This window comes from Clostridium disporicum, assembly GCF_001405015.1.
GTDB lineage: Bacteria > Bacillota > Clostridia > Clostridiales > Clostridiaceae > Clostridium > Clostridium disporicum_B.
The window spans coordinates 1-57671 of record NZ_CYZX01000005.1; the positions used below are offsets into that span (position 1 = coordinate 1).

Here is a 57671-nt window from a genome sequence, read left to right on the forward strand (position 1 = left end):
TCTTACCTCCGATAGTGTTATTATCTATATTATAACACTATTTAAGACTTATATGCACATATCAACATTATTGTCTAACAGAGCCTTTCATTAAATATATCTTTACCTATAATAAACTCATTATTCTCTTTTAAAAATACACACCTGTAAAGTTTTAAGTTTTTCTTCATAATTTAATAATATCCCCTTTTATAAAATTGTAAGCCTATATTTAATTAATTTTATATAACTATTTTCAACCTCATACATAATTCGACATTATAATAAGATAAATTAAGTATTAATTATTCTAGCCAACTAATTGATAAGATAATCTTAATAAAATCTTATGTTTACCAATATCAACTTATTATATCATATTTAGAAATCTATGTAAAACTGTCCAATGTACTCTTTAAATTGATCAATCTTTAGCTTCAATATATATTACTTTACGTTTTTATTAACTTTATAGTTTTATTTATTTTTTATCTGACTTATTTTTATATAAATCATATTTACATATTTTTGAAATATGCTATAATTAAATCAGAACATATGTTTAACTTTTTTTCATTTCTAAACCTCAATTCTTATTAATGCAATTCTATAAGCGAAAGGAGGTGAATCTCTCTGGAAGCATTACATCTCGCTAAAAGCAATGATACTAAAGCTATCTTAGAAATTATCGAAAAATATACATCTCTAGTCAATAAATATTCCTATATCTATAACTTAAAAAACTATGATAACGATGATTTAAAACAAGAAGGTAATTTAGCAATTCTAAAAGCAATAAAGAAATTTGACACTTCTAAAAACAATTCTTACTTTGACGCTTATGTTATTAATTCCATAAAAAATCAATACGGTGATTTAACAAGAAGGCAAGCTAGATATAAGGATGAATCAAGCTTAAACATACTATCATCAGATGATAGTAATGAAATAATCGACCTTATTGAAGGCAATACAAATATTGAAGAAGACTTTATTAAAAAATTAGACAACTCTGATCGGGAGAGTAGATAGATTTGTGTAAAAAACAAATCTATCTACTCTTTTTTGTATGATTAGTTGGTAGATTTGGAATAATATACTATATAAATTTTAGGAGGATTTTCTATGGCAAGAAAAAATGATATCAATTTTGATTACAATTCAGAGATAAAAAAGTGTAAAACAATCGATGACGTTCTTGGAAAGAACGGATTAGTTCAAAGATTAGTTAAGGATGTACTAGAAAATATACTTGAAGCAGAAATGGATGAACATCTTGGTAGAGATAAATACCAACGTCAAAGCGATATTGAGCCTGGCGAAAGAAATTATAGAAATGGATATAGCCAAAAAAATCTAAGAAGTTCATTTGGAGATGTTGATCTCGATATACCAAGGGATAGAAAGTCTGAATTTGAACCTCAAATAGTAAAGAAATATGAAACTGTTTGTAATGAATTAGATAAAAAAATAATTTCTCTTTATGCTAAAGGTATGACTACTAGCGATATTCAGGCTGAAATAGAAGATTTATATGGAATAACAATCTCACCATCAATGGTTTCTAAAATAACAGATAAAGTAATAGCTACCGCTACCGAATGGCAAAATAGAATGTTAGATAAAATATATCCAATAGTTTACTTAGATGCTATGTACTTTAAGGTTAGAAGCAACGGAAAAATAGTTAATAAAGCTGTATATATTTGTTTAGGATATACGATGGAAGGATATAAAGATATTCTTGGACTATGGGTTGATGAAGCCGAAGGAGCTAAGTTTTGGCTAGGTATTTGCAATGACTTAAAAAATAGAGGTGTAAAAGAAATCTTAATTGCTTGTATGGACGGACTTAAAGGGCTACCACAAGCTATTCAGACCGTATTTCCATCAGCTAATATACAAACATGTATTGTTCATCAAATAAGAAATTCTATAAAATACATAGCTTCAAAAGATAAAAAATCATTTATGAAAGATTTAAAAGAAGTTTATAAAGCTCCTACTGAAGAACTTGCGTTAGCGCAGCTAGACAAACTAAAAGAAACTTGGGGAAATAGTTATGGAATGGTTATAGATTCATGGTATAACAACTGGAATAACTTATCTACTTTCTTTGATTTCTCACCTAGAATAAGAAAAATGATCTATACAACTAATGCACTTGAAGGATTCAATAGACAGGTACGTAAGTATACTAAATCTAGAAGTATATTTCCTACAGATGAATCTCTAAACAAGTGCGTATATCTAGCGACTATGGAAATTATGGAAAAATGGACTCAACCAGTTCCAAACTGGGGTGCTACGTTAGCGGAGCTAACATTATTCTTTACTGAAGAATTAAAAGATGAATTAGCATAATAGCTTGTACTTTTTATAAATTTTATGCATATTATCTAACTTTTGTTAAATAATATAAAAGAACAGAAAAACACATTATTAGTATTTCTAGATAATAAAAAAATATTACTGGAAATCAAAATTTCCAGTAATATTTGATTTATAAGAAACTATATTACACAAAATTATCTACAGTCTCCAAATATTTTCATTATCGCTCCACCTAATAAGGCAATAATAGATAATACGCCAACAAACAATAATCCACATAAGAGAAAAGTTATTAACTTTTCTTTATGTCTGTTCCAAATCTCTTTCAATTATTTCACTCCCCAAATTCTAATTTACCTAATAAATATAAATATTTCTACATGATAAAATTATACTATTTATCTATACCAACCTCAATATTTTATATTTTCATTGCTATTATTCTCTATATAGCAATATCTAAATTCAATGTACTTACCCCAACATTTCTTAGCATAAAAGAAGAAGGAGTATCCTTTATAGACACTCCTTCTTCTTTACTTATATAGTCAACCAAGCTATCATTTATTTTTAGTTTTATTGAATCTATTTCTCTTGTTTCATTTATAGTTATTTCTGATATTATCATATGAAGCAATTTCTTCTGTTGCTCTCTAGTTGCACTTTCTGTTAGCACTTTACTGAAATTTTCTAGTATGCTCTTTATGAATTCATATGGTATTTCTTCACTTACATCATCTGAAAGTGTAACTATCAATGGTTCTTTTTCCTCTTGAAGACTTTTAGCTCTCTTGTTTAGCTCATCTTTTCTCTCCTTGAACTCTTCCTTAGATATTACTTCTTCCTCATATGCTTCGAAAAGTTTAGTTTTCTTCCTATCTATCTTTTCAAGCTCTTTATCTATTCTTTCTAGCTCCTTCTTAGCTGGGTTTATCTTTTTATGTCTTTCCTTATTAATATTATTTACTATAGATTTAACCATTTTCTCATTAGAAAGTAATTCTGAAATCTTATTAAATACATACTCATTAGCTTTATCAACTCTTATTGTATTAGAATTACATACACTTGTGCCTTTATTTTTCCATGCTCCACAACAATAATAAGCTATTCTCTTCTTAGTTCCATCAGCTAACTTATTAGTAGTTCTTGAAATCACCATACCAGCCCCACACTTAGGACACTTTAGTATTCCTGTTAGTGGATACTCACCATCATATATTCTTGAAGGTTTACCTTTCTTACTTTCCATTATTGCTTGTACCTTATCCCATAACCCTTCCTCTATTATAGGTTCATGTATTCCATCTGTTATTATTGGATTAGCATTTATATTTCTTCTTCTTTTCTCTGACCAATTTTGTCTTACATTATATCTAACCTTTCCTATGTATACTGGATTAGTTAGAATTTCTCGTATTGAACCTACTGAAAAATCATTTCCTTTCTTAGTCTTATAACTTAGCTTATTTAGTTGATTAGTAATAGCTTTATATCCCTTCCCATTAACATATTCATTGAAAATAAACCTAACTGCTTCTGCTTCTTTCTCATTTATTATTAGTCTATTCTTTTTTCTTTTAGCTCCTTCTTGATTCTCAACAGGAACTAGGTCATACCCTAAAACTCTACCTCCACACCATTCTCCTGATTTTGCTTTTGCACACATCCCCATCTTTACATTTTGAGCTATTGTTCCTCTCTCAAACTCTCCTATCAATGCCATCATCTGGAATTGCATTTTTCCTGCTGGTGTACTATTGTCGAATTGCTCTGAATAAGAATTGAAAGCTATATTATTCTGCTCTAGTATATCTACTATCCTTAGAACATCTGAAAGCTTTCTACTTATCCTATTAATCTTCCAAGAAATCACCATCTGAAACTTTCTTTCCTCTGCATCCTTTAGAAGTTCCTTTAGTGCTGGTCTATTTTTTACCTCTTTACCACTTATTCCTCTATCTGAATATACCTTATAAACTGAGTAATTCATTCTATTACACCAATCTCTTAGAAGTCTTTCTTGTTCATCTATACTATATCCTTCTTCTGCTTGTTCTATTGTACTTACTCTACAATATATAGCAACCTGTTCTATCTTATTTACTTTATCTATATTCATTTTTATTCTCCTATAATCATTAACTTATTTCTACTGAAAATATCGACACTATCGGTACTACGGTTATGACGATATTTTCTATTACAATTATTCTTTGATAGTAAGGGGTAAAGGTAGATAAGTAGATAAAAAGTTTTATTTATAAAAAATAAATTTTTATTTTTTAATTTTATTTAGCCCTACTACTTTGCCCCCTTTCCCCCAATCATTTATTACGCTCTTATTATTGGATTCATCTTGCTTCCCCGTTTTTCCCGTAATCCCGTAAGATTTTATTATTGTTATAAAAACTTATTTATTTTTAGTTCTCTTTTCTATTTATTATAGACCTATTATTTTTTTATGGGTTTGCGGGATTTACGGGAATTATACATCTTGGTGTTGATTCTGGTTCTATTTAGGACTTATTACCTTTTTCTTCAATTATTGATTTCATTGCCCTTGGACGTATGGTCGCATAGAGCTTTCACTCTTTTCTTACTTACATTCTCTTTTTATGTAACTCTTTTTACCCCTATTGGGGAATTTAACATGTCCTTACGTCCAACTTATTGATTTTCTTTACTTCTATTCAACCTAAGTTAGACCTACTTACAACCTTTATCAATCCAATACTACATTAACTAAATTCAATCTTATTTAACATCTTCCTCAACCAATTAGTTGTGTAATCTAGCTTCTTAGATAATTCTTTCAAGTTCTTACCATTGTAATTTTTTATAAGATATTCTTCTATGTACTCTTTAGAATATAATCTCATTGGAAAGTTCACTTGTTGACCTCTGAAATATTTATGTATTTTTAATGTATTTTCTAATCCTAGTAATTCGACTAACTCTTCGTATACTCCATTATAATCTGACTTATTCATATCTACTCCTCCTAAAATATAAAAAGAGTTAATGCTTCTTTTATTAGAAACATTAACTCTTTAATCAGATTTATAATATATATTTCACTACATCAATTAAAACAGTTGATTTACTATTTCTTTGTTGTTTTTATTTTGAGTGTTATTATTTATTCTCATTTTCTGAAATCTCTGCTTTCTAGTATGTTATTGTTGCTTTTTAATGTATTTCTCTTTTATTGCTACATTACATTTTTATCTATTCTTATTATTATATATACTTCTTTTATTGGTATATCTATTTCTTTATTATTATTTTATTATCTATTGTAATTGGTTAGACATTCTTAATTTTATTTATATCAATTGATATAGTTATTGTATTTTCTTAATCAATTGCTTTTGTTATTATATTGTGTTAATTGTATCATTATATATTGATTATATTTTCTTTATCTTATTGTATCTATTTCTTATCACTTTATATGTTCTTTATTATTCAGTAACTTTAATTGTTATAGTCATTAATTATTACTTGATATTATTGAAATTTCTTCATTAATTATTTTTATCTTGTATCATTCTTAATTATCTTATTATTGTAATTTTATTATTATATACTTCTTCCTATCATTTTTATTTATTATATTTATTCTTATTATTTATTTTTATTTTTTATTGAAATAGATTTTTATTAATCTATTTCAATTCTTATTTCATTGTAAGGCTTTAGCCCCCCTATCCCCCGTTACTCTTTCCAAGTCCCAAGTCCTTAGTTTCTATTCCCTAGTTCCAAGTTCCATTATTTTTATGTTTTATCATTTCAATTCTTTTTATTTTTGAGTGAATTTAGATTTTTCCTGTACATATTATATGTTATGACTTATCCTTGATTTCAAGTGGAATTATTGAGCCTAGGATTTCCTGTATGTTCAACACCTCATCCTATTTAATGCCTTGTTATCCTAGGTTGTAATGTTATGATTCTATTATTTACTTATTTTTCTTTATTACCTACCAGCTTATTTAGAAAACATTCAATTTATCCCCTTTTCGTAGTTTTTCATTTATATGGCTACATTTCTTCACAGTTTATAAAATCTCTGTTTTCTGATGTCTTATCGTTGCTTTTTAGATGTACTTAGATTGATTGTAGTTACAATTTTTCTCTTTATCCTACGCTCAAGATAAATTCCACATTTACTTAGAGTTCTTCTATTCTTTCTCCTCAATCTTATTTCTTACTGAAAATATCGTCACTATCGGTATATCTGTACTATTACAACGATATTTTCTAGTAGTTATTATTGTTATAAAAAAAATTAGCTGATTATTATAATATCATCACAACTAATTTACTATTCTTATTAATTGTGATGATATCTTATTTTATACTACTTCTTACTTGTTGATTCTATTGAAGTAGCTACAACTGTTAGTATTGTTCCAACTACTTTTATTACTGTTACTATATCCATGACTTTCTCCTCCTATCTCTTATACGTGTATATATATGAGTAACTATCTTTTACAGGTATTAACTTTATTACATACTTACCTTCTTCAATCTCTATGTATACTAGAGTTTCTTTATCATAACCTGTACCATTACATAGTTCTACAACTTTATTGAATTCTTCTATCAATGTGAATTGAATATAATTAAGTTCTTGTTGTAATTTCTTTAAGTCTATTAACTTATTATCATTCAATTCTATTATTAATTCTCTAGGATTCCATTGGTTAGATAGTCTTCCATCGTAAAAGTCGAACCTCATTACCCCTAGAAGTTCTTTACTATCATACTTAAAATACTTTTCTTTACTTAGCTTATTTATCATTTACTTGAACCTCCTTCAATTAGTATTCTGCTGGAAAAAGCATTGTAGAAAATTCCTCTCCACTATCTATTACATATACTTTAATCTCTTCTTCTATCTGAATATCTTCTATCTCTATTTCATATGTGCATGAGTATTCAGGAACTTCTTGACTTTGACTTATTACAATCTTATTTCCTTCTTTTCTTATCCTGAAAACCTGTAAGTAATCCAGTTCAACATTCCCTTCATCTTTTAGCTTATCAATCATGCTCCACATTATAAGTTGTAATCTTATATCTACTTCCTCATTTACCTTCCTAGTTACATATCTATTGTCTTTCTTGAACATCTTTAGTTCTCTCCTTATTATTAGTTTTTCATCTTTATCTAGAAAGTAAGAAGGTTATACCTTATTAACTAAGATATAACCTCTTAACAATCTATTTCAGAATATAAATATTTATTATATTCATCTTCATATATAGTTTCTGGAACAAGTCCTAATAATTCTTCAATATTATTTCCTCTAATTAAGTCATCTATTACATCTTCTTTACTTGTTTGCTCTATCCAATATTCAACTAGTGAGTCCTTATCTATTAAGGCATCAACATATATTGCATCATCAAGCATATCATCTAATAATTCTCTTGCAATATCTCTTAAATTAGCTGAACTTTTATAAATTATGCTATAATCATTAATCATTACATAACCTTGTTCTTCTAACTCATTACACCAATTAATAACATAGTCTATTGATAACTCTTCTAATCCATTACCCTTTAGATTTTGGTACATAGAAATTATCCTGTCATCAACTTCATTTTCTCCAATTTCTTTTGCTATCTTTACTGACATACTCCAATCATTTAGGAATTCCTCCTTTAACTCTTCATTGCTTATGCTATTTATTAATTTTTCTACACTACTTATTTCTTCTGTTGTTATACTCTTGTATTTATCTAATACTTTCTTAATTTCTCTTATTACATATTGTTGTATTATTGAAGAAACTTCTTCATTAACTGTAATAAATATATTATCTTTATTAAACATTTATATCCCCTCTTTCTATACATTTATTTGAATATAAAAAGTCTTAATTACTATACCGTTAGTGATTAAGACTTTTAAACCTTGTTTATTTCTTCTTTTAACATTTTTATAAATCCTGATGAAAATACATTTCCTTCAAGAGAGCTCCTTATTAACTTTATAAGCTCAATTTCTGTAACATCAAGACTTCTAGGAATATATCTATTTCCTGAGTTTAATGTTTCCTTATAAAGTGTGAATCTTATCTCCTCCATCTTTTTAGCTTTTACATAAATCCTTTCAATACAATAAGTATATTGGTCATCATTTAAACTTGCTTGACTTAATAGATCACAGTATTTTGTACTCTTCAGTACCTTATTTAATTTTTTTCTTCCCATGTTAACCCCCCTACTATAATAGGAACTTAGAAAGTTCTTCTGTTGTTACTACTAAAATTGCATAGTCATTTGAAATCAGGTATAACGTACAAGTATAATTTATACCTTCACTACATTCAATTATATCAGTATATTCTGGTATTAATCCTTGTAATTTATCTTGTTTCAGTATTTTGATATCTACTATATTTTCCGCTATAAGTACATATCCACCTAAGTCATTATCTATATGTCTATTAGCTCCATAATTTTCATCTAATACATTAATTACTTCTAAAACATTATTAATAACTTCTACCGGATACTCTTTTAATTTCTCTAATTGTTCACTTAAATAAATCTTTTTCACTTTACATTTCTCCTCTCTAAATATAAAAACTCTTACCTGTACATTTAATACAAGTAAGAGCTCTACTAAACTAAGCTTTTATAAAATTCTATTGTTGGGTTATCATTATTTATTAATAGATTTAACTTTTCATATGTTATTTCATAAAATCTATTCTCTTTAGCATAATTAATTATTTCTTCATAAGATAAGTCAAAAATATTATCTGTTATACTATAATAAAAATCATCATTAATTACACAAAAGAAATATTTAACTGCATCTTCATAAGTCATTCTTGGTAAATCTTCTAAATCACAATTTTCATCAGTATAACAACCATTTCTATCGTTCCATTGAAGAAATTGTGTTAAATTAATTCTTTTAATATCATTTTCCACTCTACCACCCACTTAAATATAATCAAATCATATACATTATTATTATATATATTTATTCTCCTCTTTAAAGATTTAATTAAATTAATGTTAATGCTAATTATATAATAATAGTTATATTATTATACTCCTATTAAACTATATTATGCAGTATAATATATATATATATTAATTTATTAAAACCACTAATGGAGGATTTAAAATGCTATTTAACCAAAATCTAGATGAAATAATTTTTAATAGACATCAATTATTTGAATCTGATGAGCTAATAATTATATCTGGCTACATCGGTCCTAATCCTGTAGAAAAATTACGTAACCTTCCGCTTACATGTACTGTTATCTATGGAATGTATGGTAATAGTTCTATATCTCCAAAACTTCATTCTACTTTATTAAAACTTGAAACTTTATCTCAAAATACAACTATATTATATTCTGACATACCTGTTCATTCTAAGTGCTACATATGGAAAAATAAAGGTAAAATAGTCCATGCTCTAATAGGTTCTGCAAATTTTAGTACAAGTGGATTAACTATACCATTCAGAGAAACATTAGCTGAAACTACCCAAGATACCTTTTTACCATTAAATCAATATTTAAATCAAATACTTTCTAATTCTACACCTTGCACTGAAGTTAATCTAATACCTAATAGCAAAACTACTGTTAATCCAGTTACTTCTACTAACAATCATACTTGTAGTATGGTTTTATATGATCCTAGAACTGGTGAAGTTCCTACAGCAAGTGGCTTAAATTGGTGTCATAGTTCACAAGGTCACACAAGCATTGATGATGGATATATTCCTATTCGTACTTCTTATATTAGAGAATACCCTGAACTATTTCCACCCAAACAAATGGTTGCAACAAGAACAAATGGGGGAAAAACTAATCGTCAAAATGATTCTATTGAATTAATTTGGGATGATGGAACAATAATGGAAGCTCTTTTAGAAGGAAGTCAACCTGTTGATGGTATAATTCACCCTAAAAATCTATCATCATTTCCTAGTAAAAATATATTAGGTTCTTATATTAGACATAGGTTAGGTTTGCCATCTGGAAGTTTGGTAACTAAATCTGATCTAGACAGATATGGTAGAGATGATATAGAGCTATCCCTGTTAGAAAATGGAACTTATTATGCTGATTTCTCCATAAAATAAATCTATTTTATGGACAAGTTTTTCTATAAGTTAAATAACTCATATTGCTATAATTATCAATTTATTGATACACTTACTAATTGAATTATAAAAGCTTTGATGTTATTATTTATACTATTGTGTTTTATAATTCGTTAATGTAACAGAAAATACACCTTGTGTCATCTAAATATTTTCTGTTACTTTTTTTATTTTAAAAAGAACATAGGTTTATATTAACCCATGTTCTTTAAATACTTCATATAGAGCCTCTGCTAATCTTCTTGAAAACTCTGGTGGAACCGCATTTCCTATCATCTCATAGTCTGAAGACATACTACCTGAAAATTCAAAATCATCATCAAAACTTTGTAATCTAGCAGCTTCTCGCACTGTTATAGTTCTAGCCTGCTGCGAATCTGGATGTATATGTCTTAATCCATCCTTCTTTAAATGTGCTGGAATAGTATTACTTGGTTCATCCCATCTTAATACATTATACTTATGTATATTAGATTCTTTTCCTGTCTTCTCTGTATATAATTTCTTTAAAGCTTCTATAGATTTATAATTATTTCTACCACTCTCTATATCTAAAGCTAACTCTCTAAATATATCAATATCTCTTTTGTTATGATATCTAGGATAATGATCTTTATATTCTGTAACCTCAGGAAAATGTGAATATTTCTTCTTACCAATTTTCTCTTCTTTCTCTCTTGGCATAAGTTTTGGTAAATCACCTATTGCATCTTTTACAGTATTTACTTTGGAAGATTTAAATTTATGTAACCTCTTATTATAAAATTCATCTAAAATTTCATAACAATTATCTCCAAAAACTTCTTTGTTTAACCCTATTAATATAACTCTTTTTCTTCTTTGACTTACCCCAAATTCACTCATATCCAATAAGGCATCTTTCCTAATATTATTTGTAATTATATAACCCGCCTTTAAAAATTCTTCAGTTATTTTTTCAATAATATTTATTCCTCCTGGTTTAGCAGATAATATACCCTCAACATTTTCAAATACAATAATTTTAGGCTTAAATACTTTTACTACTTTAATATAACTTTCGAATAGGTAATTTCTATAATCATCATGCATCCCATTCTCATCTTGAACTCTACCTGCCATCGAATAAGCTTGACATGGTGGTCCTCCAACTATTAAATCTACCTCTTTTTGACCTATTATTTCTTTTAAGCCTAAGTTAGTTCCATATTCTAAATCATCTTTCCATCCATTTATTAATTCATCTGTTCGCTGAATATCAAACCTCAAAACTGTTTTATCAGTATCTACATAGCCATATTTATTTTTTAATCTTTTCTTTAATACCTCATGTGGTTTATCATTCCATTCAACACAAGATAAAGTTTTATACTTTCGTGTCTTCTCAAATCCATCAACTAACCCGCCACATCCTGCAAATAATTCAATAGTATTAAGCTTATTTCTTATCATTATTATCACCTTTTTCAAGATATGTTTTAAGCTCTTTCGCAATATTATAAGCTAATAGAGGTGGTACTGCATTACCAACCTGTCTATTCTGTTGAGTTTTTGTCCCTAAAAATATAAAATCATCAGGAAAAGATTGTAGTCTTGCATTTTCACGTATTGTCGGAACCCTATTATACTTGTAATGGAAATGATTTCTATGTCCAGTATCAATAGTTCTAGAAGGTTTATTAGACGCATATCTAGTCCAAGCTTCATTAAACTTTCTACTTCCACCCACACCCTCTGGCAAATCTTTATGGTTTCCTCCATCTGGTACTAATGCAATTGTATTTTTAACTAGCTCTGTATGCTTTGTTGCAACATGATTATATAGCTTAAGGCTGTTTTTTCTCATTATTCTTTGATACTCACTATTTGGTTCATTTATATATTCATCTATCTCAGTTCCTAGTTCATCTTCTCTTGATTGTAAGTCACTTAACGCTTCTTTACATGTTACATGATTAACTGGCATATGAGTTGGTTGTGGAAAAGTGAATTTTTCACCTATTCTTTCTGCTATATCTTCTCTTATTCCTACAAAAAACATTCTCTTTCTAATTTGTGGCACTCCATAGTCCGCTGCTATTAATGGTTTATCTGTAACACTTACCCTATACCCCATATCCTCAAAAGTATTTATTATTTGTTCTTTTACTGTTCCTCCATATAACGTTGCAATTCCTGGAACATTTTCAATCAAAAATGCCTTTGGCTTAAATTTATTTACACTCTTAACCACAGCTAAATACAATGTATTTCTAGTATCATTAATGTCTCTAGAACCAGTTAATGAAAAGCCCTGACATGGAGGACCCCCTATTATTAAATCAACTTCTTCTGATCCTGTTTTATCTATATATTTTTCTTTTATTTCATCTATAGCCTCATCTTTAAACAAATCCGCTTTTAAAGCAATAGAATCTTTATGATTCTTACTATAAGTTTTCAAAGCTGCTTCATCATGGTCAACACCGATTACAACATTATATCCTGCATCTAAAAATCCATGTGATAATCCACCACATCCACAAAATAAATCAATAACTTTTAAACTTTTATTATCTTCTGTACTCATATTTTCCCCCTTAACTTTATTGTATATTATATAATACTTTCCGATTTTTTTCAAAACATACGTTCTATTTTTTTAAAATTTCTTATTTATTATATCACTTTTTTACAATATTTAATACTTCCTTTTAATTCAAGACTATCTATCAATTTTTAACCGTATTTATAATTTTGTTAAAAACTAAACTTACTTATATCATTATTAAATATTCTCTGTTCTAAAATAAAAAACCTCGACAACACAATATGTATTGTCGAGGTTTTCATGGTGGAGGCGAGGGGTCAGTTTATCAACTGTTTCCAAATTGCCCTGACTATATCTTAGACAAGCATTAACTTGCCTCTTGGCGTATTATAGAAGCTTATTATAGTTTACATCTTCTATCCTAGTATTCCATAGATTTCTCTTTAGGAACCTATAAGTCGATACAAGGCTGTTGAATTTCTTCACATACCTCTCGGTATTGCCGTCAACCCTACTTGCTACGGTTTCACCGATAAAGCCAAGTTATCACTTAAACATCACTGCTTAAGGCGACTTTTTTCCAAAATCGAACCCCTGTCCGAAAGCAGACCAGCCTGACTTTCTACGAGCGTAGTTTGTGACTAAAATTTCGGTCCTTAGTTCGCTCACAAACAAACTCCTAATTCCCTAGCTTCATAAATACCCCTCTAGCTCAAAGCTTTGCTAGACTTCGTTCCCCACTTTTATGACACCAGCTACCCTAAACGTGGGCATTCAGGACTGATGAGTAGCTTATATTAAGCTGCTAATGCAAAATTGTCTTCTGCGTTTATATTTAATGCATACTTTATTAACGAGGTGACATGCTTGCCTCGGCCCGCTTATCAAACCCATCTTACCCCCGTCGAAGCCAAAACGCCCCCATGTTAGGTAAATAGGTCTAAACGCGTATCCCCTATTCAGTTTTCAATCGATGATCAACATCGTGATTTTATTATAAATCAACATACCTCTACTGTCAACTTATCTGAGTTATTAAAATCATAGAAGAAAATCTATAATATTCTTGTTTTTTAATTTTTTTATTAAATAGTAAATATTATAAATACTTCTATATGATATATTTATTACTATAATAGTTATTATACATTATTTAACATTGCTTTTATTAAGCAATGGTGTTATTATAAATGAGCAGTTGGTACGTAAAGTGCTAATTACTTATAGAGCCTAGGTTGTCTTTCGCCGGATACTAGGCTCTATTTTATTTTTCAAAACTTATCCACATCTAATTTAAAACAATCAACAGCTTTATTAATTTTTTCCAATATTTGTTGTTAATATTCTAGATAAACATTTTATAATAGTAAACTCTCTAATATTAAATTCTCATACTAACTATATAAAAAACAGCAGATAAATTTATAAAAAAATCTATCTACTGTTTCATAATATAATTCTTCTATTACACTTACTTAATAAGCTTAGCATGCACTACCATTCTTGCATCATTAAACTCAAAAGAACAAGTTGACAAAGTTATTATTTTATCATCTTCATTTACTTCTATATCAGCTTCATACATTGATTTACTCTGTATTCTTTCTAAAAAATCTTTATATTCATTTTTATTTTCAAAATTAGTTTGAATATAATTATCTGTAACATCTGTAATATATACAGAGAAAACTTTATATTTCAAATGCTCACCATTATTTAACTCTATATCTATATCATTATTATTATAAAAGAAATCTTTTTCCTTATACTTTTTCAAGTGAGCAAACATAGTTTCATTTTTCATATTATGTCCAAACAAAACTGTATTTTGGTCATCGAATCCATTATTTAAATAATTCATAAATATAGACCCAGATATTATATATTCTTTATTTATATCTTTATCTAAATAATATAAATTATCTTCTCCTTGAAGAATTGGATAGTTTATATTTGTATTTTCTATCTTAATCCAGCCTCTATAATCTGTATTTTCAATATATGGATTATTAGTTTCTTCTTTTTCTATTCTAATTTTTTCATATACCTCATCAGCCTTCTTATATTCAGTTACTTTGTAAAACACTTTATATCCACATACAAATATAATTAAAATTAAGATTATATTAATTATACTTTTAAATATTTTCATCAATTAATCCCCTTATTTTGTAAAGAATCATATTAAAATTTCGAATATGTATTAATCTATTATTTATATAAGCTAAAGAAAATTGTAATCTATTTTATAGATTACAATTTTCCCTTTATTAAACTATATATAATTATTTAACTTTTTTTCTCTTTCTATTTACAAATAGAAGTCCAATCAGAGATATAAGTACAGCTAATGCCCAATTTAGTATATTACTTTGATCACCTGTATTAGGATTTTGAGTATTATTCAATTCACTATTTATCTCTTCATTATTATTTTGTTCATTTTTAACTTCGTCATTAACTTCATCTTTGACTTCATCATCAACTTCATCTTTGACTTCATCATCAACTTCATCTTTGATTTCATCATTAACTTCATCTTTGATTTCATCATCAACTTCATCTTTGATTTCATCATTAACTTCATCTTTGATTTCATCATTAACTTCATCTTTGATTTCATCATTAACTTCATCGTTAACAGAATTATCAATATCTTCTAATACAATAACTTCTCTTTCTGCTACAGTTATATTTCCATCACTATCTTCTATAGTATACTTAATTATGTAAGTACCAGGAACATTATTATCAAAGTTTCCTAAATCAACAGTAACTTTCATTTCTTCTATAGAATCATTATCATCTGTAATTATAACTCCAGACATTGGGTCAAAATTCTCTCCAACATTTATTGTAATAGTTCCTATTCCACTTATTACTGGTTTCTCATTACTTCTAACTATAACCTTTCTAGTTTCCTTAGTTGTATTCCCATCACTATCTGTAACAGAATACGTAATTATATATTCACCTGAAATAGTGTTATCAAATGAATCTAAGTCAACAAGAATTTTTAAATTCTCGCTAGTATCTCTGTCATCTTCAAATATAATTCCAGCATACGGATCAAATTCTTCTCCAATATTTATAGTTACATCATTTAATACTGTTACAGTTGGTGCTAAACCTCTATCATTTATATTTGTCTTTAATTTTTCTAAAGTTTCTTGTATAAGTGTTAATCTTTTATTAGTTTCCCATTGAGTTAATGCATTTCCATCAATCAACTGTTGAGTTTCTAAAATTAAATTCTTCAGTTCATTAACCGCACTCTCTGGATGTTGTCCTCCAAAGATACCAATTTGACCATTTGTTAATATATTATTATAGAATTCATTTGCTTCATTTATTTGCGAATTTAAATATGTATGGTCTACTTTTGCTGGTGTTAATGGTATATCTACAGTATTATAAATTGCAAATCCACTATTTACCTTATTTAATACCTCAGCCTCAGTTGATTCATTTAAACTAAAGTTCCCTTTATTATAGTTAACTGATATATTCTTATCTTCTGCATATTTATTTCCATAAGCTAAGAATTGATTGTCTCCATAAGCCGTTACAGCTCTGTTGCTTATAGTGATTTGATCTCTTTCATCACTCATAAACTCATTATTATAAATTACAAAGTTTTGAACATCTCCATAGGCACCTACCCAAGAATCATCCTTAAACTGTAAGTCTTGACCATCTCTAAAGCTTTGATAATATAATATTCCAGTACCTTGTCCACCAAAGTTTGTTGTTTGATGGAATAAGTTATTATATATAGTTGTGTTGTAAAGTATACATTCTTGTTTTGTTAAATCACCATATATATATGTTAGTAATGGTACATCTTTAAAATGATTTGAACCTACATATGCACCCTCACCATTTCTTATTTTTACTCCTCCAGCTGCTCCATTTTCCATACCTTCGAAGTAATTTCCATATATATTTAAATTAGTATATCCCTTAGAGTATATTATGTGGTCTCTTCTTTGCCCATCTACTGCAACATTTATACCTGATATTAATACATCTGTTCCAAAATCACCAGTTATATTTCTAGTTTTATCCATGTTGAAGTAATTGTTCGATATATTAACATTCTCGTCATATCTTTCATTATTAATAGCCGTAAGGAAATTACCTTGAGAACCGCTTATCTTAATTCCTTCACTTAGCCCTGATTGAGATTCAACTTGGATAAGATTTAATTTGTTTATAACTGTATCCGGTAACATTGTAGCAGCATCACTTAAACCTTCTAAATTTCCAAAGAAATTATCTTTAATAGTCGTATTATTAGTTCTGTATGTTGCAATACCTCTTCCTGGATAATTAACTCCTCTTAAGAATGCATTTTCCTCTATTATATACTTATTATTCTTTGCAGTTATATAAGGTTCCATTGTAACCTTTCTTATTTCACCTGCAGCATTTGTTTCTCTTGTATATTGACCATTCATAAATACATTATTATTGAAGCTTATACCTTTTTTATATGGTCCATTAAACTCTAACCCAATGTTATTGAATACTATGTTATTTATGTTTACATAGTTCATATTTGAATGGTATTCTGCATTCATTAACTTTAACATCTTATCAACACTTGAACTTCCGTCAAATATAGAAAGACCATTTGTTGCACCACTCAATTTAAAGTTTGATAATGCAGGAAGATTGATTGTTGCTAAATCAATATCAGCTGTTATTTTATATACTCCCTCTGGGAAATATAACTCTCTACCATGTGAAGCTGCATATTCTATCAACTTCTTTAAGTTTTGAGTATCATCTGTAACCCCATCACCAGCTAATGTAATAGGTTGTCCATTTTCATCTAAAACTTCTGAATGATTTTGAACATCTATAACAGTTTTAATTATCATATAATCTGTTGTTTGTTCATCATACTTCTTATTACGATCTTCTCCTGTTATTCCAAATAAATTAAGATAATATTCACTTAGAACTTTACTTTCAACATCATTTACATACTTATCATAAATATTATCTGCCACAACAAATTCATTATTTTGGAAATATCCATCAATCATTTGTAAATTAGTAACTCCAACATTTATGTTTGACTCTTCTTGGTGTATAGAACCAATAACTTCTACACGTGAATCTATATGACTATCTGCTCTAAGAGTTCTTGATCTAGTAATCATTATTCCACCATTATTGTTTTTAGTAGAACAATCTTCTAACTTAACAGTACTTCCGTTAACAAATATACCATATCTATAAGAATTCTCTACAGTTACATTATCAAGAAGTATATCACGAGAATTGTAAATATTAACTCCTATATCTTTAGAATTCTTTATAGTTAAATCTTTTAGTATTATATCATTTCCTTTTAATGTAATACCTACTAACTTATTTAAATCAATGGTACGTCCATCTTCCTCAATTAATATGTTAGAATTAACTACTAATTCACTAATATCACTTCCTGCTGGTAAATCACCTGCTTCAATTTTAATATCATTCTTAATATGCAGCACATTACCGTTATTACTAATATTATTTATAAAATCTTTTGCTGTTGATATATCAACATCTACTCTAGAGAAATAATCTATTGTACTATTTTCTTTATTATTTTTTTCTGTTCCTTTTACATACAACCCATGTGGATCATTTATTATGTTCTCTTGTTCTCCAGCTTTTTTAATTGATTGCATATGCACTGTATCATTAGTATGAATATTTTTTGATAAAATATCTACAGTTGAACCACCTCTTACTTGGATACCTCTATATAAATTATTATTACTAGATATATCATCAATTTTAACTGTAGAATCGAATATATCTATTCCTACTGTACTTCTTTCATTATTAGGTAAAGAAATATCTTTACCAGATAATTTCAACTTATATAAGCTAACATCCTTTGCTCCATATAGAGTTAATCCAGTTGTCTTATAATTAGCAAATTCAAGATTCTTTAATGTTACATTTTTTGCTTTTACACTAAAGCTATCGACATTACCTAAATCAAATTTAAAATTATTACCATATATAGTTACGTAATTAGCCTTTATTTCTAAATTCTCTTTTAACGTAATATCTTGAGTTATCTTTATAAGAGAATTTGGTATTGTTATGGCATCTTTTAACTTTTCAAAGGTATCTACACTCACAATTTTCTGAGTGTTATAATACTCATTCTTTGTATTAGCAGAATCAACTTTTTCATCTGTTTTAAGATACTGATCATTTACGTCATGTATTTTATTTTCATCTTGTCCATCTTTAACCATACTTCTTATAGCTGCAGTATCATTTTCATGAGTATTGTTTCCTTCAAATGTAACAGTTGATACATCTCTTAATCTTATTCCGCATTCAATATGATTTTTACTTGTTATATTTTTTATTGTTGCTGTAGAATTACTTACATCTATACCTACAGAACTTTTCTTATCTGTCCCTAGTAATTTTATATTATCTAAAGTTATGTCTTTAGTATTATATAGTAATATAGCTGACGAAGTATAATTTTCAAAATTTATATTACTTAATGTACTTCCTGATGCCGTTGATTTAACTACTATCTTATTATTACTATTTTTTAAATCAATTTTATTATCATTACCATTTATCGTTAAATTTTTCCCTGTTATATTTAACTCTTCTGTTAATTCAATAGTATTATTTATATTTATAGTCGCATTATTTTCTGTTACTGCTTGTTTTAACCCTGTAAAATCTGTTACGTCTATTGTTTTAAATAAACTATATAATATAATTTTTTTATCTGTTTCAGTAGTTTCAGATGTTTTAATATATTTATTAGTATTATCTGTTATTACACTCTCAGAAGCACCATTGGCTACTATAATTTTAATATCAGATTTATCATTCTCATGAGTATTGTTTCCTTCAAATGTAACAGTTGATGCATCTCTTAATTTTATTCCGCACTCAACATGATTCTTACTTGTTATATTTTTTATTGTTGCTGTAGAATTACTTACATCTATACCTACAGAACTTTTCTTATCTGTCCCTAGTAATTTTATATTATCTAAAATTATATCTTTAGCATTATATAATAATATAGCTGACGAAGTATAATTTTCGATATTTATATTACTTAATGTAGTTCCTACTGCAGTTGATTTAACTACTATCTTCTTATTAGTATTTTTAAAATCAATTTTATTGTTATTACCATTTATTATTATATTTTTCCCTGTTATATTTAACTCTTCTGTTAATTCAATAGTTTGATTTATATTTATAATAGCATTATTTACCGTTACTGCTTGTTCTAATCCTGTAAAATCTGTTACGTCTATTGTTTTACGTAAACTATAGAATATATTTTTTTATCTTTATCGATAGTTTCAGAAGTTTTAATATATTTACTAGTATTATCTGTTATTACACTCTCAGAAGCACCATCTAATACTACCATTTTAATATCAGCATTATCATTTTCATGGCTATTATTTCCTGAAATTTCAACCTTAGCTTCCTCTCTTAGTCTAATTCCACATTCACTATGATTTTTACTTGTTATATTCTCTATTGTTACAGTAGAACCAACTACATCCATACCAACTTTACTTTTTCCATTTGCAGTTGAATTCTTATATTCTCCAGTTAATGTTATATCCTTTAGAGCTACATTTTTACCACTAACATATATTCCAATTGTAGTGTAATTATCAAATGTTAAATTATTAATCTCTATATTATCTGCATTTCCTTTTATAACAAATCTATTAGTAGTATCAGTTTGATTTAAATCAAACGTCTTACCATCACCATTGATTATTATATTTTTTCCTGTAATATCTATAGCATTATCAAATTTTATATCACTTGTAATATTAATATTAACATTTGATTGCGTTACTGCCTTTTTTAATGATTCAAAGCTACTAGCATTTAAAGTTTTACTTCTATAATTTACTTGATTAGTATTTTTACTATATTCAATATATTGATCATTATCAAAATCTATTACATTTGTATTAACTCCATTATCAAGTACACTTTGTAAGTCTACTGCATCATTTTCATGGATATGTGTCCCTTTTATTGTAACATGAGCTCCTTTTTTTACTCTTATTCCACTTTGTAAATGATTTTGACTTGTGATATTTTCTAATGTTACAGTAGTATTTGCATCAGATATATCTATTCCTGCTTTTGCATTTCCAACTTTAGATGGCTCTACAGATTTTCCTGTTAGAGTTATATCTTTAAGATTTATATTTTTACCACTAATATATATCCCTGTTGTATAATAATTATCAAATGTTAAATTGTTAATTTCTATATTATCTGCATTTCCTTTTATAACAAATCTATTTGTGTCCTCTGTTTGTTTTAAATCAAATTTTCTTCCATCACCATTGATTGTTATATTTTATCCTGTAATATTTATAGGATTATCAAAACTTATATCATTTTTAATATTAATATTAACATTTGACTGCATTACAGCATTTTTTAATTGATTGTAATCAAATACATCAATATCAGTTTTAACTGTTGTTTTCTCTACAGATTGTGCAGTATCTACACTTTCTTTTTTTTCTGCCAGTTCATACTCAAAATTAGTTTCTGTTTTATCAGTTCCTAGTTGAGTTTCATTTTCATTATTTTCTAATAACTCTTCTACAGACTCTATTACTTCTGTATTATCACTTACCTCTAGGAATTCATTCTTTATGGTATCAGCATAAGCTAAGTTATTTGAAACCATTGCAGTTATTAGTGTTCCTGCTATCACTTTTTTCATTATTTTACGTCCCCCCAATCTTAGCTTGCATAACTTCTTACACTTTCGCTAAAATTTATTGCTACATAATAAAAAACGCTTTTTTATTTACATATAAAAACATTATCATAAAATTATAATAACATCTCTACATATCTAAAATTAAAGAGCATACAACTGCACCTATATCACTAATTTTTTTTGCAGCTATCGTAGCTAAAAAATATAATATAGGCATTTACCATATAAATTTTTCTCTCATTAAATTTCTCATTATTTCCTCTTACCAAAACACTCTATCTTTTTCAAAACCTCCTATGTATTTATATTTTTTACCCGTTTCAAAAAATTGTGTTTATATTATATACTACACCATATAATTAGACAACCTTTAATTAAATATAAAATTACTTTTCATATAAACTACAGAAGTGATAGAGCCTATCCTTTGGTAAGTCCTACCACCTCTTATAACATCATCTTATTACTATTCATAAAAATTGTTACAACTCTTATAAATATATTTTTATATATTATATCTTATTATATCGGCTGTTCCATTACCTTCAATTTTAATGGTCTTATCCATTCCATCATTGTATATTCTAGTTGAAAATACTTCTTCTCCACCATTTAGGAATATTTCTAAAGAAGATTCATCTGAAAATACCCTTAGTGATTTTACTGACTCTATTTCAACGGCTCTCATATCTCTTCCGTATCCTGATTTTCCAAGCTCTAATTTAAATACCTTATCTTTAAATGAAAGTCTACAATCTTCTCTTAATTCTACAATAAAATCATTTGAATCATTAAACTCTATATTTAGTTCAAATGTATTCGATTCGAATATATCTTTATCTATTCTATCTTTTAATACAACATTTTTTATTTCTAGCTTGTCTTTTCTTAAAGTCTCTAGCTCCTTAACTGGAATCTGATATATTTTTTCATCTTTCAAAACTAATTCTCTTGGAATGCTTAGTTGGTGTTGCCAGAAGTTATCTATTGTAGGGTTCTTATGCTCTACTGCATCTGGAACTCCCATCCATCCTATAAATAATCTTCTACCTTTGCTATCTTCAAAACTTTGAGGTGCATAGAAATCAAACCCTCTATCTATTTCATCAAATTTTCCATGCTCTAAAACTTTTTTATTATCAGTAAAATGTCCTATAGTATATCCTGTTTGATAAACATTGTTATATTTATATCCCTCTGCTTCTACACCTTGTGGAGAGAACATAAATACTTCTTTATTATTTAATTTAAATATATCTGGACATTCCCACATATATCCCATTTTTTCTTCTTCCCCTGCTGGAATTGAATGAAGCTCCCAATTATAAAGATCTTTTGATTTATATAATAATATACATCCCTTATCATCTCTTGTTCTCGCTCCTAAAACCATGTAATAAATTCCGTCTTCTTCCCAAACTTTAGGGTCTCTAACATGGCATGACATATTACTAGGATAATCTTCATTTCTAAGTACTATAGTCTTTTCTGAAAAATTAACACAATCTTTACTAGTTACAAGAATAACATTATGCCCTCTTCCTGTATAAATATAATCATGTTCTCCTGGTTCCTTTGAATTTCCTGTGTAGAAGAAGTATACAGTACCATCTTTAACAAACGCAGAACCTGAATATACTCCGTCCTTATCTTCATATATGTCTGGGAAAATAGCTACTTCTTTTTCTTCCCAGTTAACTAAATCTTTAGAAGCATAATGCCCCCAAAACTTTTGTCCCCCCATTGGTGTAAGTGGTGAATATTGATAGAAGCAATGATACTCCCCATTAAATTCACATAATCCATTTGGGTCATTTATCCATCCAATTGGAGCCATTATATGATACTTATTTCTCCATTTATCATTTTTAACTATATCTAAATATTTTTCTTTACACTCTTTAATTTCATTTAAAAACTTTTCTTTAAGCATTATTATCTCCCCTGTATCATCGCTAAAACTTCTTCCTTAGTTGGTAATGCACCTATAGCACCTCTTTTACATACGGTTAATGCAGCTGTAGCATTCGAGAATGTTAATATAGCTTTAATTTTTTCTTCATCTAGGTTTACTAGTTCTTCTAATGAATATTCTTCATCTGCAACTTGGTATAAGAATGAACCTATAAATGAATCTCCTGCACCTGTAGTATCTTGAGCAACTACTTTAAATGAAGGTGAAAATACAGTAGTATTCCCAGTAATAAACTCTGCTCCATTAGTACCCTTTGTATAAATTATTACTTTAACATCACCTTGTAATAGGAATTCTAATGCTTTCTTTTCATCCTTAATTCCAGTTATAAATTCTAATTCCTCATCACTTATCTTTACTATATTTGCATATGGAAGGAATTCTAATATTGCTTCTCTGCATAACTCTGGCGTTTCCCATAATGGTAATCTAACATTAGGATCAAAACTTATTATACATTTGTTCTTCTTTGCAAATTCAATCGCCTTTCTATGAGCTTCCTTTATTGGAGCATTAATTAAACTTACTGAACAAAAATGAAGTATTCCTCCATCTTTAAATGTCTCTTCATCTATTTCATCTTTATTTAATAACATATCTGCACTAGGGTTCCTATAAAATGAAAAATCTCTTTCTCCATCTTCTTTTAATGATACAAATGCTAATGCTGTATTTGCTTCTTTAGTTCTTAAAATCCTTGAAGTATCTACTCCTAAAGGCTTAATTTCTTCTAATATGTGATCTCCAAAACCATCTACTCCAAGCTTAGTTAACATAACAGAGCTTCCACCTAGTTTTGATACTGCTGCTGCAACATTAAGAGGAGCTCCCCCTGCTACTCTTAAAAAGTTAGACACATCCTTTAATGCAACACCTTTTTCATGTGGTATAAAATCTATTAATGCTTCACCTATTGAAATTACTTTTTTCATTTTCTCTCCTCCTATACAAACATGGGAATGTTCCCCTATATTCGTAAAAAAATAAATCAATAAACATATTTACATTTACTTCTATAAAATAATTATATACTTTTCTATACACTTAGTCTATATTTTTTAATTAATCATCCAACTCTTCTCACTATACATTTTTAATATAAACTATTAACCCCTATCATCAAATATCTTTCTTAATTTATACCTCTTTTCTTACCTCTTATTACCATTAATTATATATAAAAATATATTTACTATTAATTTATATGCATCTAAAAATAATCTACTATTATTAAAAGAGAGCTTATCTCTTTTAATAAGCTCTCTTTATAGTATAAAAATATTATTAACTAAATAAAATCATCTTTAGTTCGTTAGCATATATATAGTAGTTGCTTCATATTTTCCATCTAAGCTTTGGTATATTAAAGATACACTATTTACTCCACTATATAAAAGACCTTTATCTATAGAAATTTTATTGTCCTCTATCACTGATATTGCATCAATTGTCTTTGATCCTTCTACATTTGCAATCAAAACTTTCTTAGGCATCATTTTTTCACCAGTTATATCTATAACTTCCTCATCTATTGTCACCTTTCCATCAGTAACATATGCCATACCTACAGCTATATATTGTTCTATAACACTAATATCTGTTAGTTTTCTCAAACTACTTAATTGTGATAAATCTTGTATTTCATTATAATTTAAATTTAATGTTTCTAAATTTTTAGCATATTGTAAGCCTTCTAAACTGCTAATCATTAACCCTTCACCATTTAATGAAGTTAATCTGTACATATCACCTATAGTTATTGTATTTGATGTTAATTCTAAAGTTTCTTTAATAGCATCTCTTAAAATTCTATCTGGTACATTAACTACTTCATTTAAATCAATATTCATTTCTAAATTATCTATGACAGAATATATTTCTTTTACCATAGAGTCTACTGCTTCTTGTGTTATAGATTTATCAACTAACATATTATTTGCTCTCTCTAGAACTTTTTCAAGAACAGCTACAGTTTCTTCTGTATAAATTTCCTTATCTATTAAAGCCACTTCATTAATTGCAGCTTGTAAGTCTGATAGCTTTACTAAAGCTTCATATACTTCATTCAGTTTTACATATAAATCGTCTATTTCTACTTGATTATATCCATCTAATAAACTTGTTTTTACTTCTTCTAATACATCTTGAAGATTTATAAAACTTTCTTCTGAATAATCATTGGTATCTAGTTCATTTATTGTTTCTAATAAAGTATCTAACTCTACTCTATTAACTTCAACAGCTTCATTGTTCGCATAATGTAACTTAGCATCTCCCCACGTAGCATGGTCTGAACCATTTCCATTTCCACCATCAGTTACAACAAGTTTTAACTCTTTAGCTCCATTTATATCTACTTCAACAAATTTTTGTATATCTTTAGAATTCATTAATCCTGAATCAAACTTCTTTTCTCCATCTACATAAACTTCAAAGCTTACAGAACCAACTGTGTTATACATTTGTCTGTCTACTCCAATATATGAAGTGAAATAATCGCAATTCTTATCAGTTAAGTCATAAATTATTGTAGATGTTGAGTGAGCACCTATACCTCTTTCATAAGCTACTTCTTTACCATTCTCATCTGTTAATCTCAATGCTCTTCCACTTATTGAAATATCCTTTTTAGGAGCAGTATAGCTATTTGAAGTTGACTTCCACTCATAATCTGTTAGATAAGAATAATCATTCATATCTACAACTGCAATTGTTCTTGTAGCTTCTACAGTATTTCCATCACTATCAGTTACTTTATAAGTTATAGGATATTTACCTGCTTTATTAAAGTTAACATTTCCACTAACTTCAATACTTGAAGTTAAATCACCATCTTCAATATCAGTTGCAGAATATTCTTCATCTAATTCTATAACTTGTCCTAATTTAGTTGATACTGATTTTGGTATATTTAATACTGGGAAGCTAGCCCTTATAAGTTCTTCAGCCTTATTTAAATCTTCTTGGAATAAACTTGATGCTGGATGGTTTGAAACTTCATTTCTTAAAGCTTCTAACTTTTCTAATGTGTTATAGTTTTCCATTACAGCAGTTTTACTTTCATCCACAAATAATTCATTAGCTATTTTATCTGCTAATTCATCAGTTTTATAGAATGACATCTCTCCAATACTTGCCCATGAATCATAAGCTTCAACAAACTTAAATTTAACTCTTCTAACTTCTGTTTTAGCTATATCTATTTCAATAACATCATTTCTGCTACCAGTATATGAACCTATACCAGCTAAAACAAAGTCATTTCCTTCTGCTTCTGTTGAAACATAAATTTCAAATTTTGTAGCGAAGCCTTTTCCACCACTTCTTGCTTTATAAGCAATTTTATCAATTTCAGCAAGTTCACCTAAATCAAATATAACTTCATTTTTAAATGTAGAACTATTTGGCTTACCAGTTTCCCAATGGGTATTAACGTTATTATCTATAGCATAACTAATTCCACTACTTCCATAGTTCCCACCATTATTAGATACTGAAACTACTGGTATTTTAAACTTTTCATTATATGCTTCTAAATTATTGAATTGTCCATACTTAGATTTTACAACTTCAAACTCCTCATACACTGTTACATATGAAGTTTTTTCAACTAAGTTATTATCACTATCAGTAACTCTATAAGTAACTTCAAATCTTCCAACTTTATTTTCTTCAAAGTTGTTTGAAATTATTTCTATACTTGCAGTTAAATCTCCATCCTCAACATCAGTTGCATTTATACCTGCATTAAAATCTACTGATTCACCTAATTTATAGGTCTTATCTATAACATTTAAAGAAGGTTTAGCGTTATTAGTAGTTAACTTTGGATTAGCTATTACTGCATGGTCAGAAGTATTACCATTTCCTCCATCATTAACTTCTATAACTAACTCTTGAATACCCTTAATCGGAACATTTATACCAACCATATTATCTGCATGTTTTATTACATCTGTACTAACTAGAACTTCACCATCACCAATAACCTTAAATACTACACTTGAGTTACTTTGAGATGCTATACTCATATCAATTCCAACTAATGCTTCAAAGTTATCATAATCTACATTTGATAAATCATAAGTTATCTTACCATTTGCATGTATTCCAAACCCTTTATCAAAAGTTTTTATTTCTCCATTTACTCTTCCCTTTATGCTAGAATTTCTTCTTGGAGTTCCATGCTGAGTTGTAACACTTGCCCAAGCTGTATCTGATAGATAATCATAATCACTTACAACTTCAACATTTACCATCTTTGTAACAACTACTCCATTATCATCAATAATATATTCTAATGGATAAATTCCTTTTTCATTTACATTAACTTCCCCATTTATAACTATATTTGAGCTTATATCTTCACCATTGTAACTTAATGCTTTAACTAATGTCATTGGATCAAATTCTTCTCTAAGTTTTATACTTATTGATTGTTGTTGTACTCTTAAACTTGGAGTCAAAGAGTTCACTACTACTGCCTCTCCAGTATTTAATTTCTTATCGTAAGGTATAACAGTATAATTTACTGATTCCCCTACATTTGATTCTGCATCAATGAAACTATTAGTTGAAGTAAATCCTATTAATTCACCATCTTTAAATATTTCGTAACCTAACACATCATTTTTTGAATTTTCATTAACATTAAATGATAATTTTACGTTTCCATTTTCATTAAGAACATTAACATTTAATTCTGGATTACCATTAAATCCTTCACCTTCATACTCTATATAATCATAATTAGCATACCAAGTTTTTATATCTGGCTTTGGATATTTACTTAATAATTCTTTTGTCTCATCAGAAACCCAGAATCCATGTCTTTCAAAATGTTCACTTAAATCCAATTCTAAAGCTATACTAGAGTATTTAGCTAGTTGGTTTAACTTATCATTTGCTGCATTTTCAGAATCTAAAATTACGTTATTTTCTCTATATTGAGCATTTACTTTCCCCCAATATCCTGGATATATCATTTCTAATTGCCAGAATGCTGCTAAGTTTTCAAAATATCCACCTGCGTAATAACTGTTATTATCCGTTGCTATAACATTCTTGAAAACATGACTTTCAAAAGGTATTCTTTTATTTGGTTTATTATAATAGTAAGATGAATTTTGAGGTATCATATTATTTGTAACTTCGCCTATAGTTCTTACCCCTATATCAAGTTTATGACCCATTTCATGGTCAACACCCCATCCACCTACACTAGTTAGCATAGCGACCATTACGTCACCTTGAACACCTATATGACCTCCAGCTGCATACATATATCCAAATGGTTGCGCTAATCTTATGTTCTCTCTTGTATACTTAATATCATTATTTATACTACTTCCGTCCATTCCTAAATATTCAAATATCATATCCATATGATCATCATACATATTTACAGTATTCATTGGACCAAATTCTTGATTTATATATGCTTCATATGCCCCTGTTGCAGTTCCTGTAAATACAAGATGGTCTGAAACTATTTCTGCAACATCTATCATTTTTCTATCCATAACATTTGGATTTTCTGCTTTGTCTGCATCAAGTCTTGCTTTATAATCTTTTAAAAGCTCTAAAAATTCTTGCTCATCAGTATTTTTATCCATAATAGGAAATTGTTCGCAACCTGATGCAAATCTTATAACAGGTGCTTTATTTTGTTGTTCTTCTGTATATGGATTAACTATATATACAGCTCCTCCTGGAGTTACATCATGTCTATACCATCCATCATTTTGACTAACAGCTGGTACAGTTATTACGTTTTTACCTACATGTAAACTTACAGTTCTTCCCCAGCTTGCAAAGCTTCCTTCCTGTTGTGAAAACATCAATTGTGGTAATGGTTGCCCTGCTTCTGCATCAACATATACTGTTATTGTTTCTCCTGCCATAGCAACTATCCCAGTAGGTTGATTATTATTACCAAAACCAAACTTTAGATTCTTATTTGCATGTGCATTTCTATCTCCATACTGTTCTGCAACAACAGTTTTAATAGTTTGTAATTCACCATTTACACTTTCTTTGGCCATTTGTATATCTTTTAAATACACAGCAGATAATGGATGGTTACTAACCTCATTTTCAAATTCTATTAACTTTTCTATAGTATTAAACTCATCTGAAACAGTATCCATTAACCCATTTGTAAATAGTGTTTTCATTTTTTTAGATACTAAATCTTCTTTATATAATCTTATATCTGAAATTGATGCCCAACTTTCATGAGCTTTATCAAATACAAACTTCACTCTTTTAGCCTTAGTAGGCTCAAATTGTATTTCTAACATATCAGTAGTTACTGTATAACTACCTTCTGTTACTTTTTGAAAGTTATCCCCCGAAGCAACTGGTGATATATATATACTAAACTGCTCCGCAAATCCTTTACCACTAACTCTGGATTTATAAGTTAATCTACTTATCATCTCTGCTTCTTCTAATGTTAATATAACTTCATTTTTAAAAGAATTACTATTTGGATTTCCAGTTTCCCAATGAGTATTTGTATCTTCATCTATTGCATACTTTATTGCAGAACTAGAATATTGTCCTCCATTGTTACTTATTCTCAAATTTTGAACTCTAAATACATCATCATATTCATTTATATAATCTGTATAAAAAGGTTCAAATTTAGATACATTAGCCGTTCCACTTTGAATTTTTCCAAATTCAACCAACTCTTTAGCTAGGTTTAACTTTTCAGTATATTCCGCTTCAAATGGATGCCCTTCAGCTTCTTCTATTAAACTATCAATAGCAGCAATTGTTCCAAATTCAGGATTAACTTCATTCATATTTTCATCTACAAACAATATGTCTATTTTTTGATCCAACTCATCTGGCATATATAAACCAAATTCAGAAGCTAAAGCCCACTTTTCATATCCCTTTTTATATACAAATTTTATTCTTCTTACTTCTGTTTCTTTAAACTTTATCTGTAATGTATCTTTAGTTGTAATACTAGTAGCTCCTTCTGATATTTTTTCAAAAGTATCTCCTTCTGATGTTCTAGATCCATATATCTCAAATTCCTGTGCAAAACCTCTAGAAACTAGGCTTGTATACATTATTCTGTCTATTGTTGTTAACTCATCTAAAGTTATTACTACTTCATTTGTATGGCTAGATGAATTTTGTTTTCCAGAATGCCAATTTGTATTTACATCTCCATCCATAGCTCTTGCTATGACATTAGAAGCATAATGCCCACCATTAGTTGTTATACTTGTAATTTTTTCTAAAGGCACTTTAAATAATTCATCATAATTATCTAATCTTTCATCATTAAATGATTTAAAATTAGCCACCTTAGCCTCTGTAAATTCCAACTTCTTTCCTTCTAATATTATTCTAGCATTATTAATATCCTCTGCTATTTCATTATATAATGGATGTGTACTTGCCTCTACATCAAAAGCTTCTAGTTTTTCTACTGTATTAAACTCTTCACTTAACTCATTCTTTGACTCATTAGTGAATATATTATTCATTTTATCTATTATGTTATCTTCTTTATAAAACATAAATTCTGATGCACTTGCCCAATTGTTTGTAGCTTTCTTAAATACAAATTTTACTCTTTTAAATTCTGTTGCATCAAATTTTATTTCTACAATATCACCAGTAGAACCTGTATATTCACCACTTGCAACTAACTCAAAATCATCTGCATTTTCTGTACGTGATGAATAAATTTCTACCTCTTGAGCAAAACCTTTTCCTCCAGCATCTCTTCTTGCTGCATAAACAATCCTATTTAAAGTTTCAACCTCCTCAAATGTTATCACTACTTCATTTGTAAAAGTTGAACTATTAGGCTTTCCTGTTTCCCAATGTGTTTGAAAGTTTTCATCTATTGCTTTATCAATAGTACTTCCTGAATATTTTCCCCCATTATTACTTATAGATTTGATGTTAGAGTTATCCATTTTAAATACTTCATTATAGCTTTCTAAATATTGGCTACTTTGTAAGCTGAACTTTGTTATGGTAGCTTGTCCCCCTAATGTTTTTTCATCTTGTGCAACTTCTATCCTTGCATTATTTAGCGTGTCTGCTAAAACATTAATAGGAGTAGAAATCATATTTGTTATCGTTGCTGCCAAGATAATCGTAGATAACTTTCTTTTTAACATTTGCATTTCCCCCTTGAAATAATTTTTATTCCCAGAGGAGTACATTAAAAAAAGCTACTCCAAAAGAGTAGCTTAATAATCATAAGTAATAATATTTATATAGTAGCCTTTATATTGATTCTTTATAAGTAAAAATACTCACTAAAAAATAAATATTAGTTCAAAATATATAAATTTACTAACCTTATAAGACAAAAAGTATAATGTACCCTTTGGCAACTGGCTGACATAGTTAAAATAACCTTAGTCCCTATAGCTTTGCGTCTCTAGATTTCCCTAGATTTGCCTATTTAATTTTCACATGTAAATAATACCATATTTTTCTACGGTAAATCAATATATTTATTTTATACTATTTTTTATTATTTAATAGTAACTTCTTGTATTCATTTTACTTTTTTTACATTGTTATCAATAGCCTCATAATTTATTATATTACATATCTTATTACATGTATCTAAACGTAAAGTAAAAAAGCTACTCCAAAAGAGTAGCTTAGTAAGTCAAAATTATAATATTTCTTATAATAATACATTAATAAGGGAAAAATGGATATGGGTACGGATATGGATATACTGGATAAATAAACGGATACCTCAATAAATCCAATCTGTTTATTCTATTGATTGGAAATTTTCTTCTTCTAAATCTTCTATATCTATTAGGGCCTTTATATCCCATAGGTTGTTGACGACTCATATTATCTCCATCATCAATTACTACATCTTCTCCAACTAACACTATGATTTCATCACTATCATCATCCACACCTTCAATAATTCCATCACAAGTACTTCCATCACTCATTATTAAGACAGCATGATAAGATAAATATGTTTTACATTCCTCTTTTATTGAGCTTAACTCCCTATAACATCCAACTACTTCCAAAGACATATAATTAACACCTCCTTTAGTTAATATGGTATTCTTATATGTCTATATTTGTTCTATATTATTTAATTATAATTAATATTCAGGTTAAAATTTATTATATTTCTTATCAAAACAATAATTACTAGCTATATATTATTCATTTTAATTTGCTAAACGTATAGCCTAATATATTAATACAAAAAGAAGAAATTGTCCTAAGACAATTTCTTCTCTTCATAACATTTAATTATTAATTTCTAATTAATAATTATTGATTTACTAAGCTTCTTCTTTAATTCCCATAAACATAGTAGCTACAAATGCAACACCTACTGCAATAACTAATCCTATTATATAGTGAAGCGTTGATCCTGAAGCTGTTATTGCCATACCTGGTATACCTGTAACACCAACTGCAGTCATTCCAACTTTCATTGCTACAACATAAGCTCCACCAATTGCACCACCTATTGCTGCCCCTATAAACGGAGTCTTGTATCTTAAGTTAACCCCAAAGATAGCAGCTTCAGTTATACCAAATAATGTACTTATAGCTGATGGTAATGCAATAGCCTTCATCTTTTTATTCTTTGTTAATAAGAATGCTGCGAAACACGCTCCCCCTTGAGCAACGTTTGCCATTGACCAAATTGGTAGTAATGTATTAACTCCTGTTTCAGCTAAAACACTAAGCTCTACAGCGTGGAAACTATGGTGAATTCCAGTAATAACTATTGATGAATAAGCTCCTCCGAATAAAAGCCCTGCAATTATTCCTAACTTATCTATTGCAAATGTTAAGAAAGTACTAATTCCCGCACCGATAAAGTTAGCTGCTGGCCCTATAACTGCTAATGCTAAGAATCCTGTAACTAAAACAGTTATTAATGGAGTTAATAATATATCAAGTAATTCTGGAACAATTTTTCTAGTTCCTTTTTCTATATAAGACATTACAAAAATAACTATTAATATAGGTAATACTGTTCCTTGATATCCAAGTAAAGGCATATCAATTAAGCCTAAAACTTTAATAGTTTCATAACCAGTACCTTGAGTCCATGCATTTTGAAGTGTAGGGTGAATCATTATTCCACCAACTGTTGCTGCTAAGTATGGATTACATCCAAATACCTTTGCTGCACTAATTGCAACTAATATAGGTAAGAAGTTAAATGCTGCTGAACTAAACCAATCAAGCATCATCCACCACCAAGTATTAGAATATTGTTCTAATCCAAACTTACCTGCAAGCCCTAATAATCCCATTAAAAGTCCTGCCGCAACTATAGCTGGTATAATTGGAACAAATATATCTGATAATACTTGTGCTAATCTTTGTAATGGATTTAGCTTCTTAGCACCTTCTGCCTTTACGTCAGCTGTGCTCATCTCTTTAATTCCTGTAATATTTGCAAACTCAGCATAAACTTTATTTACTATGCCTTGCCCTATTATTACTTGGAATTGTCCTCCATTCATAAAAGCACCTTTTACTAAGTCTAAATTCTCGATTTCCTCTTTGTTAATTAAGCTCTCATCTTTTACAACTAATCTTAATCTTGTTGCGCAGTGTGCTGCACTAGCAACGTTTTCATTACCACCAATAAACTGTAATATTTTATTGGCACAATCAAAATACTTATTTGATCCCATCTTTACTTCCTCCTTGTAATTTAAAAGCTATGAAACACACTATTCATATATATCCGTATGTGTATACTTACAGTGTAATTTCATTTATTTAAAATCCCATACTCTACTTTAAAAAGTCTTTTTAATATTTTCCCCGCTTAGCTTCTTCATATTCCACTACACCAGGGAACGTTCCCACATTTTGCATAAGAAAATACTATCTTAAATATACTTAATATGTTTTTTTGATAATATTTATATTCCTCATTTAAAGGGAACGTTCCCATGCATAAGAAAATAATAACCTTTTCATAAGGTTATTATATACTGTCTCTTTCTATAAGTCCATAGTTAAGTTTAATATTTTTATACAAGTTTTTTGAGGAGTTTATTCCATTTCCTAGAATTTCGCACATTATTTCAGCACTTTTTCTTCCTGAAGTTTTATAATGAAAGTGAATTGTTGTTAATTTAGGCGTTATTACTTTTGATATTCTAGAGTCTCCCATTCCCATTACCACAACATCTTCAGGTACTCTATAATTATTTTCTCTTAAATACTCTATTACCCCAACTGCAATATTATCAGTAACTGCTAAAATTGCAGTAACATCTTTATCATTTTCCATTATTTCTTTAGCAAGATTATATCCACTTTCAGATGAAAACTCTCCAATCTTTATATAATTTTCATTTAACTTTATTCCTGACTCTATAATTCCATCAATATATCCTTTTGTTCTATAATGTCCAACTGATATATCTTCTTTATATACTCCAACAAAGCCTATATTTTTATGACCTTTATCTATAATATACTTTACACTATCTTTTGCAGCATTATAATCATCATGGTAAACTGATGGATAACCATTAATTTCTTGACCTACTACTACAATCGGAACTTGAACATCATTCATTACCTTAATATGAGCATCTGTCACCTTCGTTGCTATAAATATAATTCCATCGACATTATTATTTTTAAATATGTTTAGATATTCAATTTCTTTTTCTATAGATAAATTTGTGTTAGCAATAAGAACATCATATCCTTTAGGAGAAAATATATCTGTCATTCCTTCAACAACTCTTGCTATTGTTTCAGAACTAATTTTAGGAACTATAACTCCTATTAAATTTGTCTTCTTAGTTCTCATGCTCTTAGCATGTCTCTGTGGTTGAAACCCAGTTTCATCAAGTACTTTCTGTATCTTGCTTCTAGATTCTTCACTAACATATCCACTATTAAGATATCTAGATACTGTTGATTTTGAAACCCCAGCCAACTTAGCAATATCAATTATATTTAAAGCCATTTTCTTTTCTCCTTTTTCCTTACACAGTAACATTTCTTCTTTTACGAAGCAGACTTTTCCCTTTTAGCGAAATCTAAACCTTTCACCTTGAATTAGTCAACTCTTCAATTTTTCATAGTCAACTAATTTCTGTCTGCTGGATATACAAGACCAATCTGTCTTCTTGCCTCATCCATTATTTCCATTACATTTTTAGAGAATTCTAAAGAATTAATCTTTGATTCTTTTTCTCCTCTTTGTATTATATTAATAAATTCTTCAATTTCATAGCACATATTATGTTCTTCTTGATATTGAGTTAAATCTTCAACATTTCCATCTCTATATATAATCTTAACAGAGCCCATTGTATTTATTCTATCTATTATCATAGTCCCCTCTTCCCCCTGGATTTCTGTAGGAAGATGTGAATTAGATATTTTAGAATATATTACTGAAGCCTCCTTATCATCATACTTAAAGATTATTGTTCCCTCTCCATCTGCTCCTGATTCAAGCATATAACTACTTGCCTTTATTTCATTTGGTCTTCCAAAAAGAGCTACCATAGGAGCTATAGTATATACCCCAATATCCATTAACGCTCCATTTGATAATTCTGGATTAAATGCATTTAATACTATTCCTTCTTTATACTTATCATATCTTGATGAGTATTGACAAAAGCTTGCGAAGTATCTTCTTACTTTACCTATCTTGTGAATATTCTCCATGGCAACCTTAAAATTTGGCATAAGCGTAGTTTTCATTGCTTCCATTAGCACTACATTATTCTTCTTAGCAGCTTCTATCATTTTATTAACTTCCTTTGTATTTGAAGCAAATGCTTTTTCTCCTAATACATGCTTTCCATTATTCATAAATAATATAGCTTGCTCTGCATGTAGCCTATTAGGTGATGCAATATATACGGCATCTATTAAATCACTTTTCGCCATATCTTCAAGACTAGTAAATGTATTTTGTACGCCATATCTATTAGCAAACTCTTTTGCTTTTTCTTCTGTTCTTGAGTAAACTGCTGTTAGTTTAAAATCTTTTACTAAACTTGCTCCATCTAAAAACCAAGTTGTTATATTATTTGTTCCTACAATTCCAAATCTAATCATCTCGCCATACACCTCTTTAAATTAATTCATAATTATCATACTTTAACTAAATATATTTTACTTTATTAATACATCTACATAGTGTAAATATAGTATCTTAGACTATAAACATAATAATTAATAATATGTTTTTGTCTACTTTATTCATAAATCAACCCTATCCCAAAATATACTTAAAATGTACTGATTTATTTTTCCTGTTAATATTAATTTTACCTTTATATTGAGTATATACTCAATAGTTAAGGGAAATATAATAAATATTATTTGATTTTTATAAGGAAACTCGCTACTCATATACATTCGTAGGAGTAACTTCAAATTACCAAATCATAGATTTGGATTTTCAGTTAAGGAAACTCACTACTCATATGCATTCGTAGTAGTACTCTTACAGAGTAAGTTCAAGTTACCAAATTAAAATTTGGACTTTCACTTAACTTCGATTAACTAAATCAAAGATTTAGAATCTCACTTAAAGAGGGTATAAAAATGAAATTTTTTAATAATGATAAGTATTTCTCAACACATCTTAAAAATTTTTTATATTTTATAGCTTATAGTATTTTTATTATTACTCTTTTCTTTCTTTTTGCTCTTAATCTCTCTAAAACAAGCAACTTAAGTTCTAATAATTATGATTTAGAAGATGAAACATTTGATGTAGGTAGTTTTAACAAAAATACTATTTCTCTTGAATTAAAGGCTACAGAATATATTTCAGATTTATTTTCAAAAAGAAATAATGCATTTTTAACTGGTGAGGTACATGATTTATCTATGTTTTATAACTTAACTCATACTAATAGTACCTATTCATTTAATAATGAACTCAAACGTATATCTTACTTAAGAGATTGGGCTATTGAACGAGGTATCATATTCACTTCTATAACCTCTAGTGTTACAATAAAGGATTTAAAAGATACTGGTGATATGATTACTTTCAAAGCTGATGAGAATTGTGAATTTAATTATGTTTACTACGATGATAACACAGTAAATACATTTAATGTAAACTTAATTCATATACTCTCTCTTAATAAAATAGATAATAGCTTTGAAATTGAAAAAGACTACTACTTAGACTTCTTAAATAATACCTCTAATAATTATGCTTATAATCTAAATGGAAGTCATTTAGAATTTTCTAAATCTTTTAATAAAAATTTTGTTATTACAGATAACCTTAATATTGGTGACATACTATCTTATAAAAAGTTCAACTTTGTTGATCATAAAGGGGTGGTTTGTGGATATGATTCTAAAAACTATCCATTAGTAAACTCTACCACTATTAATTCTAATAACATACCTTTTGATTTAGGCTGGAAAGAAAAAAATATTTATAAGGAATAATAAATAAAAATATATATTTAAAGAGATTGTATTCTTATTATATAAATAATTAGATACAATCTCTTTACTAGTTATTATTTCATCGTTAAATTATCTAGTTCACTATTAATTTACTTATCTTTATTATTTTATTCTAGCAACACCACTATCAATTGCTGCTTGCTTTACTGCTTCTGCAACAGCTTTTGCTACATTCTTATTAAGTGCTTTTGGAAGTATATAATCCTCACTTAATTCTTCTTCTGAAACTTCATTAGCTATAGCATGTGCAGCTGCTAACTTCATTTCTTCATTTATATCACTTGCTCTTACATCAAGCGCCCCTCTAAATATACCTGGGAATGCAAGCACATTATTAACTTGGTTAGGAAAGTCTGATCTTCCAGTTCCTATTATTCTAGCTCCACCTTTTTTAGCATCCTCTGGGAATATTTCTGGTACTGGATTTGCCATGGCAAATATTATAGCATCTTTATTCATTGTGCTTACCATTTCAGTTGAAAGAAGATTTGGTGCAGATACCCCTACAAATACGTCTGCTCCTTTAATTGAATCAGCTAAAGTACCACTTTCATTGTTAGGATTAGTTATTTTAGAAATCTCAACTAAAGATGGATCAGTGTACTCTTTATTTCTATCTATAATACCTTCTTTATTGAACATAACTATATTCTTTACTCCAAAGCTTAATAAAAGCTTTGCTATAGCAACTCCTGCTGCTCCAGCTCCACTCATTACTACCTTTAAATCTGAAGGTTCTTTCTTAATTATCTTTAAAGCATTCATTATTCCTGCTAAAACTACTATAGCAGTTCCGTGTTGGTCATCATGAAATACTGGAATATCTAACTTTTCTTTAAGTCTTCTTTCTATTTCAAAACATCTTGGAGCGGATATATCTTCTAAGTTTATTCCACCTAAAGACCCAGCAATTCTAGATACTGTTTCTACTATTTCATCAGTATCTTTAGTGTTTAAAACTATTGGAAATGCATCTACATCTGCAAAGTTTTTAAATAGTATACTTTTTCCTTCCATTACTGGTAAAGAAGCTAATGGTCCAATATCGCCAAGACCTAAAACAGCTGTACCATCTGAAATTACAGCAACTGTATTACATTTTCTTGTATAGATATAAGCATTGTTTGGATCTTTTGCAATTTCTCTACAAGGTTCTGCAACACCTGGAGTATAAGCTAAGCTTAAGTCTTTTTCATTATCTACCTTAGCTCTTGAAACTACTTCAAATTTTCCTCTTAATTCTTCGTGAAATTTTAATGATTCTTCATATATACTCATATTAAAGCACCTCTATTTCTTTAATTAAACTACTTTACTACCATGAATCTCTACTGTATTTGTATATTCTAAAAGATAATCTCTATTCTCTTTAGTAACACTTTTACCTGGCATTATTGAAATTCTTCCATTTGCATACTCTGAAAATGCTTTTAATTCATCTTTACCTTCTATAGCATTTGCTTTTCCACCCTTTGTAAGAATTCTATTTATTCCTAACTCAGCCAATTTATCAATAGCTTTATATTTATCATCTATTTCATCAAATGCCATATGGAATGTAACGCTTAAACCTTCGCATTCTTCTAGCAAAGCTTCTATAGTTTCTAAGTCTATCTCTTTTTCCTTTAAAGCACCTATTACTACTCCATGAGCTCCTAGCTTTTTACATACTTTAATATCTTCCTTCATAATTTCAACTTCATCAGAAGAATATTCAAAATTTCCACCTCTAGGCCTTATTATAACCATCACTGGTATATTAGTTTTTTCAACTGCAAGCTTTATAGTACCATAGCTTGGTGTAGTACCATCTTGCATTAAGTTATCACATAACTCTATTCTATTAGCCCCACGCTTTTCAGCCTCTATTGCCTCAATATAGTTACCAACACAAGCTTCATAAATAGCCATACTCCTATCCTCCCACTAAATAATAGTATTATAGAAACTCCCTAAAAAGTTTCTACATAAATTCTTAACTCTTAACTAATCAAAAGTTACTGGTGAGTTTATTCTCTTAATATAAGCATCTAACCATTCTTGACTAGCTGGTTCATATGTAGTAACTCCATTTTCTTGTTTATTACATACATAAACTTGTGGTTCTTCTCCATCTCTTACTACTGAGAATGAGAAACCTGCTATATTTGTAGCTGCACCAAATTCACCTTTGTTATTCATACAAACTACTGATAAATCTCCTGATTTTCCTCTTCTTCTTGTTAATTCATCATGTAACCTTGAAACAGCTGTATCTGCAGCTTGTTGTGGAGTCATTCCTTCTTTCATTAATCTTACTATTTCATAAGATATACAACCTTTCATTAAGTCTTCTCCAAGACCTGTTGCAGAAGCTCCTCCAACTTCGCTATCACAGTAGAATCCTGATCCTGAAACCGGTGAATCCCCAACTCTTCCTCTCCTCTTCATGAATAATCCACTTGTGGAAGTAGCTGCCACCATAGAACCTTCTGAATCTAATGATATCATTCCTACTGTATCATGTCCATCATATGGGCTTAATCCTTTTTCTATTGTTTCTTTTCTTCTCTTTTCATAGAATTGCTTAGCTCTATCTGTTAGCATGTTAACTCTTTCAAATCCATTTTTATGAGCATATTCTTCAGCCCCTATTCCAACTAAGAAACAGTTAAATCTTTCCTCACTTAACTTTCTAGCTATGCTTATTGGGTTCTTAAAATCTCTAATTCCTCCAACAGCTCCAATAGATAAAGTATTACCATCCATATATGCTGCATCTAATTCTACTTCACAGTTTTCATTTGGTAGTCCACCATATCCAACTGATTTGTATAATGGATAATCTTCTACCATTTTTATAGCTTTTTCTATAGCATCTCCTGCTGTAGCTCCATTATTTAAATCTTTTGCAGCTTCCGTGATTCCTTCTACTGCCATTCTCCATGTTGCAATCATTCCATATTTCATAATATCATCCTCCCAAACGTCCATCTTATATAATATATTTTAGCAATTTTTATGCCAACATAATTACCCATTGATTTCTATTGTAAGAGTGTTGTAAAATAATACATATTCAATTGTTTATTAGGAAAATCGACACACTTTTTTAAATTAACACACAAATTAACACTATAGATAAGATTCGTTGTATACAATTACATCTGAGGGGTGAGCTTTATGAAGAGAATTGATCTAATCCTAAACTCTATAGAACGTCTTGATAAAGGACAAGGTGTTACTACTATAGAAATAAGTAAAACATTAAACCTAGAACGTTCTAACGTTAGTAAAGATTTAAACAAACTAGTTTCACTAGGTAAACTTTACAAAAATTCATCAAGGCCAGTAAAATATTTTTTGAATTCGCCTAATGTCATAAATTTTTCTGCGAGATCTTCTATAGATAATCTTGCTTATTTATATCCATCATTAGCACCAGCAATTAAACTTGCTAAAACTTCTATTATTTATCCACCAAATGGTATGAATTCACTTATAATAGGTGATACAGGCGTTGGTAAATCAATGCTTGCAAAACTTATGTACGAATATGCACAATCACTTTCGCCATCTGAAACGATGCCTTTTGTACATTTTAATTGTTCAGATTACTCTAACAATCCACAATTGTTAAGTGCACATCTTTTTGGAGTTAAAAAAGGTACATTTACTGGAGCTAATGAAGATAGACCTGGTCTAATTGAACAAGCTGATGGTGGCTTCTTATTCTTAGACGAAATACACAACCTTCCAAGCGAAGGTCAAGAAATGCTATTTGTATATATGGATACAGGATATTTCAAAAGGTTTGGTGAAGTTTCTAAACAGCTAAAATCAACTACAAGAATTATTTGTGCAACTAATAAAGATATAAACTCATCTTTATTAGATACTTTCATAAGAAGAATACCTATAAAAATAAGTCTTCCCGGACTTAATGAAAGACTTCTTGAAGAAAGATTAACTTTAATTGAGTACTTTTTAAAAGAAGAAAGTTTGAAATTAGATAAACCAATATTAGTTTCATACAACGCAATGTTATGTCTATTATCATATCATTGCCAATATAATATAGGTCAGCTAAAAAACGATATTACCTTAGTTGTTGCAAATGCCTTCTCTGATTATTTTATAAATAATAAGAAACAACTTAAAATTAATAGTCCTGATTTACCAGAGCTTATTAAGAGTATGTCTAACTCTCCATTAATAGAAGAAAAAGAATTATTAAATTCTCTAAACTTTGAACATGGATATATTACATATGATGCAAGTACAGAAATCACAAGTCACTCTTATGTAAAACAACGTCATGTTATATTAGGTTGTTTTACAAACTTAATAAAAAACATAGATAATATCGTGATAAATAAGGATACTCCTAGAGAAACTATAAATAATCTTTTTGAAATATATTTAAATATTATTAATGATAATAAAAGTAATTATAGATTTTCATTAAATGACTCTGCATTTAAGCAATTTGTAGATGAAGTTTCAGCAAGCAATGATTCTATAAAAAGAGCTTTTGAAACTAGTAGAATCGAAGAATTTTTCAAGATTCATATTGATTTAATTTATGACAGAATAAATTTGCTAAACTTTAATCCATTACCTGTACTAAATAGATTAAAGTCTTGTTTCAATAAAGAATACAATTTAGCATTTGATATTACATCTGTTATGGAAAAAACATATAATATAAATATTTCTTCAGTTGAAGTGCTATTTTTAGTACTATTTTGTATTTATATAAATCAGTAACTACGTTAGATAAAGGTTAGCTATAGCAGATTCATATCAAACACTTAAGAATTAACTCTAAACTATTAACTGTTAGCTCTTAAATAAAATAAAAGGCTGTGCTTACACAACAGCCTTTTATCATGTTTATGTTTAAGTTTTAGTAAGTTAGCATTTTTTCAACATTTAATAAGCTTACAATTTCTGAAGAGCTAAGCTCTGATTCTTCTTCAGCAACTTCTTTAACTTGTTTTCCTGTATAAAGTGCTTTTTTAGCTATTGCTGCAGCCTTTTCATATCCTAATACTGGAGCTAAAGCTGTTACAATCCCTATACTTCCTTCAACCAACTCTTTACATCTCTTAACATTTGGTTCAATTCCTAAAACACAATTATTTATAAATGTATCTACCCCATTAGATAAAATATTAATTGATTGATATAGGTTATATATTAATACTGGATAGAATGCATTTAACTCTAGTTGTCCTGATTGAACAGCCATAGATATAGTTAAATCATTTCCCATTATTTGAAACGCTATTTGCTTCATTACTTCTGGTAAAACAGGGTTTACCTTTCCTGGCATTATTGAAGAACCATTCTGTTTTGATGGCAACTTTATCTCTCCAAATCCTGTTCTTGGCCCTGAAGACATAAGTATTAAATCTCCAGCAATTTTGCTTATATTAACTGCACAAGTCTTTAATTGAGATGATACTTCTGAATATTTATCTAAATTTTGAGTTCCATCAATTAAATCTTCCACTTGATAAACATTTAATCCAGATACATTGCTTAATTCATCAACAACTGTATCCATATACTTTCTACTTGCTGTAATACCAGTTCCTACTGCTGTACCACCTAAGTTAACTCCTAATAGCTCTTCTTTAACAGCATCTATTCTCTTAACATCTCTTCCTATAGCTCTTGAGAAAGCTTTAAATTCAGCTCCTAAACTTATTGGAACTGCATCTTGCATTTCTGTTCTTCCCATTTTAACTATATCTGCAAACTCTCTTGCTTTTTCACTAAAAGCAATTTCTAATGCCTTAAGATTATCAACACATTTAACTAAATATTTATAGGCTGTTATACTTCCTGCTGTTGGTATAACATCATTTGTAGATTGTCCCATATTTACATGATCATTTGGATGTATTGGATAATATTCACCTTTTGAATGACCTAATATCTCATTTGCTCTATTTGCAATTAGCTCATTCATATTCATGTTTAAAGAGGTGCCTGCTCCCCCTTGAATAGGATCTATAATAAATTGGTCTATAAATTGTCCAGCAATAACTTCATCACATGCTGTTACAATAGCATTAGCTAATTCTTCTTTTAATTCACCAGCTTTCATATTTGCAATAGCACACGCCTTTTTAACAATAGCTAAATCCTTTACAAACCTTTCATCAACATTTAAACCTGTAATTCTGAAATTTTCATACCCTCTTAAACTTTGTACTCCATAATAAGCGTCCTTAACTATTTCCTTAGTTCCAATAGAATCTCTTTCTACTCTAAAATCCATTGTTATTTCCTCCTAAAGTAATCTTTAAAATAAATATCTATACTATTTACTTTAGCAAAAGCCGTGCCATTTTAATTTTCCTACGGTTTTTCTTAGTATTTTTTTAATAAATAACTCTTTTAACTCAACATAAAAACAAAAACCTACACACTAAAAAATACTGTGTAGATTTTTAAGAGTTATTTGGTTAAGATAACACACTTAAATCTTGTGACTTTTAGATAAAATACACTATTTACATACCATCTATCCTTAACCATAAAATATTCGTTACATTGATAGATCTATCTTATATAGATTATTCTCTTTAATCTGCTTAACCTATAAATGTTTTTGTAATTTTATCTTTATATTTTCAAACTTCGTTTTTTTAATGCGTTAATATATTTGTTTATATTTAATAACTTTAATTAAAGTCAGTAAAATAATCACTTATATAAATAAAATGCATACTTTCTTTATTCTGCGCAGTTTATTCTATACTATCTTTTTAACTTCAAGTACTCCTCTCTTCCTATCTTATAAAGATTATTCCCTTCTGAATCTATAATAACTATAAGCGGTAAGTCCTTTATTCTTATTTTTCTTATAGCCTCTGCTCCTAAATCTTCGTAAGCTACAATTTCACACTCTTCTACCCTTTGTGCCATTAAAGCTGCAGCTCCACCTATTGCTCCAAAGTATACAGCTTTATTTTCTACTATTGATTTTACTACTTCGTCATTTCTCTTACCTTTACCTATCATACCTTTTAAGCCTAAGTTAAGTAATTGAGGTGTATAGTCATCCATTCTATAACTAGTTGTAGGTCCTGCTGAGCCTATGACTTGTCCTGGCTTTTCTGGCGATGGTCCAACATAATATATAGTTTGGTCCTTTATCTCAATAGGAAGTTCTTTTCCCGCTTCTAATAATTCAATTAATCTTTTATGTGCTGCATCTCTTGCTGAATATATTACTCCAGATAATAATACAGAGTCTCCAGCTTTAAGATCTTTAATCTTATCATAAGTTAATGGAGTTTCTAATCTTATTTCCATATTTAAACCTCTCTTTCCTTATGCCTAGTTGCATGACAATTTATATTAACTGCTACAGGTAAACCTGCTATATGAGTTGGATATACTTCAATATTAATTCCTAATGCTGTAGTTCTTCCTCCAAACCCTTGTGGTCCAATTCCTAATTTATTTATTTCTTCTATTAATTCTTCTTCTAATTCTTTATAAAATTCTATTTCACTACTTTGATCAATTGGTCTAAGTAATGCTTTCTTTGCTAAATATGCTGCTTTATCAAAAGTTCCACCTATACCTACTCCAACAACCATTGGTGGACATGGGTTAGGTCCTGCATTTTCAACTGTTTCTAATATAAATTTCTTAACACCCTCTATTCCATCTGAAGGTTTAAGCATAGCAATTCTACTCATATTTTCTGAACCAAATCCCTTTGGTGCAACTGTTATTTTTACTTTATCACCTTTAACTATATCATAGTATATTATTGCAGGAGTATTATCCTTTGTATTTACCCTATTTAAAGGATCTTTTACAACTGACTTCCTTAAAAACCCTTCCTCATATCCTCTTCTAACGCCTTCATTAATTGCATCCTCTAAGCTACCACCTGTAATATGAACATCTTGTCCTAACTCTACAAAAACACAAGCCATCCCTGTATCTTGACATATAGGCATATTATTATCTCTTGCTATATCAGCATTTAAATATATCTTTTTTAACACATCATTAGCTAAAGGATACTCTTCCTTTTCAATACTATCTTTTAATCCATTTCTTATATCATCACCTAAATAGTAATTTGACTCAATACATAATTCTTTTACTGTATCAATTATCTTCTCAACGCTAACTTCTCTCATTTTCCCCTCCAAAAACTTTTTAAAATATATTGTTTATGAGGAGGTATAAATTATACCTCCTCACATATTTAAATTCCTAATTATAGTTTATATTAATTTTTTATAAATTTTTGTTGATAGAATATATTTACGCAGACACATATGAACTAATATTTAGAATTACATTATTTCTGGAATAAGAATTGTGTTTAAAAGTTTTAACTATTTGAGCTTAGCGAGTTTTAAAACTTTAGCAATTCTTATGTAAGAAATAATAGAAATTCTTATATTATTGAATCAGTGTCGAAGTGGATATAGCATATCAACATCTGCTCTATAAAGAAGGAAACTCCTTCTCCTCTCGTCGAATGAGTAAGTTCGATTTGTAAAATTTAAATTTTGAATCTCACTTATCTTCTATTATTTAATCTTATCTCTTCAAGTAGTTCTCTGTCTACCCTCTTACAGAATTCAGCTATTATTTTAACAGTTTCTACATAATCTCTACGATGTATAACTAATCTGTGTGAATGCATATATCTTGTAGGAATTGATAATGTCATAGCTATTATTCCATCAAAGCTCTTATGTATATTAGCAGTATCTGTTCCACCAGCTACCATAAAATCGTAATTTAACTCTAATCCCACTTCGCTTGCTATAGCTTCTAGCTTGTTTAATAATCCTCTATTAGCTAAAGATAATGAATCTAATACACTAAGAATTATTCCTCCACCTAATTTAGCTCCACCTTTATCCATCGGTGTATCTTTTGCAGTAGTAACATCTAAAGCAAATGCTATATCTGGTTTAATATTTGCAGTAGCTGTCCTAGCCCCTCTTATCCCAACCTCTTCTTGAACAGTTCCTACAGAATATACATTAGCATCATGTTCTACTCCATCTAACTCTCTTAAAACATCAATAGCAACAGCTGCACCTATTCTATCATCCCAAGCTTTACCAAGTAAATAATTCGGATTATTCATAACCTCAAACTTAGTATCAGGTGTTATCATATCACCTATTTGTATTCCTAAAGCTTCTACTTCTTCTCTATTATCTACACCTAAGTCTAGATGTAAGTCTTTAGGTAAAATAACTTTTTCCTTCTCTTTTGCAGGCATACCATGAGGAGCTCTAGAACCCACAACTCCTACTATTTTCTTACCTTCAGATGTAGTTATTATAAGTCTTTGTGATGGAAGAACATGCCCCCACCATCCCCCTACAGGTAAAAGTTTAACATACCCATCTTTATCTATATCTCTAACAATAAACCCAACTTCATCTAAATGACCAGCTATCATTATCTTAGGCCCATCTTCTTTACCTTTTTTAAGTCCTATTATTGACCCAAGGTTATCGTAAGAGATTTCATCAGAATACTTTTCCAAGTATTTCTTCATAACTCTACTTACTTCTTTTTCACATCCTGAAATACCATCTGCTTCACTTAGTTCCCTTAACATATCTAAGTCTACATCATATATTGAACTTTCCTTTGATAAACTCATCTTAAATTTCCTCCATGAAGATTCATAAAACTAAAAATTATCTATTTTCAGTTCTAAACATCTCTATCATCTCTGTATTTAATGACTTAACAACTTTAGTAACAGATTCTCTTGCAGCTAAATAGTCATTTACATCAATTATTGAACTATTATTTTCAACATTTCTAGCACAAATACATGCATTTAGTGTAGGACATCCTCTTAGTAATTTATGTATCCAACCACCATCTCCATCACACATTGAGTAGTAGAATTGATTTGGTATACCATTATTTTTACATATAGTCATTAGGTGATTTAATAAAGCTCTGTTTGGCATCATTGATTTATCATAGAAGTTAATAAGTACACCTTCTCCAAGCTTACCAACAGCATCAGAATCTCCACTTATATCATCTGCAGTTAAGCAATCTAGAACTATAGCTAAATCAGGAGAAATTAAATTTGTAGCAGTTTGTGATCCTCTAAGTCCTACTTCATGTTGTACTGTACAACCAACATATAAATCAACATCAAGTTCTACATCTTTTAATGCTTCTAATATTTCTACACCTAAAGCACATCCATAACGGCTATTCCATGCTTTAGACATAATTCTTTTTCCTGTTGCAAGAACTTCAAAACTTCCATCAATGACTATAGAATCACCAAGTCTAATTCCTAATGATGAAAAATCTTCTATTGATGATGCACCTATATCTATTAATATCTTATCAGCATCTAATACTTTATCCTTATCACTATTTGATTTAGCTACTATTGTACCTTTATACTCTTCTCCATCATTAGTCATAACTCTAACTCTTTGCCCTAGTAACCCTTGCTTACAAGCTGGACCTAAAGATAATACTTTTATTAATCCATTCTTAGTAAAATCCTTTATTATAAATCCTACTTCATCCATATGCGATGAAATCATAACTTTCGGTGCATTTGGCTTCTTAGATTTTTTAACCCCGTATACTGAACCTAAGTTATCGTATACAATTTCATCTGTATACTTTCCATAATAATTTTGAAGTATTTTAGATATTTTTATCTCATTTCCAGATACAGCTATAACTTGAGTTAGCTCTCTCATTAACTCTAAAGTTTTATTTGTAATCATTATTTATCCCCCTATTATGTTAATTATTTTGCTAATCTATAAAGTGCTTGTGCATAAATTTTTGCATTTAAAATAATATCGCTTATATCCATATACTCATTTGGATTATGAGCTATTCCCTTTTGTCCTGGGAATGATGGTCCAAATGGAACTATATTAGGCATAGCTTTCGCATAAGTTCCTCCAGTTGTAGTTACAGGAGTTCCATCTAATCCAGTTATATCTTCGTATGCATCTTGAAGTGATTTAACTAAGAAACAGTCTTTTTCAAACTTTACTGGATTGTAGTTGTGTAAAAGTTCAATCTCTACATTTTCTGTAGCTTTTGATCTTATTTGCTTCATTATTTCATCTATTGTTGCTACTGCTGGATAACTTAATGCTAAATTAAATCCTAAGCTATTTTCATCGTTATCTAATGAGTATCCTCTCATAACCATAGTTCCAAACTCTTTATCATCATAATTGATACCAAGTCTTTCCCCATTATCTTTACTACTTAAAATGTATTTATTTACAAAATCAAAGAACTCTCTTGTTCTTTGAACTCTATTTTCATTATCTATATCAACTTTAACTCTTATTTTCGCTCTTCCTCTTTCACCATATACAACAGGATATTTACAATCTGGAGTAAATCCCATTACTGGTGGTTTTTCCTTACTTAAATAATAATTTAAATCTTCAAATCCACTTTCTTCATCAGTACCAAATACTATTCTTACTGGCTTAGTTAACTTTAAGCCACTTTCTTTTATTGCATATAATCCATATAAAGCTGACATTATAGGTCCTTTATTATCTAAAACACCTCTACTAAATATCTTCCCATCTTCTATATGTCCACTATATGGTGGATTAATCCACCCTTCTCCTTCTGGAACTACATCTAAATGTCCAAAAACACCAACGTAATCTTCACCTTCTCCGAACTCTGCATATCCCATATATCCATCTATATTTTTAGTTTTAAATCCAAGTTCTTCAGATATTTCAAGTGCTTTAAGAAGAGCATTATTTACTTCTTCACCAAATGGCGCACCATCAACAGCTTCACTTTCAACACTTGGTATTTTTACTACATCTATAATATGATTAATCATTTTATCTTTATTTTCATCAATCTTAATATTTAATATATTCTCCATACTGCTCTCCACCTAAAATTTTATATTTCCAATTTTTTATATACAATATGGTAGCCTAAGATATACTTAGACTACCATTATTAAATTAATAACATATTTGTTTTGCGTACTCTGTTACATCTTCCCCATTAGCTTTTTTCTTAGCTAGTCTACAAATATTTCTCAATGAATCATTTAGTCCAGTTCCACCCTTTTTAGGCATCTTAACTATATTGATTACATCTTTATATTCTGCAATTGTTTCATCATTTTCTTGTGACATTGCTGCAATTGCTGGAATTTTTGTATATCTGTTTAAAGCTTTAGCTAACACAGCACACATTTTTGCATATCCTTTGTAGTTGTATGCTGGTCCACATATTATTACATCTGGATTAATTTTTTGAGTCATTGCTATAATCTTTTTAGTTACTTCTTGCTTGTTTTCATCAAAGAATCCATCTCCGCAATAAAGCGTTGCAACAACTTTTCCATCTACTTCTTTTAATGCAGGTTCTAACATACTTGCAGAACCTATAGGCATCATCTTTCCTCCTAACTCTAGATTAGGATTTTCCTTACCACCTAACCCTGCTTGAGTTTGATCAAATATCATTAAAACCTTCATTAATAAATCCTCCTAAAGTTCTATATCATCTAATGATATATCATCTAAAGAAATATCTTCTAAAGCTACTTCATCAAATGATAACTCACCTGAATTATTGTTTTTAGCATTATCTTCTTCTTGTAAATATTGCTTATCTAACATCTTTATGAATGGGAAGTATATTAAACATCCAGTAAATAATAATAAGAACTGCCATCCTGATGCGATTATACTACCAGTTGCTAAGTAACCTGAAATACCTATTGGTGTTGTCCATGGTAATGCAACCCCTGTTGTATATGGTATAATTCCTGCTTTAGTTACAAAGTATGAAAGTGTTATATTCATCATTGGAACAAATATGAATGGGAATATTAATACTGGGTTTAATACTATTGGTAATCCGAATATAATTGGCTCATTTATTCCAAATATACCTGGAACTATTGCTAACTTACCTAATTGTTTAATTCTCTTTGATTTACAGAATAATAACATTACTATTACTAGAGAAAGTGTACTTCCTCCACCACCGTAATTAGTAAAGAAGTTACCAAATGATGATGTAAATATGTTTGGTAATGGTAAACCTGCTTGGAATGCTTCTAAGTTTTCCATTGTTAAAATCTTACTTATTGGTTCAAATACAGTGTTTGCAACTGCTGGTCCATTGATTCCAAAGAACCAGAACCCTGAACATGCAAATACATAAACTAATTGAGCTGCTAATGTATTACCTGCTCCTTGTAATGGTGTTTGTAGTACTTGGTAAATGAAGTTATGAGCAGTTTCATATGGAGTAAATTCAAATCCTATTCTTACTAGGAAGAATAAAGTCATAACTATTGCACTTGGAATTAATGCTGCAAATGAATCACAAACTGCTGGAGGAACCCCTTCAGGCATCTTTATTGTCCAACCCTTTTTATATACCCAGTTGAAAATGTATACTGATGATAATGAAATCATAAGTGCTAAAAATAGACCATTTGATCCTATATATTCAAATCCTAAACCACTTATTGTTGCAGCTCCATCAACTCCAACATATGGTATTCTTGTAGGCATAACTATGAAGAATGATACTAGCGCTATTGCAGCACCTTGAATCTTATCTCCCTTAAGCTCTCTAGCATATGAGTAACCAGTACCCATACAGCTTAATAATGCAATTACATTAAATGTAGCTCTTGAAACGTTTGTAAACCATGTTTGCCAACCTTCACCTAAGAATTTAGCAACCATCTCTCCCCATCCTGGTATTGGGAAGTTAGCTATTAATAAGAATATTGACCCGACAATTATTAATGGTGTTGTAATTAAGAAACCATCTCTAATTGCAACCAGAATTTTGTTTTTCCCTAGCTTATCAGCTACAGGCATAAGTATTTTTTCTAATGTAGAAAACATATTTTCATCCCCTTTTATTTCTTTGGTATTTATTTATTAAGCATTATTTAGCTTGTTTTTTATAATGCATAATAGCTGTTTTTAGTACTTTTTCCCCATCCATAACACCGTAATCTTGCATATCAATTACAAATATTGGCTTATTAAGGTGTCCATATCTTTGTTTTGTATCATCTAATAGATACTTAACTTGTGGTCCTAATAAAATACAATCTGGATTGTATTTTTCTATTATGTCCCCCATTGTTCCTATAGGAAATGCTTTAACCTCTATTGGTAATTTGTGAGCATCTGCTGCCTTTTGCATTTTACTTGCTAATAAACTTGTAGACATACCAGCGCTACAGAATAAATAGAATTTTTTCATTTAAATCTCCTCCTAAAACGTTAATATAATTTATATAAATTTTATTTATATCTTAACTAATTATTTTCCTTCTGCAATTTCAACTACTTTAGTTCTACCAATAAAGTCATGAATCATTTTGCTATTTTTACTAAATAACATTATTACTATTGATACAAATGGTATTATCATCGCTAACACCACTAATATTTCATAAACTTTACTTAGTCCAATAACTAATAATATTTCTCTAAAATACTTACTACTAGCAACTATTCCGCCTTCTATTAATGCTACTCCTAATATCTCACGCTTTAATAAAACTTTTGCATTAACATCACTTCCATCATCTTGAACTACCTTTATTCCCAAAAGTCTTTTTCCTAAAGTTTGTCCTTTATTTTTCTTTAATGGAATGACTATATAATATAATGAAACAATCATAATCCCCATCATTCCAGCAACAATACCTACTCCTGGCTTCATTAATGCTAACGATGTTGGTGTTTCAGCTTTTCCACTTACAACACTATATATATATAAGATAGGAATTGAAGCAAACATACTAGATAAATACCAATCAACACCTACTGCCAATCCTCTTCTAATCTTGCTAACTTTCTTTATTCCAACTCTATCTAGTACTGCTTTTTGAAATTTATTCATCTTTCGTTTTTTCATATAATTCCTCCAACGCATTAATACTTTTTAATTATTTGAAATCTCACTTATTATATAAGCAATTACCGTGCCAAACTTAAAACCCCTTATAAATCAATAATATTTTTAATACATTTTTAGAAACTGTATCCATATAAACACACTAATTAAATGTTTACACAAGTTTTCAAGTCATAGTGTATTGTTTTTATTATTGTAATTACACATTATTTTTCGGCAAAATGATACATTATCTGCGCGCACAAAAAAACAGACCAATTTTAATTGATCTGTTTTATAAATTAATATCTATTTCTATTTTTCATTTCTCTTTCAATATCTCTCTTATGAGCTTTTTCAAGCATAGAGTCCCTCTTATCGTAGTTCTTTTTACCTCTACAAATTCCAAGAGCAACTTTTACTCTACCATTTTTTAAATATAAAGATAGAGGCACTAATGTATATCCTTCTCTAGATACTAAACCTGCTAATCTTCCTATTTGCTCCTTATGAAGTAATAACTTTCTTTCTCTTAAAGGATCTACATTAAATATATTCCCTTGTTCATAAGGACTTATATGCATATTTAAAATAAATATCTCGCCATTTTTAACATCTGCATAACAATCCTTTAAGTTACATTTTCCATTTCTAATAGATTTAACTTCTGTACCTACTAATTCAATTCCCGCCTCCATTGTTTCCTCAACAAAATAATCATGACGAGCTTTTCTATTTTCAGCTAAAGAATTACTATTTTTAATTCTTGCCATTAATCTCACCCACTTCATTACAATACGTTTTTATTAATTATAACATGCATATTATTAAAAAGTTAATAGTTACGGGAGAAAAGTTAATAGTTGTTGCTTAAAGTCAACAACAGCTGGCTTTATTCATTAACTATTAACTCTCTCCATTTAAATCTTAATTACTCTTCATCTTCAGGCTCTATAGTTTCTTGAACCCCAAATTCCTTTTTAACTTCTGCTATTATCGAAGCTGTTTCATCACTTGGAATTATTTCTTGTCTATCATTTTCACTTTCAAGTATATCAAAGAATATTTCTCTGTTGTCTATATCTACTCTGCTACAAACAACCTTTACTGAATCTCCAAGTCTATATATTTTTTTACTTCTTTGACCTAAAAGCATTAAGTGTTGTTCATCATAAACATAGTAATCATCATCTAAATCTGTTATATGAACAAGTCCTTCTACTGTGTTAGGAAGCTCTACAAATATTCCAAATGATGTAACAGAAGATATAATACCTTCAAATTCTTCTCCAATTCTATCCATCATATATTCAGCTTTCTTTAAGTCATCAACTTCTCTTTCTGCTTCTTCAGCTATTCTTTCTGTATCTGAAGACATCTTAGCTGCAATTTCTACTATAGTAGTAAGCTTTTCAGTTCTCTTTTCATCTATCTTACCATTTAAAAATTCTTTAATAATTCTATGAATTTGTAAGTCTGGATATCTACGTATTGGTGAAGTAAAGTGACAATAATATCTAGCAGCTAATCCAAAGTGTGAAGTACATTCTGGAGTATATTTTGCTTTCATCATACTTCTTAATAAAAGAGTACTAACTACTACTTCTTCTTTTTTACCTTTTACTTTTTCCAACACCTCTTGTAACATTCTTGGATGTATATCTTGAGTTGGCTTCATGGTATATCCAAGATTATAAATAAATTCTCTGAATCTATCTAGCTTCTCTTCATCTGGATCTTCGTGAACTCTATAAACAAACGGTATATTATTCCAGAACATAGCCTCAGCAATAGTTTCGTTACATACAAGCATAAACTCTTCTATTATTCTATTTGCTATTTCTCTTTCATAAGGTCTAATATCTATCGGCTTACCATTTTCATTTAATATTATCTTAGACTCTTCAAAGTTAAAGTCTATTGCTCCTCTTCTCATTCTCTTTTCTCTTAAGATTAAGCAAAGCTCTTCCATTGTCTTAAAATCATCTACAAGATAGTCATATTTCTTTATAAGTTCTTCATCTTTATCCTTTAATATTTTAGTAACGTCTGTATAAGTCATTCTTTCAGAAGTTCTTATAACAGTTTCTGCTATCTCATGATTTAAAACCTTACCTTTATCATCAATTATCATAAAACAACTTAATGCAAGTCTATCTACCTTAGGATTTAATGAACATATTCCATTAGAAAGCTTCTTCGGTAACATTGGAATAACTCTGTCTATTAAATATACTGAAGTTCCTCTTTTTAAAGCTTCCTTATCTAGAGGATTCTTTTCTTTTACGTAATGAGTTACGTCAGCTATATGCACTCCTAATTTATATCTTCCATTATCCATTCTTTCTATAGATACGGCATCATCTAAATCTTTAGCATCTTCTCCATCTATAGTAACCATTCTTAAATTTCTTATATCTTTTCTTCTTCTAATTTCTTTTTCATCTATCTCTTCAGAAATTCCCTCAGCATAACTTAGTACCTTTGGTGGAAATTCTTCTGGTAATCCAAACTTCTTAATTATAGTTAATATATCTAATCCTCTATCACCTTTTTTACCTAGTACCTCTTTAACTATCCCTTCTGGACTTCTTCTTCCATCTGGCCACTTAGTTACTTTAACTATAACTACATCTCCATGGTTAGCTCCATTTTTATCTTTTTTAGATACAAAAATATCTTGATTTATTCTTGTATCTTCTGGAACTACAAACCCAAAGTTTCTGCTATCTTCGTAAACTCCAATTATAGTAGTATTAGCTCTTTCAATAACTTCTACTACTTCTCCCTCTTTCTTTCTACCATTTCTATCTTCTCTAGTTATTTGTACAATAACTCTGTCACCATTCATAGCACCATTCATTGAAGAACTCGGTATAAATACATCTGGCTCTCCTTCAGTTTCTGCTATTAAAAATCCAAATCCCTTTTTATGAGTTTCTATTCTTCCTTGCACTAATCCAATTCTTTCTGGTACTGCAAATCTATCTTTTTTAGTTCTAACAATAAGACCTTCTAACTCCATTACTTTTAGAGCATTTTTAAAATCCTTATATTCATCAGGATTTATATCAAATACTGAAACTAGTTCCTGAATATCCATAGGTCTATACGCTTCTTCTCTCATAAAATTTAATAACGTTTCTTTAATTCCCATATATAAATTTTCCTCCATATTTCATCACTATAATTATTCCCATAATTTTCATTCCCCAGTCATTTATTATAGTACCACAGTAATATATTTTTATTCAAAGCACTCGTTGTAAATTCTAACCTTTATAATTTATTGCAAAATAAAATAGACCACCTAGTTGTAGGTGGTCTATCATATATTAAAGTAAATTTAAAGCTACTGTATTTATAGCAAATAAAAGCATTGAGATTATAGTTATCTTTGCTAACATCGCTTCCTTAGTCTTTGCTTTATTTTTAGCAAAGAAAGTTTCGCTTTTACTACCTTGTATAAGTCCACTTAAAGCATCAGCTTTACTTTTTTGCATTAATATTGATACTACAACTATTAATCCTAAAACCGCTTCTAAAACAAATAAAAAACTTTTCACGGTTACACCTCCCAATTATCACTTTTATTTGTATTCATATGAATCAATGATAACATAATAATAATTAAAACACAAGTCATTTTACAAATACATCCATAATCGAGCAGCAAATTTAATATTTTTTATTTGCTCTTACTCCTACGATTTTATGTTAATATTTCCATTCTTTTTATGTTTATAATTTTACTGAGCATAAAAGAGATGACCTATTAAAAGATCACCTCTTTATACTATCTAAATTCTATATCATCACCGTATACTAGCTCTGAATTTTCTTTAATATATTTAACTAACTCATCAACTTGAGCATAAGCTACAGCTACATATGTGTCTGCTGCTCCATAGTAAATCGCTATTCTTCCTGTTTCTGCATCATGTAAAGTTGCACAAGGGAATGCCACATTAGGTACAAATCCTGTAGTTTCATAGTCCTTTTCAGGAGTTAACAAGTAATCTCTAGTTCTATATAAAACCTTGCTTGGATTATCTTTATCTAAGATTGCAGCACCCATACTATACACAAATCCATTACAAGTTCCTGAAACACCATGGTAGAATAGTAACCATCCTTCAGTAGTTTCTATTGGAATTGCTCCTCCACCAATCTTAGTTCCTTGCCACCAACCTGAACCACCTTTAGACATTACTCTTCTATGTTTACCCCAGTGAACTAAATCTGGACTTTCACTTAAGAATATATCTCCAAATGGAGTATGTCCACTATCACTTGGCCTACTTAATAACATATATTTATCATTAATCTTTCTTGGAAATAATACTCCATTTCTATTGAATGGAATAAATGGATTTTCAAGTCTTGTAAACTCCTTAAAATCCTTTGTCATTCCTAAACCTAAAGCTGCTCCTCCAAATTCAGCGCACCAAACTATATAATAAGTGTCTTCTATTTTTACTAATCTCGGATCATAAGAATAATTTGGTTGATAATCATTCCCAGCTTCATCTTTCCAATGAATTTCTTCATCTTCAATATC

General features: G+C 29.1%; 45 protein-coding genes, 1 other RNA gene, 1 pseudogene and 1 riboswitch (1 of these 48 running past the window's edge). Of the genes and pseudogenes, 6 read left to right on the forward strand and 41 right to left on the reverse strand.

Features of this window, described 5'->3' with window-relative positions; genetic code table 11:
• Positions 1-612: 612 nt before the first annotated feature.
• Both ARA56_RS17120 and ARA56_RS04245 read left to right on the forward strand, forming a co-directional pair.
• Positions 613-1011: a sigma-70 family RNA polymerase sigma factor gene (locus tag ARA56_RS17120; protein WP_423230662.1), complete on the forward strand. Its 399-nt coding sequence runs from the start codon at positions 613-615 to the stop codon at positions 1009-1011.
• 93 nt (positions 1012-1104) lie between these two features.
• Positions 1105-2343, forward strand: a complete 1239-nt coding sequence (locus tag ARA56_RS04245; protein ID WP_055264314.1) for an IS256 family transposase — start codon at positions 1105-1107, stop codon at positions 2341-2343.
• A gap of 164 nt (positions 2344-2507) precedes the next feature.
• On the opposite strand, the gene ARA56_RS17010 is transcribed toward ARA56_RS04245, so the two are convergent.
• From ARA56_RS17010 to ARA56_RS04285, 9 genes are all read right to left on the reverse strand, one after another.
• Positions 2508-2642: a hypothetical protein gene (locus ARA56_RS17010; RefSeq protein ID WP_278336510.1), complete on the reverse strand. Its 135-nt coding sequence runs from the start codon at positions 2640-2642 to the stop codon at positions 2508-2510.
• A 116-nt stretch (positions 2643-2758) separates the two neighbouring features.
• Entirely contained in the window at positions 2759-4435 is a 1677-nt protein-coding gene (locus tag ARA56_RS04250) for a recombinase family protein (RefSeq protein WP_055264316.1), read from the reverse strand.
• Positions 4436-5054: 619 nt separating this feature from the next.
• Positions 5055-5306, reverse strand: coding sequence for a Mor transcription activator family protein (locus ARA56_RS04255; protein ID WP_032116765.1), 252 nt, complete (start codon positions 5304-5306; stop codon positions 5055-5057).
• 1469 nt (positions 5307-6775) lie between these two features.
• Positions 6776-7126 carry a hypothetical protein gene (locus ARA56_RS04260; RefSeq protein WP_055264318.1) on the reverse strand — a complete coding sequence of 117 codons (351 nt, stop codon included), beginning with the start codon at positions 7124-7126 and terminating at the stop codon, positions 6776-6778.
• A gap of 19 nt (positions 7127-7145) precedes the next feature.
• On the reverse strand, positions 7146-7457 hold the full coding sequence (locus ARA56_RS04265) for a DUF960 family protein (protein ID WP_055264320.1): 312 nt from the start codon (positions 7455-7457) through the stop codon (positions 7146-7148).
• Positions 7458-7540: 83 nt separating this feature from the next.
• On the reverse strand, positions 7541-8167 hold the full coding sequence (locus ARA56_RS04270; RefSeq protein ID WP_055264322.1) for a hypothetical protein: 627 nt from the start codon (positions 8165-8167) through the stop codon (positions 7541-7543).
• 74 nt (positions 8168-8241) lie between these two features.
• Positions 8242-8547: a hypothetical protein gene (locus tag ARA56_RS04275; protein WP_055264324.1), complete on the reverse strand. Its 306-nt coding sequence runs from the start codon at positions 8545-8547 to the stop codon at positions 8242-8244.
• Positions 8548-8560: 13 nt separating this feature from the next.
• On the reverse strand, positions 8561-8896 hold the full coding sequence (locus ARA56_RS04280) for a hypothetical protein (RefSeq protein ID WP_055264326.1): 336 nt from the start codon (positions 8894-8896) through the stop codon (positions 8561-8563).
• A gap of 65 nt (positions 8897-8961) precedes the next feature.
• Positions 8962-9276, reverse strand: a complete 315-nt coding sequence (locus tag ARA56_RS04285; RefSeq protein WP_055264328.1) for a hypothetical protein — start codon at positions 9274-9276, stop codon at positions 8962-8964.
• A 199-nt stretch (positions 9277-9475) separates the two neighbouring features.
• Here ARA56_RS04285 and ARA56_RS04290 point away from each other — a divergent pair, with 199 nt between their 5' ends.
• Positions 9476-10450 carry a restriction endonuclease PLD domain-containing protein gene (locus ARA56_RS04290; protein ID WP_055264330.1) on the forward strand — a complete coding sequence of 325 codons (975 nt, stop codon included), beginning with the start codon at positions 9476-9478 and terminating at the stop codon, positions 10448-10450.
• Positions 10451-10660: 210 nt separating this feature from the next.
• Here ARA56_RS04290 and ARA56_RS04295 read toward each other — a convergent pair whose 3' ends face one another.
• From ARA56_RS04295 to ARA56_RS17075, 7 genes and pseudogenes are all read right to left on the reverse strand, one after another.
• Entirely contained in the window at positions 10661-11902 is a 1242-nt protein-coding gene (locus ARA56_RS04295; protein ID WP_055264332.1) for a DNA cytosine methyltransferase, read from the reverse strand.
• Positions 11889-13019, reverse strand: a complete 1131-nt coding sequence (locus tag ARA56_RS04300; RefSeq protein ID WP_055264334.1) for a DNA cytosine methyltransferase — start codon at positions 13017-13019, stop codon at positions 11889-11891. The genes ARA56_RS04295 and ARA56_RS04300 overlap by 14 nt, the downstream gene beginning before the upstream one ends.
• Positions 13020-13562: 543 nt before the next feature.
• Positions 13563-13895, reverse strand: a transfer-messenger RNA (tmRNA) gene (gene ssrA / locus ARA56_RS16275).
• 556 nt (positions 13896-14451) lie between these two features.
• Positions 14452-15132 (reverse strand): class B sortase, encoded by a 681-nt coding sequence (gene srtB, locus ARA56_RS04305; RefSeq protein WP_055264336.1) that lies wholly within the window; start codon positions 15130-15132, stop codon positions 14452-14454.
• Between the two features lie 133 nt (positions 15133-15265).
• Complete coding sequence (locus ARA56_RS17125; RefSeq protein WP_423230663.1) at positions 15266-15388, reverse strand: LPXTG cell wall anchor domain-containing protein; 123 nt, start codon at positions 15386-15388, stop codon at positions 15266-15268.
• A 267-nt stretch (positions 15389-15655) separates the two neighbouring features.
• Positions 15656-20317 (reverse strand): annotated as a pseudogene (locus tag ARA56_RS04310) (immunoglobulin-like domain-containing protein); the annotation flags it as partial.
• Complete coding sequence (locus tag ARA56_RS17075; RefSeq protein ID WP_341380051.1) at positions 20290-21144, reverse strand: right-handed parallel beta-helix repeat-containing protein; 855 nt, start codon at positions 21142-21144, stop codon at positions 20290-20292. The pseudogene ARA56_RS04310 and the gene ARA56_RS17075, both read right to left, overlap by 28 nt.
• On the opposite strand from ARA56_RS17075, the gene ARA56_RS16595 reads away from it, so the two are divergent.
• The gene (locus tag ARA56_RS16595; RefSeq protein WP_156334253.1) at positions 21098-21250 is read left to right on the forward strand and encodes a hypothetical protein; all 153 of its coding nucleotides are present in this window, start codon (positions 21098-21100) and stop codon (positions 21248-21250) included. The genes ARA56_RS17075 and ARA56_RS16595 overlap by 47 nt on opposite strands.
• A gap of 122 nt (positions 21251-21372) precedes the next feature.
• Here the strand turns inward: ARA56_RS16595 and ARA56_RS04320 are convergent, their stop codons facing one another.
• The 8 genes from ARA56_RS04320 to ARA56_RS04355 all read right to left on the reverse strand — a co-directional run bounded on the left by ARA56_RS04320 (position 21373) and on the right by ARA56_RS04355 (position 36817).
• Positions 21373-21747, reverse strand: coding sequence for a hypothetical protein (locus tag ARA56_RS04320; protein ID WP_055264342.1), 375 nt, complete (start codon positions 21745-21747; stop codon positions 21373-21375).
• Positions 21748-22252: 505 nt separating this feature from the next.
• Positions 22253-23680: a glycoside hydrolase family 32 protein gene (locus tag ARA56_RS04325; protein WP_172675740.1), complete on the reverse strand. Its 1428-nt coding sequence runs from the start codon at positions 23678-23680 to the stop codon at positions 22253-22255.
• Positions 23681-23682: 2 nt separating this feature from the next.
• Positions 23683-24654: a carbohydrate kinase family protein gene (locus ARA56_RS04330; protein WP_055264346.1), complete on the reverse strand. Its 972-nt coding sequence runs from the start codon at positions 24652-24654 to the stop codon at positions 23683-23685.
• 372 nt (positions 24655-25026) lie between these two features.
• On the reverse strand, positions 25027-31878 hold the full coding sequence (locus ARA56_RS04335) for an NPCBM/NEW2 domain-containing protein (RefSeq protein WP_055264348.1): 6852 nt from the start codon (positions 31876-31878) through the stop codon (positions 25027-25029).
• A 211-nt stretch (positions 31879-32089) separates the two neighbouring features.
• Positions 32090-32175: riboswitch (cyclic di-GMP riboswitch) on the reverse strand.
• Positions 32176-32412: 237 nt separating this feature from the next.
• Positions 32413-32775, reverse strand: coding sequence for a hypothetical protein (locus ARA56_RS04340; protein ID WP_055264350.1), 363 nt, complete (start codon positions 32773-32775; stop codon positions 32413-32415).
• A gap of 258 nt (positions 32776-33033) precedes the next feature.
• Entirely contained in the window at positions 33034-34410 is a 1377-nt protein-coding gene (locus ARA56_RS04345; protein WP_055264352.1) for a sucrose-specific PTS transporter subunit IIBC, read from the reverse strand.
• Positions 34411-34709: 299 nt separating this feature from the next.
• Positions 34710-35708, reverse strand: coding sequence for a LacI family DNA-binding transcriptional regulator (locus tag ARA56_RS04350; RefSeq protein WP_055264354.1), 999 nt, complete (start codon positions 35706-35708; stop codon positions 34710-34712).
• Positions 35709-35830: 122 nt separating this feature from the next.
• Complete coding sequence (locus ARA56_RS04355) at positions 35831-36817, reverse strand: Gfo/Idh/MocA family protein (RefSeq protein ID WP_055264356.1); 987 nt, start codon at positions 36815-36817, stop codon at positions 35831-35833.
• Positions 36818-37309: 492 nt separating this feature from the next.
• Between ARA56_RS04355 and ARA56_RS04360 the strand changes: the two genes are divergently transcribed.
• On the forward strand, positions 37310-38176 hold the full coding sequence (locus ARA56_RS04360; protein WP_055264358.1) for an amidase domain-containing protein: 867 nt from the start codon (positions 37310-37312) through the stop codon (positions 38174-38176).
• 123 nt (positions 38177-38299) lie between these two features.
• Here ARA56_RS04360 and ARA56_RS04365 read toward each other — a convergent pair whose 3' ends face one another.
• The 3 genes from ARA56_RS04365 to ARA56_RS04375 form a co-directional block, all read right to left on the reverse strand.
• Entirely contained in the window at positions 38300-39475 is a 1176-nt protein-coding gene (locus ARA56_RS04365; RefSeq protein WP_055264360.1) for an NAD(P)-dependent malic enzyme, read from the reverse strand.
• Between the two features lie 24 nt (positions 39476-39499).
• Positions 39500-40108: a copper homeostasis protein CutC gene (locus tag ARA56_RS04370; protein ID WP_055264362.1), complete on the reverse strand. Its 609-nt coding sequence runs from the start codon at positions 40106-40108 to the stop codon at positions 39500-39502.
• Between the two features lie 75 nt (positions 40109-40183).
• Positions 40184-41146 (reverse strand): glycosylasparaginase, encoded by a 963-nt coding sequence (locus ARA56_RS04375; protein ID WP_055264364.1) that lies wholly within the window; start codon positions 41144-41146, stop codon positions 40184-40186.
• Positions 41147-41359: 213 nt separating this feature from the next.
• Here ARA56_RS04375 and ARA56_RS04380 point away from each other — a divergent pair, with 213 nt between their 5' ends.
• The gene (locus ARA56_RS04380) at positions 41360-42946 is read left to right on the forward strand and encodes a sigma 54-interacting transcriptional regulator (protein WP_055264366.1); all 1587 of its coding nucleotides are present in this window, start codon (positions 41360-41362) and stop codon (positions 42944-42946) included.
• A 139-nt stretch (positions 42947-43085) separates the two neighbouring features.
• Here the strand turns inward: ARA56_RS04380 and ARA56_RS04385 are convergent, their stop codons facing one another.
• The 14 genes from ARA56_RS04385 to ARA56_RS04450 all read right to left on the reverse strand — a co-directional run.
• Positions 43086-44468, reverse strand: a complete 1383-nt coding sequence (locus ARA56_RS04385) for an aspartate ammonia-lyase (protein WP_055264368.1) — start codon at positions 44466-44468, stop codon at positions 43086-43088.
• A gap of 482 nt (positions 44469-44950) precedes the next feature.
• Positions 44951-45508, reverse strand: coding sequence for a Fe-S-containing hydro-lyase (locus tag ARA56_RS04390; RefSeq protein WP_055264370.1), 558 nt, complete (start codon positions 45506-45508; stop codon positions 44951-44953).
• A 2-nt stretch (positions 45509-45510) separates the two neighbouring features.
• The gene (locus ARA56_RS04395) at positions 45511-46353 is read right to left on the reverse strand and encodes a fumarate hydratase (RefSeq protein WP_055264372.1); all 843 of its coding nucleotides are present in this window, start codon (positions 46351-46353) and stop codon (positions 45511-45513) included.
• A gap of 389 nt (positions 46354-46742) precedes the next feature.
• Positions 46743-47849, reverse strand: coding sequence for a M42 family metallopeptidase (locus ARA56_RS04400; protein ID WP_055264374.1), 1107 nt, complete (start codon positions 47847-47849; stop codon positions 46743-46745).
• A gap of 37 nt (positions 47850-47886) precedes the next feature.
• Positions 47887-48957, reverse strand: coding sequence for a M42 family metallopeptidase (locus tag ARA56_RS04405; protein ID WP_055264376.1), 1071 nt, complete (start codon positions 48955-48957; stop codon positions 47887-47889).
• A 23-nt stretch (positions 48958-48980) separates the two neighbouring features.
• Positions 48981-50105, reverse strand: coding sequence for a Sapep family Mn(2+)-dependent dipeptidase (locus ARA56_RS04410; RefSeq protein WP_055264379.1), 1125 nt, complete (start codon positions 50103-50105; stop codon positions 48981-48983).
• 85 nt (positions 50106-50190) lie between these two features.
• Positions 50191-50712 carry a GrdB-related putative oxidoreductase gene (locus tag ARA56_RS04415; RefSeq protein ID WP_055264381.1) on the reverse strand — a complete coding sequence of 174 codons (522 nt, stop codon included), beginning with the start codon at positions 50710-50712 and terminating at the stop codon, positions 50191-50193.
• Positions 50713-50724: 12 nt separating this feature from the next.
• Positions 50725-52104, reverse strand: a complete 1380-nt coding sequence (locus ARA56_RS04420) for a PTS sugar transporter subunit IIC (RefSeq protein WP_055264383.1) — start codon at positions 52102-52104, stop codon at positions 50725-50727.
• 43 nt (positions 52105-52147) lie between these two features.
• On the reverse strand, positions 52148-52471 hold the full coding sequence (locus ARA56_RS04425; protein WP_055264385.1) for a PTS sugar transporter subunit IIB: 324 nt from the start codon (positions 52469-52471) through the stop codon (positions 52148-52150).
• Between the two features lie 60 nt (positions 52472-52531).
• Entirely contained in the window at positions 52532-53131 is a 600-nt protein-coding gene (locus ARA56_RS04430) for an RDD family protein (RefSeq protein ID WP_055264387.1), read from the reverse strand.
• Between the two features lie 281 nt (positions 53132-53412).
• Entirely contained in the window at positions 53413-53883 is a 471-nt protein-coding gene (gene smpB / locus ARA56_RS04435; protein ID WP_055264389.1) for an SsrA-binding protein SmpB, read from the reverse strand.
• Between the two features lie 158 nt (positions 53884-54041).
• A complete protein-coding gene (gene rnr, locus ARA56_RS04440) occupies positions 54042-56267 on the reverse strand; it encodes a ribonuclease R (RefSeq protein WP_055264391.1) in 2226 nt (741 codons plus the stop codon).
• A gap of 178 nt (positions 56268-56445) precedes the next feature.
• Positions 56446-56676: a preprotein translocase subunit SecG gene (gene secG, locus ARA56_RS04445; RefSeq protein WP_055264393.1), complete on the reverse strand. Its 231-nt coding sequence runs from the start codon at positions 56674-56676 to the stop codon at positions 56446-56448.
• Between the two features lie 230 nt (positions 56677-56906).
• Positions 56907-57671, reverse strand: partial view of a glycoside hydrolase family 130 protein gene (locus ARA56_RS04450; protein ID WP_055264395.1) — the 3' portion only. Its footprint extends 249 nt past the window's final position; only the last 765 of its 1014 coding nucleotides appear in the window; its start codon lies beyond the right edge, outside the window — the gene reads right to left on this strand; its stop codon occupies positions 56907-56909.

What these genes read in the sequence shown, in the direction of transcription:
- rnr (WP_055264391.1), bottom strand. Translation starts at nt 56,267, where the DNA reads ATGGGAATTAAAGAAACGTTATTAAATTTTATGAGAGAAGAAGCGTAT.
- ARA56_RS04265 (WP_055264320.1), bottom strand. Translation starts at nt 7,457, where the DNA reads ATGTTCAAGAAAGACAATAGATATGTAACTAGGAAGGTAAATGAGGAA.
- ARA56_RS04345 (WP_055264352.1), bottom strand. Translation starts at nt 34,410, where the DNA reads ATGGGATCAAATAAGTATTTTGATTGTGCCAATAAAATATTACAGTTT.
- ARA56_RS04365 (WP_055264360.1), bottom strand. Translation starts at nt 39,475, where the DNA reads ATGAGTATATATGAAGAATCATTAAAATTTCACGAAGAATTAAGAGGA.
- ARA56_RS04425 (WP_055264385.1), bottom strand. Translation starts at nt 52,471, where the DNA reads ATGAAAAAATTCTATTTATTCTGTAGCGCTGGTATGTCTACAAGTTTA.
- ARA56_RS04255 (WP_032116765.1), bottom strand. Translation starts at nt 5,306, where the DNA reads ATGAATAAGTCAGATTATAATGGAGTATACGAAGAGTTAGTCGAATTA.
- ARA56_RS04390 (WP_055264370.1), bottom strand. Translation starts at nt 45,508, where the DNA reads ATGGAAATAAGATTAGAAACTCCATTAACTTATGATAAGATTAAAGAT.
- ARA56_RS04380 (WP_055264366.1), top strand. Translation starts at nt 41,360, where the DNA reads ATGAAGAGAATTGATCTAATCCTAAACTCTATAGAACGTCTTGATAAA.
- ARA56_RS04245 (WP_055264314.1), top strand. Translation starts at nt 1,105, where the DNA reads ATGGCAAGAAAAAATGATATCAATTTTGATTACAATTCAGAGATAAAA.
- ARA56_RS04330 (WP_055264346.1), bottom strand. Translation starts at nt 24,654, where the DNA reads ATGAAAAAAGTAATTTCAATAGGTGAAGCATTAATAGATTTTATACCA.
- ARA56_RS04250 (WP_055264316.1), bottom strand. Translation starts at nt 4,435, where the DNA reads ATGAATATAGATAAAGTAAATAAGATAGAACAGGTTGCTATATATTGT.
- ARA56_RS04430 (WP_055264387.1), bottom strand. Translation starts at nt 53,131, where the DNA reads ATGAAAAAACGAAAGATGAATAAATTTCAAAAAGCAGTACTAGATAGA.
- ARA56_RS04290 (WP_055264330.1), top strand. Translation starts at nt 9,476, where the DNA reads ATGCTATTTAACCAAAATCTAGATGAAATAATTTTTAATAGACATCAA.
- ARA56_RS04335 (WP_055264348.1), bottom strand. Translation starts at nt 31,878, where the DNA reads ATGTTAAAAAGAAAGTTATCTACGATTATCTTGGCAGCAACGATAACA.
- ARA56_RS04270 (WP_055264322.1), bottom strand. Translation starts at nt 8,167, where the DNA reads ATGTTTAATAAAGATAATATATTTATTACAGTTAATGAAGAAGTTTCT.
- ARA56_RS04410 (WP_055264379.1), bottom strand. Translation starts at nt 50,105, where the DNA reads ATGGAGAATATATTAAATATTAAGATTGATGAAAATAAAGATAAAATG.
- ARA56_RS04275 (WP_055264324.1), bottom strand. Translation starts at nt 8,547, where the DNA reads ATGGGAAGAAAAAAATTAAATAAGGTACTGAAGAGTACAAAATACTGT.
- ARA56_RS04415 (WP_055264381.1), bottom strand. Translation starts at nt 50,712, where the DNA reads ATGAAGGTTTTAATGATATTTGATCAAACTCAAGCAGGGTTAGGTGGT.
- ARA56_RS04300 (WP_055264334.1), bottom strand. Translation starts at nt 13,019, where the DNA reads ATGAGTACAGAAGATAATAAAAGTTTAAAAGTTATTGATTTATTTTGT.
- ARA56_RS04325 (WP_172675740.1), bottom strand. Translation starts at nt 23,680, where the DNA reads ATGCTTAAAGAAAAGTTTTTAAATGAAATTAAAGAGTGTAAAGAAAAA.
- srtB (WP_055264336.1), bottom strand. Translation starts at nt 15,132, where the DNA reads ATGAAAATATTTAAAAGTATAATTAATATAATCTTAATTTTAATTATA.
- ARA56_RS04340 (WP_055264350.1), bottom strand. Translation starts at nt 32,775, where the DNA reads ATGTCTTTGGAAGTAGTTGGATGTTATAGGGAGTTAAGCTCAATAAAA.
- ARA56_RS04375 (WP_055264364.1), bottom strand. Translation starts at nt 41,146, where the DNA reads ATGAAATATGGAATGATTGCAACATGGAGAATGGCAGTAGAAGGAATC.
- ARA56_RS04405 (WP_055264376.1), bottom strand. Translation starts at nt 48,957, where the DNA reads ATGATTACAAATAAAACTTTAGAGTTAATGAGAGAGCTAACTCAAGTT.
- ARA56_RS04385 (WP_055264368.1), bottom strand. Translation starts at nt 44,468, where the DNA reads ATGGATTTTAGAGTAGAAAGAGATTCTATTGGAACTAAGGAAATAGTT.
- ARA56_RS04320 (WP_055264342.1), bottom strand. Translation starts at nt 21,747, where the DNA reads ATGAAAAAAGTGATAGCAGGAACACTAATAACTGCAATGGTTTCAAAT.
- ARA56_RS04295 (WP_055264332.1), bottom strand. Translation starts at nt 11,902, where the DNA reads ATGATAAGAAATAAGCTTAATACTATTGAATTATTTGCAGGATGTGGC.
- smpB (WP_055264389.1), bottom strand. Translation starts at nt 53,883, where the DNA reads ATGGCAAGAATTAAAAATAGTAATTCTTTAGCTGAAAATAGAAAAGCT.
- ARA56_RS04400 (WP_055264374.1), bottom strand. Translation starts at nt 47,849, where the DNA reads ATGAGTTTATCAAAGGAAAGTTCAATATATGATGTAGACTTAGATATG.
- ARA56_RS04260 (WP_055264318.1), bottom strand. Translation starts at nt 7,126, where the DNA reads ATGATAAATAAGCTAAGTAAAGAAAAGTATTTTAAGTATGATAGTAAA.
- ARA56_RS04355 (WP_055264356.1), bottom strand. Translation starts at nt 36,817, where the DNA reads ATGATTAGATTTGGAATTGTAGGAACAAATAATATAACAACTTGGTTT.
- ARA56_RS04395 (WP_055264372.1), bottom strand. Translation starts at nt 46,353, where the DNA reads ATGAGAGAAGTTAGCGTTGAGAAGATAATTGATACAGTAAAAGAATTA.
- ARA56_RS04350 (WP_055264354.1), bottom strand. Translation starts at nt 35,708, where the DNA reads ATGGCTTTAAATATAATTGATATTGCTAAGTTGGCTGGGGTTTCAAAA.
- ARA56_RS04360 (WP_055264358.1), top strand. Translation starts at nt 37,310, where the DNA reads ATGAAATTTTTTAATAATGATAAGTATTTCTCAACACATCTTAAAAAT.
- ARA56_RS04370 (WP_055264362.1), bottom strand. Translation starts at nt 40,108, where the DNA reads ATGGCTATTTATGAAGCTTGTGTTGGTAACTATATTGAGGCAATAGAG.
- ARA56_RS04420 (WP_055264383.1), bottom strand. Translation starts at nt 52,104, where the DNA reads ATGTTTTCTACATTAGAAAAAATACTTATGCCTGTAGCTGATAAGCTA.